At 54.1% G+C, this 57,671-nt stretch carries 47 protein-coding genes and 2 tRNA genes (1 of these 49 running past the window's edge); 31 read left to right on the forward strand and 18 right to left on the reverse strand.

Features of this window, described 5'->3' with window-relative positions:
• Positions 1 to 147 precede the first annotated feature (147 nt).
• The 7 genes from ffh (at position 148) to HNQ64_RS17135 (ending at position 9,524) form a co-directional block, all read left to right on the forward strand.
• Positions 148 to 1,560 carry a signal recognition particle protein gene (gene ffh / locus HNQ64_RS17105; RefSeq protein WP_184210870.1) on the forward strand — a complete coding sequence of 471 codons (1,413 nt, stop codon included), beginning with the start codon at positions 148 to 150 and terminating at the stop codon, positions 1,558 to 1,560.
• Between the two features lie 232 nt (positions 1,561 to 1,792).
• On the forward strand, positions 1,793 to 5,251 hold the full coding sequence (locus HNQ64_RS17110; RefSeq protein ID WP_184210872.1) for a response regulator: 3,459 nt from the start codon (positions 1,793 to 1,795) through the stop codon (positions 5,249 to 5,251).
• Complete coding sequence (locus tag HNQ64_RS17115) at positions 5,248 to 6,078, forward strand: CheR family methyltransferase (protein WP_184210874.1); 831 nt, start codon at positions 5,248 to 5,250, stop codon at positions 6,076 to 6,078. The genes HNQ64_RS17110 and HNQ64_RS17115 overlap by 4 nt, the downstream gene beginning before the upstream one ends.
• A complete protein-coding gene (locus tag HNQ64_RS17120) occupies positions 6,075 to 6,671 on the forward strand; it encodes a chemotaxis protein CheB (RefSeq protein ID WP_184210876.1) in 597 nt (198 codons plus the stop codon). Before HNQ64_RS17115 ends, HNQ64_RS17120 begins: the two co-directional genes overlap by 4 nt.
• Entirely contained in the window at positions 6,668 to 8,197 is a 1,530-nt protein-coding gene (locus tag HNQ64_RS17125; protein WP_184210878.1) for a response regulator, read from the forward strand. The genes HNQ64_RS17120 and HNQ64_RS17125 overlap by 4 nt, the downstream gene beginning before the upstream one ends.
• A gap of 222 nt (positions 8,198 to 8,419) precedes the next feature.
• Positions 8,420 to 8,494 (forward strand) — tRNA-Glu (locus HNQ64_RS17130).
• A gap of 286 nt (positions 8,495 to 8,780) precedes the next feature.
• Positions 8,781 to 9,524, forward strand: coding sequence for a tetratricopeptide repeat protein (locus tag HNQ64_RS17135; RefSeq protein ID WP_184210880.1), 744 nt, complete (start codon positions 8,781 to 8,783; stop codon positions 9,522 to 9,524).
• 444 nt (positions 9,525 to 9,968) lie between these two features.
• On the opposite strand, the gene HNQ64_RS17140 is transcribed toward HNQ64_RS17135, so the two are convergent.
• Complete coding sequence (locus tag HNQ64_RS17140; RefSeq protein WP_246431093.1) at positions 9,969 to 10,658, reverse strand: RNA polymerase sigma factor; 690 nt, start codon at positions 10,656 to 10,658, stop codon at positions 9,969 to 9,971.
• Between the two features lie 93 nt (positions 10,659 to 10,751).
• Here HNQ64_RS17140 and HNQ64_RS17145 point away from each other — a divergent pair, with 93 nt between their 5' ends.
• The 3 genes from HNQ64_RS17145 (at position 10,752) to HNQ64_RS17155 (ending at position 13,814) form a co-directional block, all read left to right on the forward strand.
• Positions 10,752 to 11,600 (forward strand): PIG-L family deacetylase, encoded by an 849-nt coding sequence (locus HNQ64_RS17145; protein WP_184210881.1) that lies wholly within the window; start codon positions 10,752 to 10,754, stop codon positions 11,598 to 11,600.
• Positions 11,601 to 11,711: 111 nt separating this feature from the next.
• Positions 11,712 to 12,725, forward strand: a complete 1,014-nt coding sequence (locus HNQ64_RS17150) for a hypothetical protein (protein ID WP_184210883.1) — start codon at positions 11,712 to 11,714, stop codon at positions 12,723 to 12,725.
• Between the two features lie 174 nt (positions 12,726 to 12,899).
• Positions 12,900 to 13,814, forward strand: a complete 915-nt coding sequence (locus HNQ64_RS17155; protein ID WP_184210885.1) for a PfkB family carbohydrate kinase — start codon at positions 12,900 to 12,902, stop codon at positions 13,812 to 13,814.
• A gap of 31 nt (positions 13,815 to 13,845) precedes the next feature.
• Here the strand turns inward: HNQ64_RS17155 and HNQ64_RS17160 are convergent, their stop codons facing one another.
• From HNQ64_RS17160 to HNQ64_RS17170, 3 genes are all read right to left on the reverse strand, one after another.
• Positions 13,846 to 14,658, reverse strand: coding sequence for a hypothetical protein (locus tag HNQ64_RS17160; protein ID WP_184210887.1), 813 nt, complete (start codon positions 14,656 to 14,658; stop codon positions 13,846 to 13,848).
• Positions 14,659 to 14,676: 18 nt separating this feature from the next.
• Positions 14,677 to 14,985, reverse strand: a complete 309-nt coding sequence (locus HNQ64_RS17165) for a hypothetical protein (RefSeq protein WP_221305483.1) — start codon at positions 14,983 to 14,985, stop codon at positions 14,677 to 14,679.
• Between the two features lie 121 nt (positions 14,986 to 15,106).
• Entirely contained in the window at positions 15,107 to 15,886 is a 780-nt protein-coding gene (locus HNQ64_RS17170; protein WP_184210891.1) for an NIPSNAP family protein, read from the reverse strand.
• 152 nt (positions 15,887 to 16,038) lie between these two features.
• On the opposite strand from HNQ64_RS17170, the gene rpsT reads away from it, so the two are divergent.
• From rpsT to HNQ64_RS17200, 6 genes are all read left to right on the forward strand, one after another.
• A complete protein-coding gene (gene rpsT, locus HNQ64_RS17175; protein ID WP_184210893.1) occupies positions 16,039 to 16,311 on the forward strand; it encodes a 30S ribosomal protein S20 in 273 nt (90 codons plus the stop codon).
• Positions 16,312 to 16,455: 144 nt separating this feature from the next.
• Entirely contained in the window at positions 16,456 to 17,370 is a 915-nt protein-coding gene (locus tag HNQ64_RS17180) for an aldo/keto reductase (RefSeq protein WP_184210895.1), read from the forward strand.
• A gap of 26 nt (positions 17,371 to 17,396) precedes the next feature.
• Positions 17,397 to 18,368, forward strand: coding sequence for an AraC family transcriptional regulator (locus HNQ64_RS17185; RefSeq protein WP_184210897.1), 972 nt, complete (start codon positions 17,397 to 17,399; stop codon positions 18,366 to 18,368).
• 145 nt (positions 18,369 to 18,513) lie between these two features.
• Positions 18,514 to 22,122 carry a hypothetical protein gene (locus HNQ64_RS17190; RefSeq protein ID WP_184210899.1) on the forward strand — a complete coding sequence of 1,203 codons (3,609 nt, stop codon included), beginning with the start codon at positions 18,514 to 18,516 and terminating at the stop codon, positions 22,120 to 22,122.
• A gap of 200 nt (positions 22,123 to 22,322) precedes the next feature.
• Complete coding sequence (locus HNQ64_RS17195) at positions 22,323 to 23,207, forward strand: alpha/beta hydrolase (RefSeq protein WP_184210901.1); 885 nt, start codon at positions 22,323 to 22,325, stop codon at positions 23,205 to 23,207.
• Positions 23,208 to 23,215: 8 nt separating this feature from the next.
• Positions 23,216 to 23,740 (forward strand): SMI1/KNR4 family protein, encoded by a 525-nt coding sequence (locus HNQ64_RS17200; RefSeq protein ID WP_184210903.1) that lies wholly within the window; start codon positions 23,216 to 23,218, stop codon positions 23,738 to 23,740.
• Here HNQ64_RS17200 and HNQ64_RS17205 read toward each other — a convergent pair.
• Complete coding sequence (locus HNQ64_RS17205) at positions 23,728 to 24,624, reverse strand: cation diffusion facilitator family transporter (protein WP_184210905.1); 897 nt, start codon at positions 24,622 to 24,624, stop codon at positions 23,728 to 23,730. The genes HNQ64_RS17200 and HNQ64_RS17205 overlap by 13 nt on opposite strands.
• A 105-nt stretch (positions 24,625 to 24,729) precedes the next feature.
• Positions 24,730 to 25,353, reverse strand: a complete 624-nt coding sequence (locus tag HNQ64_RS17210; protein WP_184210907.1) for a DUF2238 domain-containing protein — start codon at positions 25,351 to 25,353, stop codon at positions 24,730 to 24,732.
• Positions 25,354 to 25,435: 82 nt separating this feature from the next.
• Between HNQ64_RS17210 and HNQ64_RS17215 the strand changes: the two genes are divergently transcribed.
• The 4 genes from HNQ64_RS17215 (at position 25,436) to rpoN (ending at position 29,822) form a co-directional block, all read left to right on the forward strand.
• Complete coding sequence (locus HNQ64_RS17215) at positions 25,436 to 26,431, forward strand: YihY/virulence factor BrkB family protein (RefSeq protein WP_221305484.1); 996 nt, start codon at positions 25,436 to 25,438, stop codon at positions 26,429 to 26,431.
• An 87-nt stretch (positions 26,432 to 26,518) separates the two neighbouring features.
• Positions 26,519 to 26,591: transfer RNA gene (locus HNQ64_RS17220), tRNA-Ile, on the forward strand.
• A 653-nt stretch (positions 26,592 to 27,244) separates the two neighbouring features.
• Entirely contained in the window at positions 27,245 to 28,249 is a 1,005-nt protein-coding gene (locus HNQ64_RS17225) for a hypothetical protein (protein ID WP_184210909.1), read from the forward strand.
• Between the two features lie 148 nt (positions 28,250 to 28,397).
• A complete protein-coding gene (gene rpoN, locus HNQ64_RS17230) occupies positions 28,398 to 29,822 on the forward strand; it encodes an RNA polymerase factor sigma-54 (protein ID WP_184210911.1) in 1,425 nt (474 codons plus the stop codon).
• Between the two features lie 55 nt (positions 29,823 to 29,877).
• Here rpoN and HNQ64_RS17235 read toward each other — a convergent pair whose 3' ends face one another.
• Together HNQ64_RS17235 and HNQ64_RS17240 are read right to left on the reverse strand one after the other, a co-directional pair.
• The gene (locus HNQ64_RS17235) at positions 29,878 to 31,140 is read right to left on the reverse strand and encodes a Glu/Leu/Phe/Val family dehydrogenase (protein WP_246431095.1); all 1,263 of its coding nucleotides are present in this window, start codon (positions 31,138 to 31,140) and stop codon (positions 29,878 to 29,880) included.
• Positions 31,141 to 31,333: 193 nt separating this feature from the next.
• Positions 31,334 to 32,617 (reverse strand): hypothetical protein, encoded by a 1,284-nt coding sequence (locus HNQ64_RS17240; protein ID WP_184210913.1) that lies wholly within the window; start codon positions 32,615 to 32,617, stop codon positions 31,334 to 31,336.
• 1,200 nt (positions 32,618 to 33,817) lie between these two features.
• Here HNQ64_RS17240 and HNQ64_RS17245 point away from each other — a divergent pair.
• Positions 33,818 to 34,567 (forward strand): hypothetical protein, encoded by a 750-nt coding sequence (locus tag HNQ64_RS17245; RefSeq protein WP_184210915.1) that lies wholly within the window; start codon positions 33,818 to 33,820, stop codon positions 34,565 to 34,567.
• An 83-nt stretch (positions 34,568 to 34,650) separates the two neighbouring features.
• On the opposite strand, the gene HNQ64_RS17250 is transcribed toward HNQ64_RS17245, so the two are convergent.
• From HNQ64_RS17250 to HNQ64_RS17265, 4 genes are all read right to left on the reverse strand, one after another.
• Entirely contained in the window at positions 34,651 to 34,962 is a 312-nt protein-coding gene (locus HNQ64_RS17250) for a hypothetical protein (protein WP_184210917.1), read from the reverse strand.
• A gap of 79 nt (positions 34,963 to 35,041) precedes the next feature.
• Positions 35,042 to 35,419, reverse strand: coding sequence for a rhodanese-like domain-containing protein (locus HNQ64_RS17255; RefSeq protein WP_184210919.1), 378 nt, complete (start codon positions 35,417 to 35,419; stop codon positions 35,042 to 35,044).
• Positions 35,420 to 35,585: 166 nt separating this feature from the next.
• Complete coding sequence (locus HNQ64_RS17260) at positions 35,586 to 36,836, reverse strand: hypothetical protein (RefSeq protein ID WP_184210921.1); 1,251 nt, start codon at positions 36,834 to 36,836, stop codon at positions 35,586 to 35,588.
• A gap of 108 nt (positions 36,837 to 36,944) precedes the next feature.
• The gene (locus tag HNQ64_RS17265; RefSeq protein ID WP_184210923.1) at positions 36,945 to 38,144 is read right to left on the reverse strand and encodes an MFS transporter; all 1,200 of its coding nucleotides are present in this window, start codon (positions 38,142 to 38,144) and stop codon (positions 36,945 to 36,947) included.
• A gap of 129 nt (positions 38,145 to 38,273) precedes the next feature.
• On the opposite strand from HNQ64_RS17265, the gene trxB reads away from it, so the two are divergent.
• On the forward strand, positions 38,274 to 39,206 hold the full coding sequence (gene trxB, locus HNQ64_RS17270) for a thioredoxin-disulfide reductase (protein ID WP_184211328.1): 933 nt from the start codon (positions 38,274 to 38,276) through the stop codon (positions 39,204 to 39,206).
• 95 nt (positions 39,207 to 39,301) lie between these two features.
• On the opposite strand, the gene HNQ64_RS17275 is transcribed toward trxB, so the two are convergent.
• On the reverse strand, positions 39,302 to 39,877 hold the full coding sequence (locus tag HNQ64_RS17275) for a sterol desaturase family protein (protein ID WP_184210925.1): 576 nt from the start codon (positions 39,875 to 39,877) through the stop codon (positions 39,302 to 39,304).
• Between the two features lie 655 nt (positions 39,878 to 40,532).
• Between HNQ64_RS17275 and HNQ64_RS17280 the strand changes: the two genes are divergently transcribed.
• Entirely contained in the window at positions 40,533 to 41,624 is a 1,092-nt protein-coding gene (locus tag HNQ64_RS17280) for an MBOAT family O-acyltransferase (protein WP_184210927.1), read from the forward strand.
• A 46-nt stretch (positions 41,625 to 41,670) separates the two neighbouring features.
• The gene (locus HNQ64_RS17285; protein WP_184210929.1) at positions 41,671 to 42,627 is read left to right on the forward strand and encodes a hypothetical protein; all 957 of its coding nucleotides are present in this window, start codon (positions 41,671 to 41,673) and stop codon (positions 42,625 to 42,627) included.
• Between the two features lie 87 nt (positions 42,628 to 42,714).
• Here HNQ64_RS17285 and HNQ64_RS17290 read toward each other — a convergent pair whose 3' ends face one another.
• Entirely contained in the window at positions 42,715 to 43,338 is a 624-nt protein-coding gene (locus HNQ64_RS17290) for an RNA recognition motif domain-containing protein (protein WP_184210932.1), read from the reverse strand.
• Between the two features lie 462 nt (positions 43,339 to 43,800).
• On the opposite strand from HNQ64_RS17290, the gene HNQ64_RS17295 reads away from it, so the two are divergent.
• The 3 genes from HNQ64_RS17295 (at position 43,801) to aspS (ending at position 48,855) form a co-directional block, all read left to right on the forward strand.
• A complete protein-coding gene (locus HNQ64_RS17295; protein WP_184210934.1) occupies positions 43,801 to 45,090 on the forward strand; it encodes an outer membrane protein assembly factor BamB family protein in 1,290 nt (429 codons plus the stop codon).
• A gap of 201 nt (positions 45,091 to 45,291) precedes the next feature.
• The gene (locus tag HNQ64_RS17300) at positions 45,292 to 46,653 is read left to right on the forward strand and encodes a C40 family peptidase (protein ID WP_184210936.1); all 1,362 of its coding nucleotides are present in this window, start codon (positions 45,292 to 45,294) and stop codon (positions 46,651 to 46,653) included.
• 123 nt (positions 46,654 to 46,776) lie between these two features.
• Positions 46,777 to 48,855, forward strand: a complete 2,079-nt coding sequence (gene aspS / locus HNQ64_RS17305) for an aspartate--tRNA ligase (protein WP_184210938.1) — start codon at positions 46,777 to 46,779, stop codon at positions 48,853 to 48,855.
• A gap of 30 nt (positions 48,856 to 48,885) precedes the next feature.
• Here the strand turns inward: aspS and HNQ64_RS17310 are convergent, their stop codons facing one another.
• On the reverse strand, positions 48,886 to 49,545 hold the full coding sequence (locus HNQ64_RS17310) for a hypothetical protein (protein WP_184210940.1): 660 nt from the start codon (positions 49,543 to 49,545) through the stop codon (positions 48,886 to 48,888).
• Between the two features lie 138 nt (positions 49,546 to 49,683).
• Between HNQ64_RS17310 and HNQ64_RS17315 the strand changes: the two genes are divergently transcribed.
• Together HNQ64_RS17315 and HNQ64_RS17320 are read left to right on the forward strand one after the other, a co-directional pair.
• Positions 49,684 to 50,361, forward strand: a complete 678-nt coding sequence (locus HNQ64_RS17315) for an ABC transporter ATP-binding protein (protein WP_184210942.1) — start codon at positions 49,684 to 49,686, stop codon at positions 50,359 to 50,361.
• A gap of 17 nt (positions 50,362 to 50,378) precedes the next feature.
• Positions 50,379 to 54,050, forward strand: coding sequence for a lipocalin-like domain-containing protein (locus HNQ64_RS17320; RefSeq protein ID WP_184210944.1), 3,672 nt, complete (start codon positions 50,379 to 50,381; stop codon positions 54,048 to 54,050).
• A gap of 11 nt (positions 54,051 to 54,061) precedes the next feature.
• Here the strand turns inward: HNQ64_RS17320 and HNQ64_RS17325 are convergent, their stop codons facing one another.
• Both HNQ64_RS17325 and tmk read right to left on the reverse strand, forming a co-directional pair.
• Entirely contained in the window at positions 54,062 to 55,060 is a 999-nt protein-coding gene (locus tag HNQ64_RS17325) for a hypothetical protein (protein WP_184210946.1), read from the reverse strand.
• Complete coding sequence (gene tmk, locus HNQ64_RS17330; protein ID WP_184210948.1) at positions 55,050 to 55,709, reverse strand: dTMP kinase; 660 nt, start codon at positions 55,707 to 55,709, stop codon at positions 55,050 to 55,052. The genes HNQ64_RS17325 and tmk overlap by 11 nt, the downstream gene beginning before the upstream one ends.
• A gap of 90 nt (positions 55,710 to 55,799) precedes the next feature.
• On the opposite strand from tmk, the gene hisI reads away from it, so the two are divergent.
• The gene (gene hisI / locus HNQ64_RS17335; RefSeq protein WP_184210950.1) at positions 55,800 to 56,222 is read left to right on the forward strand and encodes a phosphoribosyl-AMP cyclohydrolase; all 423 of its coding nucleotides are present in this window, start codon (positions 55,800 to 55,802) and stop codon (positions 56,220 to 56,222) included.
• A gap of 128 nt (positions 56,223 to 56,350) precedes the next feature.
• Here the strand turns inward: hisI and HNQ64_RS17340 are convergent, their stop codons facing one another.
• Positions 56,351 to 56,674 carry an energy transducer TonB gene (locus HNQ64_RS17340; protein WP_184210952.1) on the reverse strand — a complete coding sequence of 108 codons (324 nt, stop codon included), beginning with the start codon at positions 56,672 to 56,674 and terminating at the stop codon, positions 56,351 to 56,353.
• Between the two features lie 468 nt (positions 56,675 to 57,142).
• Between HNQ64_RS17340 and sucD the strand changes: the two genes are divergently transcribed.
• On the forward strand, positions 57,143 to 57,671 hold the 5' portion of the coding sequence (gene sucD / locus HNQ64_RS17345) for a succinate--CoA ligase subunit alpha (protein ID WP_184211330.1). It continues 377 nt past the right edge of the window; only the first 529 of its 906 coding nucleotides appear in the window; the start codon lies at positions 57,143 to 57,145; its stop codon lies beyond the right edge, outside the window.

The following is a 57,671-nucleotide window of genomic DNA, read 5'->3' on the forward strand; positions in this document are numbered from 1 at the left end:
CCCCGCAAAAAACGCCCCTGGATGGACGCCATCTTTAGCAAAATCGAGACTCTAACCGCACCTCTGGTCTACTCTACTGCATAGTCCGGGTTCAATCCCTGCTTGCGACACAAGGGAGAAGCACCGATGTATAGAGCTTCCCTTTCCATGTTTTCTGCACTCACTGACAAACTCGAAGATGCCTTCCGTAAACTGCGCGGCCTGGGCAAGATCAGCGAATCCAACATCGCTGATGCGATGCGGGAAATTCGCCTCGCCTTGCTGGAAGCAGACGTGGATTTCAAAGTCACCAAAGACTTGATCGAGGCTGTTAAAACTCGGGCTTTGGGGGAAGAAGTCCTCAAGACAGTGACCCCAGGACAGCAAATCGTTAAAATCTTCCATGACGAATTGGAAAAGATTTTGGGGAGTGCGGCTGACTTGGATCTAGGGCCACCGCAGCGCATCTTGATGGTTGGTTTGAACGGGGCAGGGAAGACTACGACCTCCGCAAAGTTGGCCAACTGGCTGAAAAAGCAGGGCAAGCGTCCCTTACTCATCGCTCTGGATCTTTATCGGCCTGCAGCGGTGACTCAGCTCCAGGTCCTAGGCCAGCAACTCGGCGTACCCGTATGCGTGCCAGCAGCAGGTGAGACGGATGTTGTTCGTGCGACACGGGCTGCTTTGGCCTGGCTAGAGCAGCAGGGCAGTGGCGTTGCCATTTTCGATACCGCGGGTCGCCAGGAAGTGGATGAAGCCCTGCTGAGCGAACTCAAAAAAGTGCGGGATCTCGTAAAGCCTAACGAAACCCTGCTGGTAGCCGATGCGGCCACGGGGCAGCAGGCCGTCGCCGTCGCCTCGAAATTCCATGAGACGGTGACGATCACTGGACTCATCATGACTAAGCTGGATGGGGATGCCCGTGGTGGGGCCCTGCTCTCCATGCGCCAGGTGACTGGGCGTCCTGTCAAATTTATCGGTGTAGGTGAAAAGGTGGACCAGTTGGAAGTCTTCCATCCGGACCGCATGGCTCAGCGTATTCTCGGCATGGGAGACGTGGTCTCTTTAGTGGAGAAAGCCGCGCAGGAAATTGACGAAAAAGACGCCATGAAAATGATGCGTCGTCTGGAGGAAAATAAATTCGACTTCAATGACTTCCTCGGGCAGTTGCGCTTCATGAAAAAGCTGGGACCTCTCGAAGGTCTGCTCGGCATGATCCCTGGCATGAACAAGCTGAAAGGCATGCCAGGAGTGGATGATAAGCGCATGAAGCATGTGGAAGCCATCATCCTTTCCATGACGCCTAAGGAGCGTTCCAAGCCTGACATCATCAATGGCAGCCGCCGCAAGCGCATCGCCAAAGGCTGTGGGCGCCCCGTCGTTGAAATCAATCAACTGCTCAAACAATTCGAAATGATGCGTGGCCTCATGAAGAACAAAAGCGCCATGGCCCAAATGGCAGGTGGCCTTTTCGGCGGTGGCGGCTCTGGGGGCATGCCTCAGTTACCGAAAGGCATGTTGCCTGGTGGTAAGATGCCCAAAATGAGCAAATTCGGCAAAGGCTTTCGTCTGGGAGGCTAGTGGAAGCGCACGCACCTGCGAAGCTAAACAACACGGCAGCTTGGCCTTTTTTAGGGCCATGCTGAATGCCGGTGCAACTCCCGATAAGGATGGTTCGCCCCTTTCATTCATCATTGAAGGGCTCACCTGACGCGGATCTGTCTAAGGTCATTTAAATGTGAAATCGAATTGCGGCCTTGGACGGGCTTCCGACAGTGCCCAGCGTTGCTGAAAAGGTCGGTACCCCATCCCTATGCCCGAACAAGATTCCCTCACTGCGCAGATTGTTTCCTCTGGCACCAAGCGGCGTGCTGCCTCGGGCCTCCCCCTTTTTATTGGGTTAGGTTTCGTTTTGGCCTTTTTCGCAGCCAGCGCAACGATTGCGTATTTTAATATTCATACCCTGCGCGAGATGACCGGTAAGGTGAGTCATACTCATGAGGTCATTGCGACACTGGAAAATGTGTTTTCGCTGATGAAAGATGCGGAAACTGGCCAACGGGGTTTCCTACTCACCGGAGACGAAAAGTACTTGGAGCCCTATACTTCTGCTTTGGCTCATATCGAAGAACGGGTGGCCGATATTGATAGGCTGACGTCTGACAATCCGGACCAACAAGCTCGCATCCCTTTCATCAAGACTCAGATCGAACTCAAACAAAAAGAACTGGCCGAGACGATCACCATCCGGCGTGAGCAGGGATTTGAAGCAGCAAGGGCGGTGGTGTTAACAGATCGCGGTAAGTCTGCGATGGATGCGCTTCGAGATCACCTGGCCACGATGCAGCAAGAAGAGCGAAAGCTTTTAAAAGAGCGTTTTGAGGAGAAGGAGGCCGCCTTTCGCACTGCGGTTCAAAGTGGCTTGGTTTCAGGATTATTCGGGGCTTTGTTAGCCGTCGTTGTTACCATTCTCCTTCGGCGTGCAGAGCTAGCACGCTGGCAGCAGGCGTGGTTGCAGTCCGGTGAGGCCGGACTGAGTGCCAAACTGATCGGTGAACAAAGACTGTCGGGGCTAGGGGAGAATGCTTTGCAATTTCTTTGTCAGTACTTGGGCGCACAGGCTGGGGCTATTTTCATCGAAGAGGGAGGCACCTTTAAGCGTTCGGCGACTTACGCGGTGCCGTCATCGACCAGTCTTCCTGAACGCTTTGCTCCAGGGGAAGGTCTTTTGGGGCAAGCCGTCAAGGACGCCCGCCCTTTCCTGGTCAGTGAAGTTCCGCCAGGTTATCTGGCCATTGGTTCAGCCTTAGGGGCGGATCAACCACGACATCTGCTCATCGCGCCGGCGCTGGTGGATGGCGGCGTGATCGCGGTGCTCGAATTGGGATTCTTCCATCCTGTTCCTGAAGCATCTATCGAACTACTGCTGCGCACGGCCGAGTCGGTTGGGGTGGCTGTTCAATCGGCCAAGTCGCGGGCTCGCATTGAAGAATTGCTGGAAGAAACCCAACGCCAGTCTGAAGAAGTACAAGCCCAGAGTGAAGAGCTTCGCGTTTCTAATGAAGAATTGGAAGAGCAGAGTCAAGCTCTCCAAAGAACCCAGTCTCAGCTTCAAGAGCAGCAGGCCGAACTGGAGCAGACAAATCTGCAACTCGAGGCGCAGACGCGACAGTTGGAAGCTCAAAAAGACGATCTTATCCAAGCTAAACTGGGGCTGGAAAGTCAAGCGCGTGTGGTTGAACAAGCTAGCCGTTACAAGTCGGCCTTCCTGGCCAACATGTCGCATGAACTGCGCACACCGCTTAATTCATCGCTGATTCTCTCTCAACTGCTGGCTGAAAATCGTCAGGGAAACCTCACGGAAGAACAGGTAAAGTATGCGCGCACCATTCAGGGATCAGGCAATGACTTGCTCGCCTTGATCAACGATGTGCTCGATCTCTCAAAGATCGAGGCAGGGCGGATGGACCTTCAAGTGCAAAGCCTCGGCGTCGCTCAGTTGCTAGACAATCTGCGAGCGCAGTTTGAGCCGATTGCCAATAATCGGAAACTCGCGCTGCGCTTTGATGTGGCTGCTGGAACACCGCCAAGCATCCAAACCGATACCCAGCGGCTCGAACAAGTGCTGAGGAATCTTCTATCGAATGCTCTCAAGTTTACTGAAAACGGGGAGGTAGCTTTAGAAGTTGCCGCTTTCGGCCCAGGGCGTGTGGCATTCTCGGTCAAAGACACTGGCATCGGCATCGAACTGGAACAGCAGCGCATCATTTTTGAGCCTTTCTGCCAGGCTGATGGAACGACGAGCCGCAAGTATGGCGGCACGGGCTTGGGACTTTCAATCTCTCGGGAACTAGCGCGGCTGCTGGGCGGGGAAATTCGTCTCACGAGTGAAGTGGGGCGCGGCAGTGTCTTCACCGTCATTCTTCCTGAGAACTTGGAAAACAAGGCTCTTTCTGCTCCCTTGGTGACGGCGACACCCGCAATTTCGCAGCCAGAGAACCCGCCCACTCCCAAAACACCTGCTGTCTCGTATGAAAGCGTTTCTTCATCCACATTTCAGGATGACCGAGACAACTTAAGCCCCAAAAAACAGGTCATCCTCGTGATTGAAGATGACATGGTTTTTGCCGAGATTCTAGCCCAACTGGCGCGGGAGCAAAACTTCCAATGTCTAGTCACATCCAGTGCCCATGAAGCACTGGAGTTGGCACGGAAACACCTGCCAAATGCAGTGGTTTTGGATGTCGGATTGCCGGATGGCTCGGGTCTTTTTGTGCTGGACCGGCTCAAGCATGATGCGCGTACCCGGCATATCCCGGTGCACATCATTTCGGGCAGTGACTATGCTGAGAAAGCGATGGCTATGGGAGCTGTGGGTTACATGATGAAGCCCGTCCCTCGTGAAAAATTGGCAGATGCTTTTCAGGATCTCGAGCGGCGTCTGACACATCGCTTGCGAAGTGTGCTGGTGGTGGAGGATGATCCTGTGCAGTTGAGTGCTTTATGTTCACTGCTGACATCTCGTGAGGTCGAGGCAATAGGCGCTCAAAGTGCTGCGGGCTGTTTGGAACAACTCAAAAGCGGCACCTTTGACTGCATGGTTTTAGATCTGAGCTTGCCAGATGCGAGTGGCTTTACTCTTCTGGAAAAGATCAGTGCCGACGAAACTTATCCCTTCCCCCCTGTGATTATCTACACGGGGCGTGAACTGAGTGTGGATGAAGAGCAGCGTCTGCGGCGATATTCCAAATCCATCATCGTGAAGGGGGCCAAATCTCCAGAACGACTTTTAGATGAAGTGGCTCTATTCCTTCACCAAGTCGTCTCAGAACTGCCTGCGGAGCAGCAACGCATGATTGAGAAAGCCCGTAGCCGGGAAGCTGCGCTTGAAGGCCGACGCATTTTGCTGGCTGAAGATGATGTGCGCAATGTCTTCGCCTTGACCAGCCTTCTTGAACCGCTCGGACTCACGATCGAGATTGCAAGAAATGGCAAGGAAGCTTTAGCCGCTTTGGATCGTACACGCGAATCCAACTCCAAAATCGATCTCGTGCTAATGGATATCATGATGCCCGAAATGGACGGCTTGACTGCGATGCGTGCGATCCGGCAAAAGCCAGAGTGGAAAAAGCTGCCAATCATTGCGCTGACAGCTAAGGCCATGCCTTCAGATCACCAACAGTGCTTGGCTGCCGGGGCGAATGATTATTTAGCAAAGCCTTTGGATGTGGAGAAGTTGCTCTCCTTGGTGCGAGTCTGGATGCCACGATGAAAACTGACCTCGCCCAGACCGAAAGTATCGAACTGCGTCTGCTCGTGGAAGCGATCTTCCATAAATATCATTATGACTTTCGTGATTATTCGGAAGCTTCCCTCAAGCGGCGTTTGATCCAGGCGCGAGAACGCTTCAACTGCAAAAGTTTCTCAACCCTACAAGATCGTGTTTTGCATGAGCCTGAGATGCTGCCTCAATTGCTGAATTATCTCACGGTTCAGGTTAGCGAGATGTTTCGTGATCCTTCGTTCTATCAGATCCTTCGTGAACAGGTTGTGCCGCATCTGCGCACTTACCCCTCGCTTAAAGTGTGGGTGGCGGGGTGCAGTGCAGGCGAGGAATTGTATTCTTTAGCGATCTTGTTTCGTGAAGAAGGCTTGGAGGAAAAAACCATTTTTTACGCGACCGATATCAATACCGATGCCCTCAGAAAGGCTGAAGCGGGGATGTATGATCTCGACCGCATTCCTCTCTTTACGGCAAATCATCAACGTTCAGGCGGTAAGTCGTCGCTGTCCGATTATTACACGACTGCTTATGGGGCGGCTGTGTTTGATAAATCACTGCGCAAACGGACGGTCTTTTCAGATCATAGCCTCGCTTCTGATGCTGTCTTTGCCGAGGTGCATTTGGTTTGTTGCCGCAATGTGCTGATTTATTTTAACCGCGAGTTGCAGGATCGAGCCATTGGCCTGTTTAAAGATTCGCTCGTACGTAAAGGGTTCCTTGGACTGGGGGCCAAAGAAAGTCTGCACTTTTCGGCCCATGCAGAAGATTTTGTCGAGTTTTCGCGCAACGAACGTCTTTACCAAAAACGCGGATGAACGAAGCCCCGGTCCGTGCAAAAATTCAAGCTCTTGTCATTGGCGGTTCCGCAGGGGTCGTGGGTGCCCTATTACAAATCCTGCCCGGACTGCCAAAAAACTATCCTTTAGCAGTGATGATCGTGGTCCACTTACCTCCTGACTGCGACAGCACGCTTGCGTCACTGCTTAACAATCGCTGTCAGATCCCGGTGAAAGAAGCAGAGGATAAGGAGCTGATACGCCCTGGCATCGCCTATTTAGCTCCCCCTAATTATCATTTGTTGGTTGAACCTGATTTTCATTTGTCGCTATCACAGGAAGAGCCTGTTCATTTTTCACGCCCCTCCATTGATGTCCTGTTTGAATCCGCATCTGATGCTTATGGGGATTCACTTGCTGGGGTCATTCTCACAGGAGCAAGCAGCGATGGCGCGCGCGGTTTACGTGCGGTCTGCGAGTCGGGCGGTTTGGCCTTTGTGCAAACACTTGAGAGTGCGGAAGCCTCCACCATGCCTCGTGCCGCACGAGCTTCCTGCCCGGCTGCGCGGATGATGGACCTCGCTCAACTCGCCGTCACTTTGCAAACCGAATTTTCCCCCTCCTTGTCGTGACGAAGCCGACCATAAAATTTCTACTGGTGGATGATCTGGATGCGAATCTACTGGCTCTGGAGGGTCTGTTGCGACGCGATGGACTGGAACTCTTGAAAGCGAATTCAGGCCCTGAGGCTTTGGAACTCCTGTTAATTCACGATGTCGCACTCGCATTGCTTGATGTGCAAATGGCAGGCATGGATGGTTTTGAACTCGCCGAACTGATGCGAGGAACGGAGCGGACACGTCGTGTGCCGATCATTTTTCTCACTGCCGGTGCTGTGGACCAGCAGCGCCGGTTTCGTGGCTATGAAGCTGGAGCGGTGGATTTTATTTTTAAGCCTATCGAAGCGCACATCCTCCAGAACAAAGCAGGCATCTTCTTTGAGCTAGCTCAGCAGCGCGAAACGCTGCGGCAAAGCGCAGAGGAAGCCCAAGCCGCCAGTCGAGCGAAAGATGATTTTCTCGCTGCACTCAGCCATGAACTACGGACACCTCTAACACCTGTTTTGATGAGTGCCGCCTCACTGCAAGAGGATTTGCGACTTCCTCTCGAAGTACGTGAACAACTAGCCATGATGCGGCGGAACATTGAGCTTGAAGCTCGTCTGATTGATGACCTGCTTGACGTCACACGCATCCAGCGTGGTAAGCTAAGCATTGAACCAGCGCCTGCCGATATCCACGAACTGTTGCGGCATAGCGATGAAATCATTCGCAGCGATGGCCTGAGTAAACAGGTGCAGGTGATCTTCGATCTCAAAGCCGTTCGACACCATGCCCTCGCGGACACCACTCGCTTGCATCAAGTCTTTTGGAACTTGTTGAAGAATGCTCTCAAGTTTACCCCAGCAGGAGGTACCGTGACTGTGCGCACGCGTAATGATGCTGAAGACAGACTGATCCTTCAGGTGGAAGACACCGGTGTCGGCATCAGTAAAGATGCATTACCGCTCATCTTTGACGCCTTTGAGCAAGGAGATGCTGTAGGGCAGCATCGCTTCGGCGGTCTTGGGCTAGGGTTGGCGATTTCAAAGGCCATTATGGAGGCTCACGGTGGAACGATCCACGCTCACAGTCCTGGCGCAGGGCAGGGGGCTACTTTTACCATATCGTTAGCCACAGTGAACGCCCCGACCGTGCCTGTTAAAAGTCCCGTGCAAGCATCGGTGGCACCACAGGCCCTTCATCTACTGATCGTTGAAGATCACGGTGCCACGCGCACGATGCTTGCTCGTCTTCTAGCCAATGGAGGGCATCAGGTCACCCTAGCTGCCACGATGGAGGAAGGATTGACTGCATTCAGCAAGCAGCATTATGACGTCGTCATCAGCGACCTCGGCCTGCCCGATGGAAGTGGACTGGATTTAATGCGTGAACTTCGCCGTCAACGCCCCGTCCATGGTATCGCCCTGAGCGGATACGGCATGGAAGAAGATATTCGCCAGACACGGGATGCGGGCTTTTCAGCGCATCTTGTGAAGCCTGTGAGTATTGACCAACTTCGTCTTCTCCTCGCACAAGTTCCCACGGCAGAAAGCTGAGGACACAGGCGCAACTGGGGAACTTTTCTTTATCCGATTCCATTCGATGGATGTGAGCTGGGTGAGTCAAGACCTGATTGGCACATGCAGCCATGAAGGCATCAAAAAAGGACAACTTCAGAGATGAGTGAGGAGAAACGAAAAAAGATTTCAAAAAACGACAAAAACCACTTGCACGGATGATGGAGCCGCGCATTATATCGGCCCGCTCAAACTGAGCATGACCCCTTCGTCTAGCGGTTAGGACACATCCCTTTCACGGATGCGACACGAGTTCGATTCTCGTAGGGGTCGCCACTTCTCCCAGGTAACTGCGGGAGAGGTGAGGAACCCAAAGGGTTTTAATGGGATCGAAAAGAACGTTTTTTATAACTCTGCACAGTTGTCTTGCCTCAAGCGCTTCATGCTTGCAGTCTGTCTTTAAAACGGTGAGGCCATTAGGTCTGTTTGCATCTATGCGAAGGATCTTGGAATCGGCATCATGGCAATTTTAAACACTTATTGTTAGGTGTGGATGTTGGCTTCTGACACTATCAATTTAGTTTCCTTCTCTCTGGAGTTATGTTAATAGGGGAGGACTCTGATGTCGTCTTTCTCCGGTGATGGTGTCACCCCAGACATACACCCCTCTGAGCAGATCCTGCAGCACTTAGCTGGAGCTAGGCAGTGGGAGAGACTGTTGCAAGTGGCCAGATTGCGGTTGGAACAATTGCCGGATGACCACACAGCTCATCGGGCGGCTGCGTTGGCTCTGATCCGTCTTCGGCGTGCTGGAGAAGCTGAAGTTTATGTGGCCCATCTCCTGCGCGAAGATCCTGAACATGATTATCACCATGAACTTGCGGCGTTGGTGGCGATGCAGGGCGGGAACTTCCGAAAGGCTCATGACCACCTGAGGGCAGGTCTGGCTGTGGATCCTGACAAGGCGGCTCTACACCGCTTGATGGCAAGTATCCAAGGTGTGTTGGGGAACTCTGCCGAGGCTCATTGGCATGCTAGACGGGCTCACGAGTTAGGGGGAGATACGGAGTATTCGTGGCTGGCTCAGGAAGTTGTTTGGGAAGCGGATTTTAAAGATCAGGCGTCCTTGCAGGCGAGGATTCAGTCCCTCGAAAAGGCTCTGGAGCATGCACCTGAAAATGCTTTTTTACTTTGGCGGGTAGGCCGTCTTTTATTGCGCATGGAGGAGCCCGCGGCAGCCTTCATTTGGCTTGGTAGGGCCGTGGCAGCAGATCCGTTTAACAAGGCGGCCGTCGAGGACTGGCGTGAAGCCTATGAAAAAAGCATGGGATCTATCGCGCCTTGTCATTTCCTTGGCGTTCCTTGAAGGATGCTCAGGCAATCCTTCAAGCACTACGATTGCGCCCTGATATCCTGAGACACGTCATCAGTCTGGGACTGATTGGGCTGCTACATTTTCCGTGGTGGCTTGTCTCCTGGGTCTGTCTCGCTCCTCTGGGAGGTCTAATGAGATACTTCATGTTAGTGCACCCCGCTTTTGATTTGCGCTGGGCTTCGCGACGCTGGCTTTACGGACGTTCAGAGGCAATTCGGGCCACGTTCATGTTTGCTTCATCACTGCTCGTGCTAGCTGGAGTATGCTTGATTTTACCCTGGCATTATCCTGCAGGGTGGCTTGCAGTTGCCGTGCTGCAAGTGCTGATTCAGATGCAGCTACTCCAGGAGTCGATTCGCACTCGAAAAACGAAGTGGCCTAGACTGCCTTCAGCATGGTTAGATGCCGCGTAAGTGAAAAGTGTAACTCCGTGCTTTATGAGTCTTCACCCAGATAAGCGGCAAGATGCTTGCGCAACTCAGCACGGGCACGGAATAGGAGGCTCTTGACGGCAGGGAGGGACATTTTCAAAATGTCGCAGATCTGCTCGTAGGGCAGTTCTTCGTGGCGGCGAAGTACCACGGCGAGTCGCTGTTTTTCTGGAAGCGCCGCGATGGCTTTATCCAGGGCCTGTTCCAGTTCCTCTTGTTGAGTGATGAGATCCGCCGCCGGCGCTGTGTGGTCCGCATATTGCTGGGGCGTGTGATCATCATCTTCCTGCTCTAGAGGGATTTCTTTGCGGCGGGAGCGGCGACGCGTTTCGTTAAAGACGAGATTCCTTAAAATGGTGAACAGCCAAGTGGTGAATTTGGCGGAGGGTTCATATCGAGGCGCACTTTTCCACACTCGCAAAAAAACTTGTTGGGCAATGTCGTGGGCATCTTCAAGGCTACCGAGCATGCGGAAGGCAGTGCCGATGACCGTGTTTTGGTGCAGTTCGACGAGTTTTTCAAAGGCCTGGATGTCCCCATCCTTCACGCGCAGCATGAGACGTACATTTTCTTCATCATCAGAAAATGCATCTTCACCCGCCACGCTGGAGGCGGGTAGGGCAGAGGTGTCGGGCCATTCCGGTTCCGGCATGACGAGGGTGGGCAATAGGCTCGCGACGCTAAAGGCGGTCATCCACGCTATCAACCACGCGCATGGGGGTTGGTTGCAGATTTGTCATGAGGGACTGTATTTGCATCTGAGCATAGTTTGCGCTTTAAGAGTGGCGTGACCTTCCGCCACCCCAAACACGACGTCTTCATCCCTGATCAAACCGACCCCTGGACTGCGCTGCGCCGTGTGACGCACCTTGGCATCGTTTCCCACCAGGATGATTTGGAAATTGCCGCGTATCACGGCATTACGGAGTGTTTTCATAGCAAAGACAAGTGGTTCGGCGGGGTGGTCGTGACCGATGGCTCCGGAAGCCCGCGCCGTGGTCCTTATGCGGACTACACGGATGATGAAATGCAGAAAGTGCGTTTGGTGGAGCAGCGCAAAGCTGCCTTTGTGGGCGAGTACAGCTTCATGGCGCAGCTGGGCTATCCCAGCGAAGACGTGAAGGAGCAACGCCATGGCCCTGTGGTCGAGGATCTGAAATTCATCCTTGAGCACTGCCAACCCCAGATCCTGTACGTTCATAATCCCTGCGACAGGCACGATACCCACGTGGCCACTTTTCTGCGCTGCCTGGAGGCCATCCGTGCGCTGCCAGTGGAGATGCGCCCAAAAAAAGTTTATGGCTGTGAGGTCTGGCGCAAGCTGGACTGGCTGCTGAGTGACGATAAGGCCATGCTGTGGGTGGATAAATATCCGCATCTGCTGCGCCCTCTTCTCGGGGTTTTTGACAGTCAAATCAGTGGGGGAAAGCGCTATGACTTGGCTGAGGAAGGGCTTCGTCACGCCAATGCGACTTACTTTGATTCCCACACCACAGACAAGACGAGTCTGCTGACCTTTGCTATGGATCTCACGCCTTTGGTCGAGGATGACCAGATTGATGTGCAGGAATACACTTTAAATTATGTGCGTCGTCTGGAGGCGGATGTGGCTCAAAGGTTGAAGAAATTCATTTAACTTTGGTTTTAGCCATTCTTTTCCGCCCTGTCTGAAGAAATGGCATTGACGCTAAACCTGCGTCCCGGCTAAATTCATAATTCTGTAATATTTGTCGTTTCCCCCGTCACCATGAGCGAATCCGAAAACACGCCCACTCCGCCACCGCCCAGCACACCCAAGACTGCCGCTGTGCCCCTGAAAAAGGAAACCGTGCGCATCACCCTGCGCTCGCGTCCAGGTGCCGGAGCCACAATGCCACGTGAAGCCACGGCTCCCGTGTCTCCCGTCTCGATGGGCATCGCTCCCCCAGACATTACGCCGAAGCGTTCTACGGCACCCATTCAGCTACCGTCTGCACCGCTGCCCCCGCCAGCACCGAAGTCAGCCACGGCTCCCGTGAAGCTGCCACCTGCACCGATGGATGTGCGCAAAACCACCTCCGCTGTGCCGGTGGTTTCTTCTCCTGTTCCTAGCGCGCCGCCACCTTCCATGCCCGTGCCACCAGCACCGCGGCCTCTGGGTGCACCACCAGCGGCGACTGTGCCTATGGCTGCGCCTCGTCCACCTTCGGCTCCAGGGGCACCTCCTATCGCTCCTGGCGCACCTCCCATGGCAGGCGCTCCACCGCGTGCACCAGGTGCTCCTGCAGCACCCGTGGCACCAGGCGCACCTCGCATGGAAACGGGGGCTACGACAGCGCCCTTGAAGACCATGCCGACGCGTCCAGCAGTCAGCGCTCCTCGCACTCCTGGCACGGCACCTTTGGCGGCAGGACCTGGCGCAGGCGCAGGTGCTCTCCCCAAAGCTACGGTAAAACTTCAGCAGACTCAGCCCATGGCTCGTCCGAGCATCTCGGCTCCGCCTAGTGCTCCCGTAAAACGCACAGCGGCTACGGATTCCCAACAGTTCTATGAAGAAAAAGATCCTGAGGAAGGCCTGATGCCACTCTCAGTCGCGTGTTTGCTTGCTTCCGTCGTTCTTCTGGTCATCCAGATGTTCGGTAGTGACCGCATTTCAGCCAGCGCAGATTCCCCAATCATGGTGCCGCCTGCGGTTCCTGTGAAATGGGAAAGAGCTCTGCCAGACGGTTCTTGGTCCAATGAGTTCATCTCCGGCGGCCATCTTCCTGCCCTCCCTCAGTAAGATTGAGGCCGTAAGTTTTCATTACTCTTAACTTTTGTCCCTTTCTTTATGATTCTCGCTTGGGTTGTTTTTCTTCTCTCTGTTGCGGTCCTCGCTCTTAATTTCATCGCTAAGAGCGGTGGTGCAGGTCTTTGATGTTTGTTTTTTAGGGTGCGGAAACGCATCAGGCTGTTTGTGACTTTTACTGCTGCCACCACTCCTATCATTGAGGTGATAGGAATCGGTGCGGCGACTCAAGATGATCTTTGGTTAGTACCTGAGTTCAGTGATCAAGAGGGTGTCACAGAGGCTTTCCAGCATTTACAGATGGGCGGTGGTCCTGTGGCCACCGCTCTTTGCGTACTAGGTTGTCTTGGCAGATCTGCCGCGCTGTTTGACGTTGTCGGCGGCGACACTGCTGGCCAGCGGATCATGGCTGATTTACAGCGTCATAAAGTCTCGACGGAAGCCATCGAGCTCCTGCCGACAGCGATCTCGGCTCAGGCGGTGATTCTGGTACGAAAAGGAGATGGCGCGCGCCAAATCACATATTTGCCTTCCAATGCAGGAGAGCTAAAGCTTCAGGATCATCATCGCGAACGGATCTCTAAAGCTCGGCTGCTGCATATCAATGGGCGCCACGAAGCAGCCGCGAGGCAGGCTGTGAAGTTAGCCACGGAGGCGAATGTATTAATTTCCTTTGACGGTGGGGCGGGACGCTACCGAGATTCTATCCGGGACTTGGTTCTTCGAAGTCATATCCGCATTGTTTCCTGGCAATTTGCGGAAGCTTTTTGCCAAACGTCTGACGTGGAAGAAATGTTCCTAAAACTACTGAATCCACCGGCTCTAGTGGTTGTGATCACCCAAGGAACCCAGGGAAGTTGGCTGGCAATGCCCAACGGATGGCGCTTTCACCAACCGGCCTATTCGGCTTCTCCCCTGTTGGATAGCACCGGTTGTGGGGATGTGTATCACGGTGCTTTTTTGCACGGATGGTTAGCTCAGTGGACTCCGCAGGAATGTTCGGACTTTGCCAGTCTTCTCGCGGCAAAAAACGCCGAGGGATTGGGGGGAAGGCGAGTCTGTGAGCTACTCGCGTGTGTGTAACTCGCAGACTCTAAAGACCTGACTTCTAAAACTACTCGTGCTTTTTAACTTCGTTTTCGGCAAGCAGCATCTGGCCTTTGAGGTCGGCTATTTGCTTGTTGATCGAGTCCAACCGATTCTTGAAGTAGAATTTTTTTGAAGGTGAGGTGGCAGCAGCAGATTCTGTCTCTGTCTTTTTAAGTTCCTCTTCCAGGTAGGGAAGTTCCTTTTTTAGCTTTTCGAGCTGCTTCTGCGCTGCTGAGAGGAGGTCTGTTTTTGAAGCTGCCACAGGAAGTGAGGAGGCTGTGATGGTTGGCACACTTGAGGTGGCGGCCGTAAGGGTCGCCGTCTCAGTGGGCCCGCCTATGGGCATGCCAAAACGAAAGCGCTCCTTCAGTTCTAGAGGCAGCATATCTGGAGTGAACTTGGAGATCCCTTCCGAATGGCTGATCGTTGTGACATCTTTATCCACTTTCTCGACGCGAGCGTTGCGCAGACGAATCCCGTTAGGGAGGATTGGATCATTCAAGACGAGGCCTGCGGCATTGCTGCGAGAGTTTTCGATGGCCTGCTCAAAATCACGACGGGCTTGTTCTTCACCCAGACGCAAATCAACGATTTCTTTGCGAATACCTGCTGCATCTTTCTGCATGATATTTAAAGCCGTAAGCAGAGCGACAGCTTCACCGCGTACTTCGATGTAGGCCTTCTGTTTTTGAATCAGAGACTCAAGGCTACCGATCTGTTCTGTTACGGCAATCAACTCTTTATTGGCATCATCAATCTCGGTGGTGTGATAGATGCCGTAACCGACGCCCATCAGCGCGATTAATAGCAGAACATAAATAAGATGCTTTCCTTCCATGGGTCCGTAAATTTAAAGTTAGCGAAATTGAGTGAGGTAGCGGGACATTTCCTGTTTCACCGCTTCGACTCTTTTCTGAGCAGCTTCTTTGTCTGCCTTAAGTTGTATGTTTTCAGTCTTCTGTCTTTCAAGCAGGTGTTTGAGCTCGACGACGTGACTTGGTTGAGTGTTTTGATAACGGCCCAGATTTCCTGTCGCTAAAATTTCGCTTTCTAGCTTTTTTGACTGGCCTTGAAGCTCCATCATGGTCAGGCGCTTTTGCTCTGCTTCGTAGATGATCTGAGATTTTTTTCCACAACTTGTGGTGAACGCTAGAGCGAGAGTCAAACAGACTCCCTGTGTTATCTTGAATAAGAAGTCTTGATGAGACATTGGAAATTCATTAGGTTTGATACGTGTTTTGGCAAGGGATTTTCGTTGCCGCTGACGTAGGTTTTTCGTCGGATATTCAGCGAATGGGAGAAAAGTCTGTGGCGCGTAGGTAGATGCTTTTCACGCCATCTGGTTGAGGAAGGGTGAGAGATCCGTCTTTCTCGCTTTCACTTTTCGCCTGGATCCATTCTGGGTCCGCCCGGAAGGCGGTGAAAGAGGTTTTGCCGGCTTCTTGGCTGGCGTGAGATAGGATGTAGATGAGTTTGATGTTTTCATCTTTTTGCCCCTTAGCAGGCACCCAATAAGCGACATGATCCATGCCATGTTTAGTGAAAAGGGCCATGGTATGATTTTTGAAGCGAGAATGCAGGGAATCTAGCTTGCCGACGGGAGTGGTGTAAGTGCGCAGTTCAAAAACGCGATCCTTGGCAGCTTTGCCCAATTTGATCAGGGGGGAATAATCGGTGCTGCTCAAAAACACAGATTCCGGCGGTCGGGCGAGGATCTTGCCTTTTTCCTCACTGGCTTTTCGCGCCGCCTGCCATTCAGGATCTTTGCCGAAATTGGCAAAGGCATTCTTCGCGCCTTCCACGCTTTCATGTTTGAGAATGTAAATCAGGGTGTTTTCGGCCCCGTCTTCTTTAGCTAGGGGCACCCAATATCCAATATTGATGATGCCATGTTTCTCAAAAAGACGGCAGGTATGGTCACGAAAACGGGCCAGGAGGGCATCCAGTTTGCCTTCGTTGGTTGTATAGATACGCATTTCGTAAACCTCAGCGGCCGCCGACTGAGCAAGCGCGAGGGTGGCGATCACGAAGGAACTGAAAAGGGGGAGCAAGCAGCGACGGGTCATGACAGTGGAAATTCTAGGTTTCTCATGAGTCTTACCGCTTAACGAATCATTTGTGACAGCAATTATTTGGAGCGAAGCAGTTGCAGATTCCAGTTTGACAGTTTTAAAAGAGTGCTCTATACACTCCGCCCTCTCTCTCAGCAGACTTTTATATGGCTAACATTCGCTCTTCAGAAAAAGACATCCGCAAGACCGCCAAGCGCACGGCGGCCAATCAATCCGTGAAGAGCCGCATTCGCACGCTGCGTAAGAAAGTTCTCAGCGCTATCGAAAAGGGCGATTCCGCTGCTGCTAATTCCAGCCTCAGCGAATTTTCTGCGGCGACGGACAAAGCTTCCAAAACTAAAGTTCTTCACAAGAACACTTCTTCCCGTCTGAAGAGCCGCCTTGCCCTCAAGGTGGGTGCTCTGACCAAGAAGGCTTAATTCGACTTTCGCTTTCGTTTTTAAACACCCGCCTTGCTTGATCGCAGGCGGGTTTTTTGTGTTTATGGCCAAGTCTAGAGAACTTGAGTGGCAGTGCATTTTTGCGTTTTCAAATGCTCGGTTACCCTTTTCAATCGCTGCCTCATGATTCCCCGTGTTTTTTTGGCCTCAAACAGTCCTGCTTTTTCCCGTCTTGTTTATGGTACTTGGCGTTTTCTGGATGACCCAGCGACAGCCCATTCCGATGACCTTTTAAAGCGTCTTCATGCGTGTTTAGAGCTCGGGATCACCACGTTAGACACCGCCGAGATCTATGGACTCTATCGTGTCGAGGAATTCATCGGCCAGACTTTGAAAAAAGAGCCTGGTCTGCGAGAGAAATTTGAGATCGTCACCAAATCCGGCATTTACGTGCCTTGTGATTTTCACCCTGACCGGAAAGTGGCGCATTACAATGCCACGGCAGCCCGAATCGTGAAAAGCGCCGAGAAATCTCTGCGACTGCTGGGCACGGATTATCTGGATCTCTTGCTGGTGCATCGGCCGGATTGGCTCACCTCAGCCGATGAAACGGCGGAAGGGCTAAACCGTTTGCTCAAGGAAGGCAAGATTCGCAGTGCAGGCGTTTCTAACTACAATGTGCATCAGTTTGACCTGCTCAATTCAAGGATGGATCAGCCCCTGGTTACCAACCAGATTGAATTCAGTCTGTTGCATATGGACCCAATCTATGATGGCACGGCGGATCAGAGTCAGAAGCTAGGATTCAAGCCGATGGCCTGGTCACCGCTGGCTAAGGGAGCCTTGATGAGTCCAGAAAACCCTGCGGGAGCTCGATTGCAGAAAAAAGCGGCAGAGCTCTCTGCCAAGTATGGTGGAGCGACGCTGGACCAGTTGGCTTATGCGTGGATTCTTGCTCATCCTTCCCAACCTTTACCGATCATTGGCACCAATAAAATTGAGCGATTGATCGCCACCGCGCAGGCCATGGACATTCAGTTGGAACGCGAAGACTGGTATGGCCTCTGGGAGGCTGCTCAGGGGCAAAGCATCCCTTGATGCCAAGCTATCAGCGAGCCTGAAGCATGAAAACGCTGCCTGTTGCGACCGCCGACTTGCTGGCGTTTTTAGCCACGCAGAAGCCGGAGATTTTTGATCTCTCAGGCCGCATTGATTCTCGGCGTTACTTGGGACGGCGATTTCCTGAGCCGTTACCTTTGATCATGAGCCTACAGCAGTATCCAGGTTACCGCCGCATGGTGGGAGAGAACTGGATGCACTGGCATGATTATTACGAGTTCTTTGTGGCTTTGAGCGGTCGTGGAGACTTTCGCAGTGGCAATGATCGCTTCCTGTTTGATCCGGGGGATGTCGTGTTGGTGGATCCTCTAAAAATCCACGGTGTCATGCGCATGGATGCCGCGCACACAGCTCTGGTGATGCTCTTTCCATCTCACTTGGTGGCTCAGGCGGGGGCTGTGGTGGATCAGGGGTTTTTACTGCCCTGGGATCGTCGGCGCGCTGGGGTGCTACCGCTTTTGAAGGTGGATCACCCTGCCGCTCCTGCGGTGCATGAGGCCTTGCTGCGTTTAGTGAAGTGCTGGTTTCATGCGGAGGTGGGAGAGGAACGATGGGTGGCGCTGAAATTTCATTTCATGGCCGTTTTGTTCCAAATGCGGCAGGCTTTTTCAGCGGCCTCCAGCCAGGGTTTAGCGACGACGGATCGAGCCGTGAAGGAGGAGCGGCTACGTCGCTCTCTGGACTATGTTTCGCTGCATGCGCATGAGTCCCTTTCCCAACCGGAAGCGGCCAAAGCAGCGGGCATGAGCACCAGTCGTTTTAGAGCCTTTTTCAAAGAGACCACGGGCTGGGGTTTTGCCCAATATGTGAAGGAGTTGCGAGTGGAGCGAGCGGCTAAGCTGCTGCGAGAGACGGATGATTCCGTGGCTACGATTGCCCACATGACGGGCTTTGCGGATCAGAGTCATCTGCTACGTTGTTTTAAGGGTAAATATGGGGACGCTCCTCTGGCTTATCGTCAGCGCCACCGTTCTTAAGGGGTGAGCGAAATATTCTAATCTCCAAGCGATTCGTTCAAGCGATCCAGATCACGATTTCTTATTTTCATTGGCACCAACCCAATCCGTGCCAATGACTAACAACTGGATACGACCTCTCCTAATGGCAGTCTGTCTGCCCTGTGTGCCTGCCTTTAGCCAGCAAGCGATCCCGGAATCTCCTGCCATCTGGCGTGAGGTGACAGGCGTGATTAAAAACTATTCAGGTGCGACGTATCTGAACAGCAGCTTCACCCGTCCTCACATGCCAGGTCTGCGCGTGACGCAGGATGGGCGTGTGGGCGTCATTGTTGAAGGTGGCGGCACGGAAGGTGGCACGCCGCGATTTGCGCTGATGATGCCTGAAAAGATGTCTCAGCCCTTTCTGCTGAATCCCGCAGGCTCTCACACGATGAGCAGCACAAGCTTCAAGTGGATGGACGGATTTGCCAGTGCCTCAGCCAGCCGTTTTCAATATACCGATGGGGTGAAAGGTGTGTCTCATGCCTGCATGTGGGATGATGCACCGCCGACGGTGAATGCGAGTGGGCAAGATGTGTATGACATCAAGCTCTTCGTCACCAGCAACACGACGGACCCCGTGACTGCGGATAAACGCACGCAGTTCTTTGTCACTCCGATCCGTGTGATCGTGAGCAATCCCAAGACGACGAGTGCGGCTATTACCTCTATTACCAAAACGGGGACGACTTTAGCAGGACCCGTTTACGCTTTTTCAGCCCAGGCGTTTGAGCCGATGGTGGTAGGAGATGGCCGTCTGCTCGTGGTGCGAGTGGGCGCTGGCTCCATGCCATGGACAGATCCGGTGACGGGTGTGGCCAAAGCTGCCCAGGGCTGTGATATCGTGTATTCCTATTACCCCACTGGGGCGACTGCAGATCCCGCTCAGTGGACGCATTTGATCCCCATCACGCATGCCCCGTACGACACACGGATTAACAATAAGTTTGGTTTCGCTCGTGCGCCATTTCGGGATACGGAAGGCAATCTCATTCCGGATGGAGAAGACATTGGAGGATCCTATCCCTGGATGGATCGCCATGCAAAGAACCTGATCATTGAGGCAGGCTTTGACCGTCTGCATTATCTCTCTGGCGGGAGCTGGAATAACAGCCGTTATCCCCAAACCGGTGTGCCTGAAGAAACCCCGATTTATGATGCCGAAGACGGTGGTAAACATCAGTGTCTTTCCATCATCGGCCTGTGGACCCATGGCAAGTTGGTGCAGTTTGATAACCTCAACAATGACATGGACTACGCCGTGGGGGCAGGGGATACCACCATGGGACCGCAGTCCCGCCTGGTTTCATTGTTCCTGCCTAACTCTGGCCCCTTAGGCACGGAGAATGGCAAGATCCGCTTGGGCTTCGGTCGTGCGACCAAGCAAATGCCGGTGGGAGAGAATGACAATGGTAACATCATTGATTCCCTGGAAAATCTCTTCAACTACCGCACCAAATTCATGCCCATCAGTCTCCGGGATGTGGCCTGGCCCATCACCAATGGCAAGCAGACCGATGAGCTGGCCTTCGATGATTATCTAGACCCAGACGCTTTCATCATCGCGAACATGAGTGGCTTGCTCACGTTTGTGAATTCTGGAACGGGTCAGAACTATTTCACTCATCACAGCGGGTGGAATACCTCGACGAATACGTTTTCAAACCCTGTGAAACTGCAAAACGCAGCCACCTCTTTAGCCACTAACTGGGTGGTGCCCAAGCATGGTCTTGTCATCGGTAATGGCCGTCTGGAGCCTGCCGCGACTGGCGGTGTCCATGGCAAGGGGTTTTGGATGAATGGCAGCATCGGCCTGGAATTCAATGTGCTGACTCAACCTCAAAGCGTGAGCGCGAAAGATTGGTACATCGGCATGTTTGTGGACTGCCGTACAGCAGATGATGCCGTGGAGCGCCACTTGGTTACTTTTCCAGATGGCACCTCCATCCGTCTCAGTGGTCGTCGTCAGCTCTTCTATGCGAACGCCGCAGGAACGGTGATCAATAAGATCACCCTGCCGCCAGTGAGTGTCACTACACCTGCCAGTGCCATGGATGATTTACTGCCTGATACCGGATGGGCGCACCTAGCCTTTCAAGTGCGGAAAAACGGCACGGAGGTGGACTTCCATCTCAATGGCATTCTGTATCATCGCTGGCAGGATCTTTATACCTCTCTCTTCCAACCCACTGTGGGTAAGCTGACGCTGGGCAAACCCGCAGGGAGTGCGGTCACTGGTTTCACCGGTTGGATGGATGACTTTAAAATGATCGCCCATGCAGTGGATTATGAAACAGCCTGCAATCATGCCGGCGGCACCTTGATCGGTCTGCCCGCAGCCTACACGGGTGAGTTTAAAACGAAGTTTGCCGATCGCTACCCTACCTGGGCACACGATGAAATCTCAACGGTGCTGAAACATAACGGCGAAGCGACACACCCGCGCTATGCGAACTTCTACAACTACCGGGCTGATAACGGAGTGCATCGTGGCAACATCCCCAGCGGCACCGTATCCCTGCGCCAGAGCATCCACTTTCCTGAAGGGCCATTGTTTTACAATGCACCGCGCCCGCATTCCGTGCAGAACCAGTTCTGTCTCACCTGCCATCACAGTGCTGGGCAGCCTGGTCTAGATCTGGATGCTATCACCTGGGATGACACCTTCAATGCAGCGGACGACAATCGTCGCCAGCCCATGCAACCCCCCAAGCGGATCCATGGCCAGATCCCTGCGGGTCTCATTGACAGCACGAACCAGCCTGCTGTGGCCACCGCACTGGCTGCCGGAGGTAAGCTGATCGACGAATGGATGCTGGCTGCCAAAACGGCAGCGCCGATCGTCCAGACTTTTACCGTCGTGGATGCAAACACTGGCAAAGATCTGATGCAGCTCACCGCAGGGGCCACGGTGGATCCTGCTCGCCTGGGTAGCAACAATCTGACGATTCGTGCCAACTTAAACAGTGCCCAAGGTGCCGTGGTGATGCAGTATGACACCGCAGCTACCAACTCGCGTCCCGTGCCACCTTATGCAGTCTTTGGCACCGATGGGAATCCGCTCCAAGGCGCGGTCTTGACGGCTGGCAGCCATACAGTCAAAGCCACACCTGCAGGTGGCACCGTGTCTTCCATCACGTTCACTGTCGCGGGTGGAGCCACTCGTGTGGTGGCGGATTATCGCGATGATTTCAAACCTGTGGCCCCGACGCCGGGCTGGAGCTACTGCTGGAATGCAGCCTCGGCGGTCAATGACCCCTCCGGTTACATTTCCCTTAACTGGAGCCCAACGGCCAACCGCTACATGTCCAATGGATTGGCCTTCCCAGATAGCACCAGCTTCTGCTCCTATGGTTCTTTGACCTCCACAGGTGGTCATCCTGGCAAAGGGTCCACTCAAGGAGCTACGGTGGACCGTTTTGCCATTGCTGGTTATACCGTAAAGTATGCGGGCTACTATGGGATCAATAGCAGCTACGTCACCCAGAGCAGTGCCCTCGGAAATGGGGGCCAAGTGGTGGTGTATAAAGATATGGATAACGGTGCCACCTTTACCAATACCTTCAGTGGAACCTATGCTCCTGCCAGCACGCTCAACTTCAATGGCAACGTCGGCTATCTAGAGCCCGGAGACACGATCTATGTCGGTGTCGGTCCAAACACCACCGATGGTAACGACGGATTCAGTGTGGATTTCAGCATCGTTTATAAGGAAACCGGAAATCCTTTGTGATGCTAAACGGGGGAGGGAGGCGTGGTTCACGGTCCGTGCTTCTCTCCCCTCTGTCTATTTAAGAAACTCGGCCCAGGCACCGAGTCTTTTCGTGATCACGCTGGGGAAGGGTGAGTCGAGGTTTTAACTGTCCTCTCACGAAGTTAAAAGTGTGTGACCTTTGAAGAAGCAAGCGGTGAGACCACGTAGTTAGCTGCGTGATGAAACTATTTCTCCTGGCTGCTTCCCTCTTACTGACATGCCTGCCTGCTTGGGCGCAGGTCATCCCCTCACATGTGAAGACTGGGGATGTGGTCTATGGGCGCAAGTTTGGCTTTGCATTGACCTTGGATGTCTTTCAGCCTGATAAGCCGAATGGCTGTGCCATCATCTACATGGTTAGCGGTGGCTGGGTGTCTGGTTATTCACCAAATACGCCGCCCATTTACGCCTCGTTTCTCGAGCGCGGTTACACGGTCTTTTCAGTGCGGCATGCCTGCCAGCCTAAGTTCACCATTCCCGAGATCACACAAGACATTCATCGTGCCATTCGTTACATCCGATACCATGCCAAGACCTGGAATCTCAATCCTGAAAAGTTTGGTATCAGTGGTGGCAGTGCAGGTGGGCATCTATCTTTGACCTTAGGCGTTCAAGGCGGTCCAGGAAATCCTGAGTCCAAAGACCCCGTTGATCGTGAAAGCAGCGCCATTCAGGCCATCGCTTGTTTATATCCTCCGACGGATTTTCTGAATTACGGAAAAACGGGCGAAGATGCCGTAGGAGTAGGTATTTTGAAGAACTATAAAGCTGCCTTTGGTCCTGAGTCCGATACGCCAGAAGGACGGCTACGTTTGGGCAAGGAAGTTTCACCAATCTATCGAATCACGGAGAAACTCCCACCTACTTTCATCATCCATGGGGATAAAGATGAGCTGGTGCCCATGCAGCAGTCACAGCTTTTTGTCGCGCAGGCCACTGCGGCAGGGGCCATCGCTAAACTTGTGGTTAAGCCGGGTGCTGCTCACGGTTGGCCAGATCGCCAGCCAGATTATCAACAGTTTGCTGACTGGTTTGACGAGCATCTGCGTGGGCTGAAAAAGTAAGCACCGCCATGATCGAAGCCGAGATCACCAAAATCGAATCTACCCTGAGTCTGCGATTGCCACCCGATTATCGCGGCTTTCTCACGGAAGAGGCAGAGTTGGATGGGCCGATCGATGACACCACCGCGCTACGTGACGCCGATGCGATCATCGAGGCCACGAAGGCATATCGACAAGGCTTTGAAGGTCTTCCCCCATGGCCTCCGCATTGGCTATATGTGGGAGATGAGGCGGATGCCTGCCCTTACGTGCTCGATTGTCAAAACGGCAGGCTCCTGCGCCTGGATAAAGGTAACCGTGAGCGGCCACCTCTGGCGGAATATCCATCCTTTGCAGACTTCGTGACTACCTGTGAAAAGGAGGATATTGAAGTGGATTTCCCGCCCGCCACTTGGCGTGAAAAAGCCCTTGGTTGGCTGGTGATGGCTATTGCCTTTTTGCTGGTCTTTGTGGTGCTGCCAGGTGTAGCCTTTGGGACCAAGTTGCTATACCGCTGGCTTATCTATGGAGAAGTCCCACGTTATGAGCCCTGATCATGAGTATGATGGTGGCCGTAGGGCTCCACATGCACGATGACATCTAGAAAGCGGCGGTCAGAGGTCAACAAAGCGCGCTGCACATCATGGCCGATCCGGTGCCCTTCATGCACACTCAGTAGGCCATCTACCTGCACATGAATGTCCATGTGGTAACCCAGGCCGGATTTTTTCATGCGCAGTTTTTCAATCATGCACACACCGGGTATCGCGGCACCGATAGCACGGGCTTCCAGGTACAGATCTTCCTGTGCAGCACCATCCATGGTTTCATGCAGCGTGGCTTTAAAGAGCTGTCCGCCATTGATGAAGATGATAATGCAGCCGACCAGAGCGGCCACATCATCTGCCATCTCAAAACCGTCTCCACCGATGAGGGCGATGCTGATACCCACCAAGGCTGCACCTGAGGTGATGGCATCCGCTCTGTGATGCCAGGCATCGCCTTTGAGAGCCGTGCTCATCGTTTCATCACTCTTCCTCATGGCGTAGCGGGACAGGCCCTCCTTGACCACGATCACCAGCACAAGCACAGGTAGCGTAAACCAGGCTGGAGAGGAATGCCGATGCATGATGTTATGAATGCTGTGGTAGGCGATCGTGCCGCCTGCCAAGAGCAAAGAGAGCGCAGAAAAAAGCCCGGCGATTTGTTCCGCTCGACCATGCCCATAGGGGTGATTTTCATCCGGTGGTTTCTCCGCCACCTTCAGTCCCACCACCACCATGAGAGAGACAAAGATGTCATTTACGGACTCAATACCATCGGCAATGAGCGCATACGAATGGCCAATAATGCCCACTGTCACCTTCACGCAAGCTAGCACCGCATTGAGCACAATGCTCCAAACGACGGCTTTAATGGCGACCTGGTTTTGGCTCATGCGCAAGGTGGGGGGGGAGGGCTGAGGCGAGTGCGAGTATCGGAATCTCTCTTGGATAAGTCAATCAAAGAAGGCTTATCATCGCAGGCCGGGTGGGCATTGATTCTAGAGCTTTACAGGAGAGCGCAATCGGATCCAGATGGCTGCCACGGTGGCGCCGATCAAGTTGGCCACTAGATCCCACCCCGTATTTTCATAACCCCCTACGTTCGTGTTGGGGATGGTGAGAACGGCGACGAATTCAATGACCTCGTTCAAGGCGCCAAAACCCACCCCAGCGGCAGCACAGAGCGTCAGCATGCCAAAAGTCGGTGGCAACTCCACCTGCCAAGCTTTTCTGAGAGAGGTGCTCAAAGCATGCCAACATAACCACGTGGTGATGCCAAATCCATAGGCATGGACGATTTGATCGTACTTCAGTTTTTCAGGGATTAGCCATAGGCTGTACAGCACACCATGCTGTCCTTGGAAAGACCACCCCTCAGGCACCGGAACCAGTCCTCCAGCCATGTGCATCATGCCCCAAAGAGAAAGGGCCCAAAGTAAAGGCGTGCTCAGTCCTACACGGCGATGCACCAGCGCCATCACCCCAATGAGGATGCACATGATGACGATGTAAAAGATGAACTCGCGGTTCCCCTTGATCATGGAGGCCGCCACCGCAGCCGCCATGTAGCCAGCATTGAATAAGAACAAGGGAAGCAGGCGCGGAGGTGGGGTATTTCTCATAGCTGCATGACATCATGAGCGACCTCTTCTGTCTAGCTACAGTTGACTTGAGGTCACAAAGATTCCCCGCTGATATCTAAAGATGCAGAGGGCCAAAGAAGTCACCAAGACCGATACCCTGAGAATGACTTGGAAGTGGCTTACCCGAAATCGAATCTTCAATCTGCTGTATCAAACGGTGGATAATTGGATTGAAGATGGTGCTCTCATGCTCAGCGCCGCATTGGCCTATTACTCCATTTTTTCCATGGCTCCGCTGCTCATCATCGCAGTTAGCATCGCGGGATTGGTGTTTGGGGAAGAGGCTGTGCGTGGGCAGTTGGAGTCTCAACTTCAGAACTATGTGGGAGACCGCATGGCAAGTTCCGTACAGGGGTTGGTCGAAAGTGCGGCTCGACCTGGGCAAGGTTGGCTGAATGCAGGGACGGGTTTTGTCATCCTTTTGGTTGGGGCATCCAGCGTCTTTGCTCAGCTTAAAGATGCCTTAAATCTCATCTGGGGAGTGAAGGAGACGAAGTGGAAAGGCGTCATGAATTTCGTCATGACCCGGTTGCTGAGTTTTGGCATGGTTTTGGTGATCGGTTTTCTCCTCCTTATCTCGCTCGTCCTCAGCACCGCCGTGGCTGCCCTGAGCAAATATGTCAGTTATGCCTTTGGGGTGCCTTTAGAGGTGTGGAGCATCTTTGGGGTCATTATATCCTTCCTCCTTGTCACGGTGTTGTTTGCCATCATTTTCAAAATCCTCCCAGATGTCGCAGTGCTGTGGAAAGACGTCTGGGTAGCGGCCATGCTGACATCTGTGCTGTTTGAGGTGGGTAAACACGGGCTCAGTTATTATCTTGGGCGCGAGAGTGTGGCCTCCAGTTATGGGGCTGCAGGCTCTCTGGTACTCATGCTACTGTGGGTTTACTACGCTTCCTGCCTGCTACTTTTTGGCGCTGAATTCAGTCAGGTTTATTCCCGCACCTTGAGCCGCGAAGCTAGTGAGGAACCCGAAGTCACCCCACCGCCCAAGCGCCCCCGTGACCTGGATGCTGAACCCCTGAAAAAGCATGGAGATCTCCGGCCCCTTGACTAAAGCCCAGGAACCGAAGCGAAATATGCCGCACAAAACCTCCCCTGTTGCATTTGATTCTGAAACGATCTAAACACCATCTCAATTAAGGCGCTTGTAGCTCAACGGTTAGAGCAGGGGACTCATAATCCCTTGGTTCTCGGTTCGAATCCGGGCGGGCGCACTTCTTGAGGGGGAGGTTGGTCAGTGGATCAACCGAATGCTGGCAGAAAACGTAAATTGCGTCATAGTGGGTTCCACATGGTCAATGGTGTCGTCAGTCTGCGCTGCCCAGCTTGCACGCGTCCTTTCCTCTCTCTGCCTCAACAAGCAGGGGCCATGGTGACCTGTCCTCACTGTGCGCGCAGTGCGCCCCGGGAATCATACACGGTGGCATCCAGTGCGGGGACACAGCCGGTGACGAGCTTGCCCATTCAAAGGCGGGTGATCCCGGCGCGTCCGTTGCAATCCATGGCTTTTCCAGGGACTGCACCTGCCACTGTCACTCCAGCTTCTCCGGCGCAGCCGCCCGCATGGCCGCGTGCGCCTGAGCAGCCGCCCCTTTTCAGTCCCCAGCAGTCGCTGCTTTTTCCCCCCGCACCTGCGGCATCTCCAGGGTGGTCGCCACCACCTACGGCGTCGTCTTCACCGTTCGGAGTGGCTAGGTCGCCTGGAGTGGAGGCAACTGCTCAAGTGCCGACTTTCTTGATGCCGCCAGCGGATGGAGGCCCCTCCACAGCCCCCTCACCATTTCCAGGTTCTTTAGGATTGCCTACAGATGTTCCTCCTACGCCTTGGGGGCCTGATCCAGGCCCTTCAACAGTCCCATTCTCCCAGATGGTGGCACCTTCGACTCCGCCTGAATACGAGGCAGGGCCTGCCTGGCAGCCGCGCAGGGATGAGCGCAATGTGCCTCTGGGGCTTTTTTTGGTGCTGATCCTCAGTTTTGGCGGTTGGCTGCTCTGGCAAAATGCGCAGCCGCCTTTGGCGGTGGAGTTTAAAGCCCCTGAAAAGCCGAATGAGGTGGAGAAGTCAGAGAAGGCACCTGAGGCTGCTCTTAAGCCTCCCCTAGTCCCTCCGCCAGTTCCCGCACCTGAGCCGGAGATCCGCCGGGCTGAATTACCCTTGACCCCTGGTCTAGCACCGCCAGTGCGGAATGCGCCACCGCTGGATCTTGTGGCTGCGGGAAAGGCCAGTGAGCGGCTGCTGAAGCTACTCCTGGAATCGGCCACACTGGAAAAAAGGGCCTCCGCCGTTGCTCAGGGGGATGAGCATCAAGTGGATCTCCAAGAGTTTTTTGGCAGGGATTCACCGAAGTTGAAGGCGCTGAAGCCTTTTGAAGTCATGCCCCGGACACTGCCTGGGCAGGAGGAAGTACCTTTGTTTCAGGTGATGACGGATAAGAATCCCAAAGCGGGCGCTTTAATGCGGTTGGTTCCGCAGGAGGATGGAGGATTTTTGTTGGACTGGCCACTGTTTGCAGAGTCTCACGAGCACCGTTTAGCCCAGTTTTTGGAGAAGAAATCAGATCAACCGGGTTGGTATCATGTGGTGCTGCGGCGAAGTCATGCGCTGGAGCTATCTGAAGACGTGCGGTCCGGGCATCTGGTGCTCAACTTGCAAGGCAGTGCGGATGGTTCAGTACAGTGTTTGAGTTTGGTTCCTAGCGAGACGCCTTTGGCGCGATTCCTGGAAAGAGAAACCGAGTGGGGGAGCCTCTACGTGGCAAGGCTACTTCTTCAGCATCGTTCCTTACCCTCGGGTGAAGCGGCGGTGGTGATCCTGGATTGCGAGGGGGCTGTCACGGGAGCTGTTTTTCCCAGTGGTGCAGTAAAGCGATAAGTCGGAAAGGAGCCGAGGCTGAAAGGAGGCCGATGGTTTTATCGTGCCACTTTTACTTTTTCTCACGAAATGCCAAGAAAAGTTTCTTTTGGCCCGATCTCTGCTTGATAGTGATGTGCGCCAGTGAAAGGGGTGCCGCCAACCAACCATGGCAGATCAAGGACTTTACCAAACTCAGACCCAAAAGCTCGCCATCGGACCCCAGATGCAGCAGAGCCTGCAGATTCTGCAGGCCCCGACTCTGGAGCTGAGGCAGATCATCCAGCAGGAGATTGAGATCAATCCTGTCTTGGAGCTAGAGGCCCCTGAAGTCTCTCTCGATGATGCTGTGCCAGATGATCCTGATGATCGTGATGGGGGCGATCGAGATGAACTCGATGTCATGTCTCAGATGGATGAAGAGTGGCGTGAATACTGGGCGCAAAGCCGGATGCAGACGACAAATAGGTCTGCAGAGGATCAAGAGCGCTGGCAATTCCTCATGGACTCCATCGTGGCACCCACCACGCTTCAAGAGCATTTGGTAACGCAATTGCGCACTGCTGAAATTGCCAATGCCACTTTGGTCACCAATGTCGAATTTCTCATCGGCAGTTTGGATGATCGTGGTTTTTTAAATTCCTCCGTCGAAGACATGAGTTTGCTGCAAGGCATTCCGATTGATGATCTTCATGCTGCGAAAGCAGTGCTGATGTCTTTTGATCCTGTTGGGGTTGGCTCGGACGACCTTCGGGAATGTTTGATCGTGCAGCTTGAACGCTTGGGTAAAAAACACAGCCTCGCTCATCGCCTGGTGGAGCAGCACCTGGAAGACTTGGCGAACAAACGCTACCCGATTCTGGCCCGTAAACTGGGTGTGCCTTTGGAACAGGTTTCTCGTGCTGCGGATTTCATCAGCACCCTGGATCCACGTCCTGCTTCCCGATTCAATCCCAGCAGCAATAACTATGTCAGCCCTGACATCATCGTCGAAAGGCAAGGGGGGGACTGGGTGCCTGTGATGAACAATGACGACCTGCCTAGCCTGCGTCTCAGCAATGCTTATAAGGATCTGCTGGGGCAAGCCAGCAGCAGTGGTGAGGTGCGCAACTACATCCGCGACAAAATTCGCAGTGGCAAGTTTCTCATCCGCTCCATCCACCAACGTCAGCAGACGATCCACAAAATCGCCACGCAGATCTTGGCTCATCAGCGGGAGTTTTTGGAGAAGGGCACCAGTTTTTTACGCCCGCTGAATATGGCCCAGGTGGCGGATGAAGTAGGCGTGCATGAAACGACGGTTAGCCGTGCAATTTCAGGCAAATACATGGCCACACCCTATGGGGTGTTTGAGCTGAAGTTTTTTTTCAGCCATGGCGTCAAGACTGATTCTGGCGAAGACCTTAGCAACACAAGTGTGAAGAACGCCATCGCCGATCTCATCAAGACCGAGGCCAAAGCCAAGCCTTTGAGCGATGATAAGTTGGCCAAATTGCTCGATAAACAAGGCATCAAAGTCGCCCGCCGTACCGTCGCCAAATATCGCGAGGCACTGGGCATCTTGCCTAGCCACCTGCGAAAATCGTTTTCCTGAGAAAGAAGAACAGACCGAAGAAAATCTCAGTCTGTTCCAACTCGAAAGCTCCGTTTTAAGGATAAAGGCCTCGGGTCTGTTTAGCTTCCCAAACACGCTTGATTCCTAGACTCAGCGCAGCGAATCGCATGGAGACTGCGCGTTTGCGATGCAATTGCAGTGTTTGATTGAAAGCCTGCTCAAGGATTCGGTAGAGCTTGTCCATGACTTCGCCCTCGCCCCAAAAGAAACTTTGCAGATCCTGCACCCACTCAAAGTAAGAAACAATGACGCCTCCACTGTTGCAGAGGATATCTGGGATCAGGAAAATTTCTGGGCGTTGTTCAAGAATCAAATCTGCCTCTGGTGTTGTGGGTCCATTGGCACCCTCAGCCAGGATGCGGCATTGAATTTTGCTGGCGTTTTCTCCGGTGATTTGGCGTTCCAGCGCGGCTGGGATGAGAACGTCGCAGGGAATCAATAAGAGCTCGGCATTGCTTACAGGTTCAGCGCCGGGAAATCCCACCACGCTTTTCGTCTGGGCCACATACGTATTGAGTGCCTGTAAATCCAGTCCGGCTGCATTGTGGATGCCACCGTAGGCATCACTCACAGCCAGGATTTTGACGCCTTGCTTAGCCAAGGAAGAGGCAGCCACAGAGCCGACGTTTCCGTATCCTTGCACCACGGCTGTGGCACCTTCCGCGCGGATGCCAAGGGTATCCATGGCCCGGGAAATGAGGTAGGCGACCCCCCTCCCTGTGGATTCACGTCGGCCTAGAGAACCGCCCAAGCCGACGGGTTTACCTGTGACCACACCGGGCACGCAGTGGCCGATCTGGAGGGAATACGTATCCATGATCCAGGCCATGACCTGCTCATTTGTCCCCATATCTGGGGCGGGTACATCGAGTTGTGGGCCAATGAACGGAATCAGTTCCTGCGTGTAGCGCCGTGTGAGACGCTCAAGTTCACCGATGGAAAGCTGACTCGGGTCACAGCAGACGCCTCCTTTGGCTCCACCATACGGCAGCCCCGTCAGAGCACACTTCCAACTCATCCACATGGCTAATGCGGCAACTTCGCCCATGGTGACATCTGGATGGAAGCGAATGCCCCCTTTGGTAGGGCCGAGGGTCAAATGATGCTGGACACGATATCCAGTAAAGACGGTGGTGGTGCCGTCATCACGCCGAACGGGGATGGAAACCGTCAGTGCACGGCGTGGCATTTTGAGGCGATCGCGAAGGCTCTCTGGAATTTCGAGAAAGTCGGCTACCAGATCAAATTGATGGCAGGCCATGTGAAACACAGGTGAGTCGTAAACGGAGGTACTCATAGCAATGGTTATTAAAGAACGTCTGTGGCGGTTGCCAAGATCATTGATGCATCGTCTTTCCACAGATCTGCATTGGTCCAGCCTTTCGAAAATCAAGGCCTTTGAGCGGCCTCTTTGACCTCATTCAGACACAAAAAATGCGGAGTCTTGACGACTCCGCATTTTTAAAATTTGAGACTTTCAGGGGGAGAAATCAGTTTCCCCCACTCGCATTATTGGAGTTTTGCGGTCCAGATAAACCCGCCCCGTTCGCACTCGGCGCACCTATGGTCACACCATTGATGGTGGCCGCCTCACCAGTCTCTGCGGTATCACTCTCACCATTGACGTCCACAGAAGGACCGTTAGCGCCAGGGCCCGCATCACTGCCGGTCACGGTCACATTCCCGTTGGCATCCACAGTGATGGTCAGATTGATCTGGCCATTTGCTTCCACCGTGGTCACCACGTTACCTTTAGAATCCGTGGTGGTTTTGACCGTAACACCCGTGCCGCTGAAGACCACATTGGCCGCACCCGTGATAGAAACAGAGTAAGAGGTAAAAGCAGGTGGGTTGAAGTCCGGCTCCCAGCGCAGGGCGATGTAGCGGGATTTGATAGCTTTGCCGGGCTTAGCTTTCACAAAACCAGAACCAGAAACGTCTTCAGCCTTGGCCACAGGCTCGGCAGCGTCGAAAACTGTGGGGTCAAAAGCCAAGCGACCACGCCAGTCTTCTTTCTCAGGAAGGGTATCAAAGGCGTACACAGAGAAACGCACTGGGCGCGGGGAGTGGACAGAGCCAAACTCATTCAGGGTGCGGACCTGGCCGAGGTCATACACAGCCGTGCGGTATTTCTCATCAGATTCTGGAAACTCCAACACGTTGCTTTTGACGGCATCGTTGCGGGAACCAAAAAGCTCTGGGCTGATGTAAAGAAGGCGACCACCGCCGATGCCTGCGGCAAAGTTAACGGGTGCTCCAGTGCCGTCGGCATTCTGCGTTACCGTGTAGTTGGCATCCGTGCTTGTGCCGATAGCCTGAAAGCTGCGGATTACACCACCACGGACGAGGTCAAACTGCATTCTCAAAAAGCGACCTTGAGCTGCCCCGCCATCTAGTTTGATGACGCGATCTGAAGGAGAGAATACTTCGTTGTCCACGGGGCTCCAGGCATTGCCATCCGTGCTGGTGGAGAGGGCCACTTTCCCCTCGATGCCATCATTGACAAAAGAAACGCTTTTAACCACAGACTGCTTGGCGAACTTGAGTACTGCTTCGCTCTTACCTGCCGCGAGGTTCACAGGTTTCACAGGATCTCCCATGAGCAAGGCATTGGCTGGGTTCAGCCCTTTGGAGTCATACACCGTCGTGCCAGCAAGGATGCCAGCGATACTCACTGGTTTTTCATCCACAGACGGCAGTCGGCTCCATTTAGCCTGGGATTGCAAAGTTAGGGAAGCAAGAGCTACCAGGGTGAATAAATGGTGTTTTCTCATGATGGGCAATGCTGGGGGGAATCGGTCAAAGCGGCTCAGCGCATTAAACGGACCATGTCTAAAGGGATTTGAATCACAGCGTGGATAGAGTGTAAACACTTTTTTCGTGAACAATCTAACTCTAAAGAGAATTATATTGCTCCGATTGATTTTTAGATTTTATTAAAAGTATGAATTGTCCGCATTGCTCTGCCCCTCTTGCAGTTGATGCAAAAGAGTGTGGGCAATGCCGATTTAGCACCCTGGCCATCCGTTCCATTTTGGGAGCTGAGTGGGTGCGGTTAGAGCGATTGACCGACCATTTGAGTGTCCTCAGTCTGAAAGAACAGCGGCATGTAGAGATCATTCTCGACGAATTTGAGCGCCGTTTCCCCCAGTGTTTTTTTGCCGTGTATCTGGGGGCGATGCCTCAAATGATCACGTCGAGAGACTTGGGTTTTTGGTTGATCAACCATGGGGCATTTCACACCCAGCAAATGGCTAAGCGAAATGACTTTGGTTGTGCATTAGTGATTGATACTCAACGTTCCGTGGCCTCCTTGACTTTAGGGTATGCTTTGGAGGCTCACGTGACAGAAGGGGAGCTCAACCAGTTGCTTATCCGTGCCCAGGGACCTCTCAGTCGCCACCGTTATGGACTTGGAATCGAACGGATTGTGAATGATTTTGGAAAAAAGCTGAAGTCCGTCGCAACACGCTCGCTGCCAGGGAATTCTCTGACACCGAACCCGCATGGCCTGGACGGACTCGGATTGCAAACATTAAGAGCGGCGCACCGCCCCGCAAGGCCGAGCCATAAATCTTAGTCGGATGAACTCCTTATTCAAAGTTTTAAATGGCTGGCTGTCAGCAGCCATGGGGGTGGTTTATCTTTTCAATACGAGTCTTCAGGCCAACCAGGAACCTCCCTTGCCAACATGGGAAAGAGAGGCGGTTGCGCCCCCTCAGGCGACGCCGGGAAGCCAGTTTTCAAACCTACTTCCCGGAAACACAGGGGGGGACGTCAACGATGGCTTTTTTCTCCAAGATCCAGGCATTCTTAAATCGCCTCCGCTGCTATTGAATGAGGCGGATTTGAATTCGCATGATTTATCCCTTTTCTTAAAAGGTGGGCTTCTAAATGTACCGAAAGAGGTCACTGCCGCGCATCCCACGCCAAGTCTGGCCCTCCGGGATGTTCCGACTTTTGTTCTGGATTCATTGAAAAACTCTCCCGTGAATGAGTATTTGATCAATCCTCAGTCACTTGTCACGGAGATGCCTTTGTTAGATTTAGAACGCTTGATGCAGTTCCATGCCAGTGAATGTCGCATCCGGCTTTACATTTTGGTGCTGGACCGGGATCAAAAACTTGCATCCATGGCCTCTCTTAATCCGCTCATTGCGCGGTTGGGGACGGATCGTGAGATCTGTCTCGCTATTTATCCCCTTGGGGAACCCTGGCGTGCGCGATTTATGGTGAGCCCTTTGGTTTCCAAGACGAGTTCACTGGCCAGTCTGGCGGAGATGGCGCAAGACTGCATTGATGATGCACAGGAGGTTACTGATGCCGAACAGCAGCTACAACGCTTTGCCGTTAGGCTTTCAACGCGTCTTTTTTGGTTGGAGAAGTCACTCCCAGCCATGGGGTCTGAAGCACTCACAAGCAGGGCTGCTGCACAATTGACCGAGGTCGCTACCTCGGTCGGCGATGACCCTTCCAGTTCTCTTTTTGCGCTGCCATTTGGTGAAGGACTGGCCGCAGTTGTTGTGACCAGCCTGCTCAGTCTGGCCGCTGTGGTCGGTCTATTTTTGGCACTACGATTTTGGGTGAGATTTAAGGCGGCACGCAAAATACATCCTATCTGGGTTTTACCTGAAGGGGAGATTCAGCCCCGACTTGGAGGTGCCTTTTCCGGCGGGGCAGGTGCGGTCATTCAATACCGTCCTCAAACTCCACCTGTGACTTAACGCACTGAGCTGTCTCAAGAGCTAAAAACGAAAAAGAGCCGCTGAAAAGCGGCCCTTTTTAAATTGAGAAGATCAGCACTTTCTTACTTTTTAGCCAGACTGAGGATTTGATAGTTCTTCGAATAAGTGCCCAGGGCTTCGGTGGCACTTTCTTTGGTGATGCTCTCATTGTGAGCTACCACGATGAGTTTCTGCGTGTCGGGCGTCTCGCCAGCTTTTACGTCCACACTGACTACATCAGTCAGTTTCTGGCTCAGAGCGGCCGTGATATGGGCTTTGCAAGAAGCGCAGACGACGCCAGTGATCTGGCCTTCATAGGTGACGGCTTTGGGGGCATCTGCGGCGTTGATGGCCGCAGTCATGAGAAGAGAGAGTGCCAAAAAGATTTTTTTCATGAGGGGCAAGAATAAGTAGGATATAAAAACGCCGGGATACTGGTTTGTCCAGCACCCCGGCGTGAATCAGGTCAAAGAATTACTTCTCCAGGGTTTCGCCAGCCTTTTTCCAGCCAGAGATGCCGGCGGAAAGATGCTTGACGTTGGTGTAACCCAGGGCGGTGGCCTTCTTTGCAGCAGCTTTGTAGGCGTTGCAGCTAGGTCCGCCGCAATAAGCAACAACAAGGGCGTTTTTGTCAGAAGGAAGGACTTTTTCGAGTTCACCACCTTTGGCTTCGAAGTCCACTGCCGTAGGCACGCGGCCAGCGACGTAGGAGTCAGTGCCATTGACATCAATGACGGTAACTTTCTTCTCCGCGATGGCGGTCTTCAGGTCGGAGATGCTGATGTCTGGATACTCAGCGGCCATGGCGGAGGCGGCGATGAGGGAGAGTGCAAGAGCGAGCAGTTTCTTCATAGGATGTTCGTTGGTTAGGTTTATCGGTTTGGTCATTGCACGGTTTCCTTCACAGAAGGGCTGCCGTGCACAGCATTCAGACGCAAGATCGGGAGATTTATTCCCAATCAGGGTGATTTGTTTTCATTACGAAGCGAAACGTTGAATCGTGCACGGAATCGTCAGCTTACCGCCACCAGGAGGGCAGCCCAGGGAGGGTTTCCTTCAGAATGAGGCGGATGGCGCGTTTTTCTTCCGGCGGAAGGTGCGCGTATGCGGGATTAGGATTTTGATCCCGCAAACCCTCGGCCATTTTGAAATAGACTCGCTCTCGTAGAATGGAGGGCAGTTTTTGCCAAGAGTCGGTATAGAGCATGTAACTGCAGCGGTATTTAAAAATGCGGTTCTTCAGATCTAAATCCTTGAGAGATGGACCTGCGCTGACGGGCTTTTTGTTACGCTGAAATTCACGGATAAAGTCTGCATCCCCTTCGATGCCTTGTTGGGGCAGTTTGGCTTCATCCACAAAGAGAATATAACGGGCAAGTTCCTCCGCTAGCTCTTCCATCTCGGGTTTGGCTTTCATGGGGAGGCTACCGCGTCCATCGGCCAAGAGTTGGCGCATGACGTAGGCCGCATGGAAGATGCGGTTTTCAAAGCCCAGTTGGTGTTCATGCACGAGGTGAGGGAGGATATCGCTGGTGGACAGAAGGTGGAGACTGAGGTCAGACATCTGCCCTGGTTCAATGCGGGTTTTTTCAAAACCACGAGAGGCACTCGTTCGACCCATCATGTTGGCCAGGCTGTCTTTGAGATGATGCTGGCCCGTCAGGTGCCAGCCCCCAAAGCGCTTTTCCAAAGGGATCTGGTGCCCCTGCTCGTCGCGGCGGTAAGTCTCTAAACTAGCGCCACTGAGCATGGGAAGGAGAGATTCGGCGATCAGCCCTGGAACACGCCGAGTCGCGTTGCCGGCATGGCAGTTGAAACATTTGTCCGACCGCATCATGGGCGGTGGGCTGCCGCCCGGCCTGAGTTTCTCAAAGATGTAAAACATGGCCCCCATCTCTGGATCCATGGCGATGATTTCCACCTTCCCCCCGGGGACGAATCCCACGTAAGTATCTTCATTGAAATACAGCGCACGGGGGTTTCTTGGATTGATGATTTCACTTTGCAGAGAACTGGCGGAAAAGACTAGAAGCTGAGATGAAATGGGGATGTCTAGCGCTTTTAGGATGCTAGTCAGGAAGGTCTTGTCATCCGTTGTATCCAGCTTCACCTCCCCTTTTTCGATCTGTTTTTGCAACCGAGAGAAGCGGTCATCTGGCTGATGTTCCAGATATTTATGAGGGGCCTCACGAAACGCCACCTGTGTCTCCAATGCTAGCACGCTAGCGGCGACACAAAATAAAGAAAAGGTGACCAAGCGAACCATCATGCAGCACATACGAAGGTTAAACGATGGAAATCGCTCTTTTTTGGTTTTGTTATTTCCGGGCTCGCAAAGAATCGTTTTTAGGGCGCGATCATAAATTTGGCGGTGGCTTTAAACCTTCGGCTTCGCCGTCTTGATGCCTCGATAAGCGAAGGCAAAGAAGAGGCAGACGGCGGCAGTGAGGGCTGTTTCGCCTAACCAGAAGCGGGGCCAGTCTGTGATGCCACTGTAGGTACAGGTAGCATACCACCAGCCACCGCCGAGGTAGCCGATGAGGTTCCCCACACCGCTCATGAGGAGATATAGCAAGGCCTGCGCCCGAACACGCCATTTGCGGTCAATACGCTCTTCTAAATAAATTTGGGTGGTGATGAAGTAGAGGGTGTAGGCAAGCCCGTGCAGGGTGGTGCCCACCATGATCCAATTTTGAGTGTCGAGCGCGTTGAGGGCATAGCGGAAGACGCAGATGCCGATGCCACTGAGAAATACCCATTTGAGGCGAAACCGAGCGAGAACTCCCGCCAGCATGAGCATGGTGATGACCTCCGTCGTCTGGGCTAGCGAGATGACTGCGGAGATGTTTTGAATGCCGAGATCCTTCAGATGCCGCGCAGTATAGGGGTAAAAGGCAGCGAGCGGGATGCTGTAAAGGGCGGCGGTGATGAAGACGACGCGGTGATCGCGGTGCCGGAGGAGATCGAGTGCATCCAGGCCTAAGATCTGCCTAAAGCTGCGTTTTTCCTGAATGTCTGCTGGGTGAATGAGGGGGAGCATCCAGGAGAGGCCCATGACCACGAGCCAGAGCGCTGCTGCTGTGTATCCAGCGACGAGGGATTCATCGGCATGGAGCACCAGTGAGACCATCCAGCAGCCTGCCATCCAGCCAAAAGTGGCGCAGGCACGCAGGGGGCCGAACTGAACTTTGGGATTGTGAAGCTGGGATAAGACGATGCTGCCGGCGATGCTCCAGACGGGGGTGGCGACGAGCGCCTGGACCTGGGCGCAAAGGAGCACAAGAGAATCACTCCAGCCAAGTGAGAGAGAGGTGCAGGTCAGTGCTAGCGCCGCCCCCGTGGCCAGCGCCAGCCAGCGGAGCAGCAGGGTGGGAGACAGTTTCTGATCTGCCAGGGCCCCGACAAAAAGGGGAGAGATAAAGGCCGCGAGGGCCGTGGTGGCCAAGACCCAAGGAACAAGGTGACCGCGGCCATAAGCGGTATAAATATTCGCCAAGGGCACATTCCACATACCCATGGGCATGGCAGTGCAAAAGAAAAGGAGGGCGAGCTTGCTGCGGCTGGTGGAGGCGTCCACGGAAAGATGGGGAAGGAATATGGGAATAGCGCAGGACTTCTTTCCCTCCAACTGGCAACCTCGGAAAAAGCACACCTTGCACCCATCTCTGGCCTCCCCATCATTCGTTACCTCTTTAATACCTCAATCATGGAAAACGTCATCATCATCGGCACGGGCTGCGCAGGATTTACCGCAGCCATTTACACAGGACGCGCGAATCTGAACCCGCTGATCCTCTCAGGAAATCAGCCAGGTGGCCAGCTCACCACGACCACAGAGGTGGAAAACTTCCCAGGTTTCCCCAATGGGATCATGGGGCCTGAATTGATGATGAACATGCAGTCGCAGGCAGAAAAATTCGGCGCGCGCATTGAGTACACTTTTGTCAACAGCGTCAAAAAAACTGAAGCTGGGCATTTCGAGGTTTTGAGTGATGATGGCACTGTTCGTGAGTCGCATACGGTGATCATTGCCACGGGGGCGTCTCCGAAACATCTTGGGCTGCCCAATGAGAAGGGCCTCATCGGCCATGGCCTGACAAGCTGCGCCACCTGTGACGGGGCCTTTTACCGGAACGTGCCTGTGTGTGTGATCGGTGGTGGTGATAGTGCCTGTGAAGAAGCGGGCTTTTTGACTAAATTCGCCAGCAAGGTGTATCTGATCCATCGTCGTGATAGCCTACGCGCTTCAAAAATTATGGCAGATCGTGCCCTGGCAAACCCAAAGATCGAACCCGTGTGGAACAGCACGGTGTGTGAATACTTAACGGACGAAAAAGGCGAGATGCGGGCGGTGATGCTGGAAAACCTGGTGACGGGTGAGAAAAGTGAGTTGGAGCTCAAGTGTGTCTTTGTAGCGATCGGTCATGTGCCAAATGCAGGTTTTCTGGGAGATTTGGTGGATACCGACGAAGGGGGCTACATTCTGCAAACGCAGGGCACCCGTACGAAGACGGAAGGTCTTTTTGCGGCGGGAGACGTGGCGGACCACGTTTATCGCCAGGCTATCACCGCCGCAGGGCAGGGGTGTGCGGCTGCGCTGGAGGCTGAGCGTTACCTCGCAGACCACGGCGTGCACTGAAGCTTCTGTGAGCTTTTAACCATCAATAAAAAAGCCCCGCTGTCACCAGCGGGGCTTTCTTCTATTTCTTCTAAATGGGAAGAATTACAGACCCGTTACGCTTTGGGCTGCACATCTGGAACCGATGGTCCCATGGCCTGGGCGAAGCGAGTTTTGGCGCGTAGCATGAGAGTTCCCAGGCAAAGGTCAGCCAAAGGGAGCACCACATTGAAGTTCTTGTGCATGTAGCGATGATGGAGCAAGTGGTGGCCATTCAGACGGCGAAAGAGCCAAGACTGTTCCAGGCGGCGTGACTTCGGCAAATGCATGCACCAGTGAATGCGCTCGTAGAGGACATAATAACTGGTCATGCCGATGGCGGAGCCCGTCACCAGCCCCCATTGGCCTAGCATCCATGAGACCGCTGCAAATGGGATGGAACTGAGCAGGATTAAAACTGGGCCGTTCCACCATGCCATGGGAATGGTTTCCTTATCATGATCATGAATCAGGTGATAAGTGTGGTCAGCTTTGAAAACTTGATGGTGCACCACCGCATGGGCACGAAAGGCATATTGAAAACCACCCAGCGGGCGGTGCATGAGAAACTTATGAACAGACCATTCGAAGAATGAACCGTAAACGACGGCGAGAGCGAAGCCAATGAGGGACCAGATCCAGAAGAAATCCATACAAGGTTGTGAAAGCGCGGGTTTTCGTGGAGAAAGTGTTGATAGTCAAACAGGAATTACAGGAGTCGGGCTGTCAGTCGTGCCAAACTTGGCACGGAACGCACAAGACATCCTGACTCTAGGCATGAGTAAGTCCGCTTGTGAGCCCTTTTGTTGAGTTAAAGATGGGATTCTCTGAGCTTCGAATGTTGTTTTCTGGATTGCATTCTGCCTGGAATTGGTATTGACACCTGGGCGGACTGTGAAATAAGCCTTCGCGACTTCCCGCCTCCGCCATCCAGAATTTCATTCAGACTCAAGAGTTTGCTGCGAGTTCATCCACGTCATGCTATTTAACTCGCTTACCTTTGCCGTCTTTTTTATTCTGGTTCTAGGGTTTTTGCCTCGACAGAATACAGCGAGGGCAAATGCTTTTTTGCTGATAGCGAGCACGATTTTTTATGCGGCTTGGGATTGGCGTTTTCTGCCGCTACTCCTTTTTTCTGCGGTCTTTAACTATGAATGCGGTCGCCGCATTGAGGCGGCTGAAGGGACTGCACGCAAATCGTGGATGGCTTTTAACGTCACCTGCAATTTGTTGATCCTATTTTTCTTCAAATATTACCTCTTTTTCACGACCTCACTTCAACACGTACTGGGGCATTGGGGGATAAATTTGACCCTCCCGGCTTTGACTCTGGTCTTGCCCCTGGCTATTTCATTTTACACTTTTCATTGTCTTTCCTACACGCTGGATATCTATCGGCGAGAGTTGAAATCGGCCCGCAGTTTGAGTGATTTCAGTCTCTATTTGCTGCTTTTTCCCCACCAGATTGCAGGGCCTATCGTTCGGGCTTCCAAGCTCATCCCTCAGATCACAGAGCCGCGTAAAGTCACTGCGGAGGACTGGCAAAGCGGGCTGTTTTTGATCTTTTGGGGGCTGTTTAAGAAGATGGTGGTGGCAGATAACTTGGCTCCCAAGGCCGATCGTGTCTTTGCCCTTGCGGAGGCGTCGGCTGGCGAGGTGATGGTAGCCGTGGTGGCATTCTGTTTTCAGATCTATGCGGATTTTTCTGGCTACACAGACATCGCGCGTGGCACGGCGCGTTTGTTAGGCTTTCACTTTGACCTAAATTTTAAATTTCCTTATTGGGCGACTGACCCGCAGGACTTTTGGCGACGGTGGCATATCTCGCTTTCACAGTGGTTGCGGGATTATCTATACGTTTCTCTGGGTGGAAATCGCGGTGGCCGCTGGGCTACATATCGGAATTTGATGCTGACGATGATCATCGGCGGCTTGTGGCATGGAGCGGCGTGGAATTTCGTTTTGTGGGGCGCGTACCACGGGCTGCTTTTATGCTTGCATCGCTTTTACCAAAAACACATTCAGTCTGCATACCCGGTTTTGGAGAACTGGCATCGATCCCTGCTCGGGCATGGTGTGGCGATGGCTATCATGTTTGTTTTCACACTTTACGGCTGGTTGTTATTCCGCGCCACTTCGCTGGATCAGGTGGTGGCTTTCACTTCCAGCTTTCTGGGGATAGATGGCTGGGCTGCCATGCCGATCTTTAGAGGCTTGGCGTCTCAGTCTATTTATATTTTGCCGATGCTGGGCATGGAGTTTTGGATGCTGCGCCGTCAGCAGTCAGAACTGGTCTTTCAGTCTTCCTGGGCCAATGGCCTGCTTTATTTCTTACTCGTGGCAGCCACAACGATCCTTGGTGCCTATGGCTCAGATCAATTCATCTACTTCAATTTTTAAGTCTGCCTGGAGGCGTGTGTGGGGCAGCCTGAGTGTGCTGACCTGTATGCTTCTTTTGGTTGAGGGCGGGCTGCGTCTGCTGCCGGAACCCTTTCCTTCACGAACCATTCAGGAATTGATTCCCGAAATGATGACGCTTCCGACACCTGTCGTCCAGGTGTATGGAGAGTCTGTGACTTATGGGGCCATCAATGACTGGGTGGTGGCTGAGGCTGTAGGAATGAGCCTGACGGAACTGCGCAATGATGCCGTCCCATCGACGTGTGCTTTTTTTGCTTATCCTCTTCTGAAGCGCCAGATCCAGAAAGGCATCATCCCGAAGGTGATTGTTTTGGGCTATGTCTCGCGGTCTTACTGCGTGTCTATGGTGCCAAAGTTCGTTTCGCATGTGGCGACTCTGGGAGATATGGCCGAAACAGCCTTCATTTTGCGGCCTCCCTTAGATCCCTTTTTACAGGGTGCTTTGGGACGAGTGTCGTTTGCGTACCGTTACCGTGCTGAGTATAACGATCTTTTGCGCGAACGTTTCTCTGGGGAGGGGTTAACGACTTTTACCCAGCCTACCACGAGTCTTTTGGAGCGGCAGCGTAGCTTACCCAGAGCATTGTCGGAAGCCGGGGCTGATCAACATTCGAGTCAGGCGGAGGCCATGGTTCGCTTTTTTGATATTGCCTTTGCTCCTCCCGCTGAATTGGAGAGATCGTTGGATCTTTTTCTGGCGCTAGCCCGTGAGCACGGCATCCGCGTGCTGCTCGTTTCAATGCCGAAGCCTGCGAGTATGAAAGCCTCTCACGAAGTGAGCGGTTTTGATCACGCTTATGACAGATTTATGGACCGCATGACCCAGCATGATCATGTCTCTTGGCTCGTCCGCGAGCAGGCGTCCTTACCCGCTTCTGATTTTATGGATGGCGTGCATCTGACACGGGCAGCAGGCTTTCGTTTTAGCCTGGATTTGGGGCAAAAGCTGAAAACATATCTGGAGATGCATCCTCTGGAGTGAGTTATCTGACACTGCCTTCGCCAAACACAAAAAACCCGTCAGGAAAGATTCCTGACGGGTTCGAAAAAGGTTTAAAGCCAAATTTTACTATCCTTCATCATGATCACGGCCTTCGCCTGATCCGATGGGCTTGGCACCGCTAAGCTGGAGGGCACGATTCATGAAATCTTTGCCTCCGAGTTCCTGCACGGCACGGCGGGCTTCATCCACGCTGCCCATGGTCACAAAGGCAAAGCCTTTGGAACGCTGAGTGCGGTTGTTCACCACGACTTCGCAGTTACGAACGCTGCCCAGGCCGCTGAAGAGCTCGAACAGGTCGCTCTCGGTCGCATCATAAGACAGGTTGCCGACGTAAAGACGCTCGGTGTTGATATCGGCCGGACTGACGGAGGCAGGCTCACGGCGAGGTTTCGGCTCGCGTGGTGGGCGGCTGTCGCGGTCGCGGTTTTCGCGGTGGCCGGAAGATTCTGAGCGCGGGCTGTTATTGCTGCTGCTCCGTGGCTGCGGGGTGGCGGCACGGGGAAGAGACTTGGTTTTACCGAGCAGGCCAAAGGAGATGGCGCTGAGGAATTTCTGGAGGCCGGTGGGTTCCTGGTGGCCAGCACGCGGGGTGCTGCCTGGGCGTGGGCCCTGGCTGCTAGAGCCTGGGCGATTGCGGCCGCCCCGGTTGCGGCGGCGGCGGTTGTTTCCTTGAGTAGTCGTGTCTGACATGGGTCGTTCGTTCTGGGGTGGGTTGGGTTCTGGGCACCGCGCCATGAGGCGTGCTGGGGGTCGGCAGTGGGGATGGACTCCTGGTCACATCCACGAGGCCGGGCCGGGTGACGGACCGCCGATGCGGGTCGTCGCAGCCCCATTGGGTGCCACAGTTGACTGAGCCGGACCACACGGGGTCCCGGTGCGTGTGACCACAAGTCACGATGAAGCCGCCCCGCGATGCTATCGCTGGTCCATTCATAGCTTTAGGCACGATCAGAGGTCTGGCGTGGCACATTCCGCAAGTTTAGGTGGGGGTAGTCGGCCTCAGAGCACCGATGCTCTGATTAACTGCAAATTCAGCCTAACTGTCTGGATGAGAGTGGTCAACTGCCGATTCAGAGGCGGGCGGGAAAGTCTTTACCGAAAGAAATTCGGCCTCGCCAACGATACAAGCGTCCATCATTCTGCCTGTCATCCATGAAAGTCTCTTTTGCCCTCGCTCTCTTGTTTGCCACATTTGCTTCAGCCAAGACGGACTGGAGTCGCTTTCGCGGGCCTAACGGCACAGGGGTGGCTGAAACCAGCGGCTTGCCATCCGCGGTAACTGCTGAATCTACCCTATGGAAAGTGGATCTGGACAAGGGCTGGTCTTCCCCCGTTCTATGGGAAGATAAGATCTTTGTCACCGCTGAAACCGGTCCTGGAAAGCACGCGGTGATCGCCCTGAGTGCCAAGGATGGTCACGAGCTTTGGAGGCACGAAGAAAATTTCTCCGAGCATAAAAAGCACAACTTCAACAGCTTCGCCAGCAGCTCGGTCTTCGTGGATGCTGAGCGAGTTTATGTGAATTGGAGCACTGGGACCACCATTCAGGCCTTGGCCTTGGATCACAGCGGCAAACAGGTGTGGAAAAACGAACATGTGGCTGATTACATTCATGAGCATGGCACGGGGGTGTCACCCATTGTGGTGGATGGTATCATGATTGTGCGCAGTGAGTTTGACTGGCAGCGTGATGGTAAAGTGTACACGGAAGACCCTGAGCAGCAGAAATGGAAAAGCTGCATCGTTGGCCTGGACGCTAAGACGGGCAAACAAGCTTGGCGGTTGGAGATTCCCAACTGTCTGAACACCTACTCCACCCCAGTCCTTAACGTGCGCGCCGATGGCAAAAAGGAGATCATCTGCACCAACAATGCGAGCGGCGTCATGGGCATTGACCCGGCCACGGGCAAGATCAACTGGCAGCATAATGAAGGCTACAAGCAACGTAGTCTGGGTTCCGGCGTGCTGCATGATGGCGTGTACTTTTGCACCTTCGGCACGGGGGGCGGTGTGAAGGAATTTGCTGCGATTGATGTGACCGATGCCAAACCGAAGCCCGTGAGCTTCACCTTTAGTAAGGGGCTGCCATATGTGCCCTCGCCTCTGGTGATGGGGGAGAACATGTATCTGCTGGGGGATGGCGGCATCTTGAAGACCGTCAAATTCAAAACCGGAGAGCTCATCTATGAAGAGCGTGTGAATGGCAGCGGCGGAAGCAGTAAGTTCTTCAGCAGCCCGGTCGCGGGCGATGGCAAGATCTACTGTGGTAGCCAGCAGGGAGATCTTATCGTTTTGAAAGCGGGAGACAAGTTTGAGCAGCTTTCGGCAAACAAACTCGACAGCACCATCAATGCGACGCCAGCGATCGGCGATGGACGCATCTACGTGCGGACGGAGAAGATGTTATGGTGCATTGGATCTAAAGCGGCGCCTTTGCCCTAAAGTTTCAATTCACCGTTCATCAATCAGGCATATTGCCTGATTGAAGAGACTTGAAGCATGCATAAGGCTTGGAAAGTTTCTTGTGATCGGGGAAACGTGGAAAAAAGGATTTCCACTTCTTTGCCTTTATTCACGGGCTTTTGAGTCATGAAATGGGGCCGAGGTGAACAAAAGGCCTCCAGCTTGCTTCAAAGTTAGGGTATGAAACGACTTTTAACTTTCGCCCTTGTGGCTGTCGCGGCCCTCTCACAGGCGCAGACAGCACCAAAAAAGGGCAGCAAGTCTGGCTCTACTTCGAAATCCTCCTCAGAAAAAACGAGTGCTGCCAAACCGAAGACGGAGACAGCTAAGGAGCCGTCCAAGGAAGACGACTCTGTTCAAGAGGGGCCGTCCACGGACGGTCCAGCCGTGGCGGCTGTCAGCAGCATCGAAGTGGAAGACATTCAGAATTTTGAGCACTATGCACCCCAGATCCAGCAGCTCATTCGCAAGTCTCTGGCTTTGACCAAGCTCAATCTGACTTACACCTTTGGTTCGGCAGATCCCAAAAAAGGCGGCATGGACTGCTCTGGCACCATTTATTACGTGTTGCATGACTTCGGCTTCAAAGGCGTGCCACGGCAATCAAATGAGATGGCTGGATGGGTGAAGGACAAAACGCTTCTCCATCGTGTGCAGAAAGCCGACACACTTTCTCACCCTGAATTTTCTGCTCTCCAGCCGGGCGACTTGCTCTTTTGGTCCGGCACGTATGAAGCTGGACCTCGTGAGATTCCAGTGACTCACGTCATGCTAAACTTGGGTAAATTGAAGAAAAGTGGCAAGCATGTGGTCTTTGGTGCGAGTGATGGCCGTGCTTACCAAGGGAAGCGCCGCACAGGTGTGAGTGTCTTTGATTTCTCTCTGCCAAAGTCCACTAGTTCGGCCAGTTTCTATGGCTTCGGGATGATTCCAGGTGTGGGCAAGATCGAAGTCAAACCTGAGCCTGAGAAGCCGGTTGTGGTTGCAGCGAGCGGCCAGGAAATCTCGCCTATTGAGAAATCGGAAAAAACCAAAGGGCCTGCTGGAGCTCCGAAAGCACAGCCCGAAAGGCCAACTGTTTCAACAGTAGCTTCCAAGTCCGACTCGTCGCCGATTCAAAAGACGGAGGGCGATGCTGAAAAAACTACCTCCGAGAAACCGGAAGTCGTCGAGGCAAAAAGCGAAATGGCACAAGCTACTGCGACTGTTGCCTCTGAAGAGATCCGTCCCGCCATCCGTATTAAGCCTGAGACCGGGGCCTCCTCTACCTTGAAGGAATCTGCCCCCGAGCAAACGGCCATAACTCCGGAGCCCAAGACGCCGAAAGAATCGGTAGTAAAGACGACTCAAGTAGCGAGTGCGCCGAAATCAGCCACGGCCAAGCCTAAGAGCACTGCTCAAAACCGCTCCACTCCGACCAAGCCTAAATCAGTCGTTAAGAAGAAAGCGGCACCGCCACCACCTACGCCTTTGGCCAAGGCAAAACGGGCCGCTGGCGACTTTTTTGAAGAGGTGAAAAGGTCTCTCCCCTCAGGTCGCTAGTAGGCTGGGGGCGCACTTGAAGACGTCCGTGGAGCGGAGCATTTTGGCTTCTAGGTAGGGCAGGGCACCAAGTAGCTCTTGCACTCTGGCGTTTTCCCCCGAATTTCCGCGCCCCTTTCAGCCATGATTCCGAACGCCTACCGCTCCCTTCACTGCAACGCCGTCCGCCCAGAGCACATCGGCCAGACCGTCACACTTTGTGGCTGGGTGAATTCGGCCCGCGACCATGGCGGCGTGATCTTCATCGACCTGCGTGACCGCGAAGGTCTCACCCAGGTAGTTTTCCGCCCGGAAGAGAATGCCGAAGTGGCCGCCCAGAGCCATGTCCTGCGTGACGAAGACGTGGTGCAGATCATCGGCAAAGTTTCCGCCCGCCTCACCGGTACGGAAAACGCCAAACTGCCGACAGGCACTGTAGAAGTGGTGGCCCTGGAACTCAAGGTGCTGAACAAGTCCGACGTGCTGCCCTTCCATCTGGATCGTGAGCTGTCCAATGAGGACATGCGCATGAAGTACCGTTACCTGGACCTGCGCCGTGCGCGGATGAACTACAACATCCGTGCGCGTCACAAGATGACCACTGCCGCCCGCAACTATCTAGACTCAAAAGACTTTATTGAGGTAGAAACACCGATTCTTTCCAACCCGACCCCTGAAGGTGCCCGAGACTTCCTGGTACCGGCTCGTCTCAGCCCGAGCAAGTTTTTTGCCCTGCCCCAGGCCCCGCAGCAGTACAAGCAGCTCCTCATGGTCGCGGGCCTGGAGGGGTATTTCCAGATTGCCCGTTGTTTCCGTGATGAAGATTTGCGCGCCGACCGCCAGCCTGAGTTCACTCAGATTGACATTGAGGCCAGTTTCATTGAGCAAAACGACATCATTGGCCTCGTTGAAGGATTGATTTTCGAAATGTTTTCAGCGGGATATAAGACTAAACTGGGACCGTCGAATACAAAAAGAGGTGATCTTCCTGGTCTTAATGAAGCCATTAATGAATTTATTAAAACCGATGATAAATTAGAGTTCGAACGATACATGCGGGGACTTATCCCTCAGACATTCCCACGCATCACCTATCAAGAGGCCATGGACCGTTATGGCTCCGACAAGCCGGACACCCGTTATGGCCTTGAGATCACCGACATGGCCGATGTGTTCGCGGAGAGCGGCTTCAAAATTTTCCGCAGCACGCTGGAAAACGGGGGGGTCGTGCGGGCGATCAATGCCAAAGGTTTCGCGGATATTACTACAGGACAGATGATCCGCCTCAACGAGCTGGCCATCCAAGCTGGCATGAAAGTAAAGCAGCTTGCCTTCATTAAGGTCGAGAGTTCTCCTGCTGGTGTACTGGAATACAAGAGTCCGTTGTGGAAGTTCTTCGGCGAAGAAGAACAAAAGGCTCTAATCGCTAAATTGAACGTTGAGGAAAACGACATTGTCTTCTTCTATGCCGGATCTTGGGAAGATGCCTGTAACATCCTTGGGCGCACTCGTTTGGAGATTATTTCCATGATGAAAGCCGATTGGCAGTTGTTACTGGATGGCAAAACTACACCGGGCGGCTTGCTTCCTTCCGACTCGCTGACCGACCTGCTCGATCATCCTCAGACTTCAAGTCGTTACACCACACGATATGAAGTATTCAAGGCTACTGATAAACTGAACTTCCTCTGGGTCGTGGACTTCCCGCTTCTGGCCTACAGCCCTGAAGACCAGAGCTGGGTGGCGGTGCACCATCCCTTCACCCGCCCAAAGGCGGAAGACGTGCCGCTGCTGGAAGCTGGCGAATATGGCAAGGTGCGTGCGGAAGCCTACGACGTGGTCCTCAACGGCTACGAACTTGGCGGCGGCTCCATCCGAATCCACGAAAGCGACCTTCAGGCGAAGATGTTCAGCGTTCTCGGCGTCACGCCTGAGGAGCAGCAGCTCAAGTTCAGCCACATCCTCGAAGCCTTCAAATTTGGCGCTCCTCCGCACGGTGGTCTCGCCCTTGGTTTGGACCGCATCGCGATGCTGGTTTGTGGTGAGGAAAGCATTCGCGAAGTGATTGCCTTCCCGAAAAACAACAAGGCCTGCGATCTCATGACCGACAGTCCTACAAATGTGGACTTCAAAGCCCTCCGCGAGCTCTACATCCAGAGCACCTGGAAGGAAAAGAAAGCCGAAGCTGCTTCGGGGACAGTGCCAGTGGCACCGACTATCTAAGAACCGTTTATTTGATTTGGGCCGCTGGAGTCATTCTCCAGCGGCCCTTTTTTTGCCCGCGAGAAGCGTCACGATGAGAACGAAGAAACACATCACCACAGAGAAGAGTGGGAACTGTAGGGGTGCTGGGAGGCTGTAGATCAGAGCTAGGGCAGGGATCCAGACGAGCCAGTTTGTCACCATCACGGCTGGGCAGGTACGCATCCAGAAATCGCGGTCCAAGGAGGCTCGAGTGAGCTTCCAACTGGCTCCAAGGTCAATCCAGCGAAGGGCAATGAGGTAGGTGGGCACAAACCAGACCGGGCTGAAAACGAATTGGTCGAGAGTCACCTTTTTCAGCAGGGTGAAGATATCATTGCCATCTCCAAAGACGAAACCCTGAAAGCGGTAAAACAGGTCAATTTCCATGCCGCGATAGCCCCAGAACAGCATGCTTAGGATGAGGCGTTTCCACCGTGCGCCCTCTGGCAATGTGCCGATCAGCGCCTGAACACAAAAGGGAAGCACGGCGGCGGCAAAGATCGTTGAGGTGAGTGAGAAGGCGAAGGACCAGCGCAGTTTAAAATTGCCAATGGCCTCCCAGACTCCCGCCACGGCGGGGACTTGGTAGTAAGAGGTCACCAAGGTGATCACCAGCACATTCAGCAGCAGACAGGCGGTCCGGTTCTGCCGGAAGGCGGCTCCAATCATGCTGAAAATTCCGGACGACTGGTGACGGGGAGATTGCATGAATCGCAGGCTGGGAGATTTAAAGATGCCAGAATGCCATTGCTATGAGTCAGACTGCTGCGCAACTGGAGGTTCACTACGCACGTTAATCTACTACCCATGCCTGACGCCATTCTTGCCGCCGCTGACCTACATCGCAGTTATGCCTTCGCGGAGTCGGCCGTGCCTGCGCTACGAGGGGTTTCATTGAGCCTGGAGGCAGGGGCGTTTGTTGCGGTGATGGGGCCTTCTGGTTGTGGGAAATCCACTCTACTCCAGCTCTGTGGGGCGATGGACAAGGCCGACTCGGGCTCGCTGAAACTCGACGGTCGCGAGGTGACCACGATGAATGATACTGACCTTACCCGGCTGCGGCGGGAGAGGATCGGCTTTGTGTTTCAGTTCTTCAATCTGCTGCCAACTCTGAGCGTGCTGGAAAACATTGCCATGCCACTTTTACTGGCTCGGGTGAGTGAGAAAGTCGCCTTTGAAAAAGCGCGTGCTTTGGCCCAGCGAGTCGGCATTGACCATCGGCTGGATCATTACCCTAACCAAGTGTCTGGCGGGGAGGCTCAGCGTGCTGCGCTAGCTCGTGCGGTGATCCATGAACCTGCGCTGCTGATTGCCGATGAACCCACCGGCAGTCTGGATAGCCACAATGGCCAGCGGGTGCTGGAGCTTTTCCAAGAGCTGAATCGGGATCTCGGCATCTCCATTCTCATGGCCACTCACGATGCTCAAGTGGCGGCTATGGCCAAACAGACATTGCGTATGAAGGATGGCCGAGTGGTGTCATGAAAAACGCGATTTAGCCCATGATCCGTTTTTCTTTATTTCGACGTTTTATCCTGCGCCCCATGCTGGCTGAGCCTGTGCGCACGGCATTGACAGCGCTCGGCGTGATGCTGGGGGTGGCGGTCATGCTCGCCATCCAGTTGGCCAACAGTGGCTCGCTACGCGGCTTCTCTGCGGCTCTGGATGCGGTTTCTGGCAAGGCGGCACTGGAGATCACCTCAGCCCCCTTGGGGGTGGATGAAAGCTTGCTGCCGGGCTTGTCTTGGTTGCGTGAGTTTGGCATTGCGACGCCCGTCATCGAGTCCGATGTCATGGCCGTCACGGGAGAAGGTCGAGAGATGCTGCGTGTCATCGGTGTGGATGCCATGCGCGATCCTGCGCTGCGTGACTATGCCGTCTCTGAAGGAAGTGCGGGCACAGTCTCTGGCATGGAACTCATGGCGTTGCTGGGGAAGCCAGACTCACTTCTACTTACTCGCACTTTTGCTCAACGTCATCACTTGAAAAAGGGAGATGCACTCCAGCTTCTGGTGGGAGACCGGAAGAGGCAGTGCACCATTTCGGCGATTTTGGGGGCAGGGGAGGCTGATGTGAAAAAGGGGCCTCAGTCTGCCCTGGCTGCGCAGTCCCTAGCCATCATGGACATCGCGAATGCGCAGGTAATCCTGGACAAACCTGGGCGCATTGATCGCATCGAACTGCGCCTCCATGAGGGGGTCCAGGTGGAACAGGCCGAACAAGAAGTGAAACAACGACTGGGGGTAGGCCTCTCTGTTTCGCGCCCTCAACGGCGCAGTGCTGCCGTGGAGAAAATGCTGGCCGCCTTTCATTTTAATCTCACCATGCTCTCTGGCATCGCCCTCGTGGTGGGACTGTTTCTGATCTACAACACCGTTTCCGTGGCGGTGATGACCCGACGGCGAGAGATCGGTATGCTGCGCACATTGGGGGTGACTCGAGGGCAAGTGCTACGATTATTTCTTGGCGAGGCGACTCTTCTGGGGCTGATGGGCGCTTTGCTGGGCGTGCCTTTGGCCAAGGTGATGGCCGAGGCGGCTATCGCGCTCACTTCCACGACGGTGGACACCCTCTATGTCGCGACGGCGGCTCAGGTGCCCGCTTTGACATGGGGGCACTGGGCCATGGCCTTTGGGGTGGCCCTGCCACTGTCTTTGTTAGCGGCAGCGCTGCCAGCACGTGAGGCAGCCCAAGTCACTCCTCTGGAAGCCATGCGGGAGACTCACGCTGCACTCCAGCAACACCCTGCCAGAGCTAAAAGGAAGTGGGTGCTAGGGTCACCGGGTATTCTTTTTCTCATCGTCGGTTATGTCGCCGCCAGGCAGCCTGCCGTTATGGGCTTGCCTTTGTGGGGTTACTTCGCTTGCCTGTGCGCCATCGCAGGTATGTCGTTGATGGTGCCGATGGTGTTGAGGGGAACGGCTCACATGTTGCGTGGGATTTTGGGGCGAATTTTTGGTATTGAAGGGCGGCTGGCGGCTTCGCAAATCCGAGCCTCGACCCATCGGCTTTCGGTTTCTGTTGCGGCTCTCGCCGTGAGCTTGGCCCTGACGGTGGCCATTGCTGTCATGGTGGGCAGCTTCCGGCAAACGGTATTGTATTGGGTGGATCAAACCCTGGGAGCGGATCTCTACGTACGGCCCGGGACTCCACCCCGTAGCCAAAGTCCGCCGACCTTTTCTGAAGCCACGCTCAAGACGCTGCGGAAGCACCCTGCCGTCGCGGCTTTTGATGGGTATCGCTCCATGGACTTGCCTTATAGAGACCGCATCATCAAGCTAGGCACGGGTGATTTTGAGGTGCAGATGCAGCATGGGCGGATCGCCCTGAAGACGCGAGGCGATGCCAAGGCTATGCTGCGTCAGGCCAAGGACAAAGGGGAGGTCTTCGTCTCGGAGAGTTTTGCTCTGCGTTTTGGCGTGAAGGAAGGAGATCTGGTGACTCTGCCCACGCCCAGGGGAGATCACGCCTTTCGCATTGCCGCGCAATTTTACGATTACTCCAATGACAGCGGCACTTTGACCATGGATAAAACCTTGTTTCAACATTGGTTCGGCGAAAGTTTGCCCACCCATGTGGCCATGTATCTAAAGCCTGGGGCTAATGCGGAGACGGTGAAGACGGAGTTGGTGCAGCAGCTCGATGGTCGCGGGTTTGTCGCTATCTTTACCAATGCGGGACTGCGGCAGGAAGTGCTGCGTATCTTTGATAGTACCTTTGCCATTACCTGGGCGCTGGAGATCATCGCCATCCTCGTCGCCATGGCTGGAGTCGCGGCGACGATGATGACGCTGGTTCTCGAACGGAAAGAGGAGATTCGTTTGTTGCGCATTGCCGGGGCAGAAGCTGGTCAGGTGCGGCGCACGATTGTGATTGAGTCGGGATTGTTGGGTGCGGTCAGTCAGGGGCTCGGGCTGGTGGCGGGGATGCTGCTTTCGCTCGTACTCATCCGTGTCATTAATCCGCAGAGTTTTGGCTGGAGCATACAGTTTTATACCCCTTGGCTCTTTCTCCTGGGCTCGACTTTATTGACGGTGATCGGCACCATGATCGCAGGCGTGTGGCCTGCACGGCGCAGTGTCTCCCGCACATTTGTGGCCAGTGTGCTACTAGCGCTATTTTGCCCTTGGGGGGCTCAGGCGCAGGAGTGGAAACCTTCTATGCCTGGTTATATCTATGCCTTCCCACGTGACCATGGGCAGCATCCTCAGCACAAGATCGAGTGGTGGTATTTCACCGGGAATGTTAGGTCTAAAGAAGGGCAGCGTTTCGGTTATCAGCTCACTTTTTTCCGGATCGGAGCAGTGGCCGAAGCCCTGGTGAAATCTCCCTGGGCACTGCGCGATGTGTGGATGGCGCACTTAGCTCTGACCGATGTGGCCGGGAAGAAGTATTATCACGCGGATCGTCTGAATCGTGCGGGGCCTGACCTTGCCGGGGCGACAGAGCAGCGTGTCTGGAATGAGGATTGGCAATGTCTGACTCTGCCTAACAGGAGATTTATTTTAAAAGCGGGAGATCGAGATTTTACGATTGAACTAGAACTAGAGTCCGGGAAGCCGGCGGTGATCCATGGGGCGAACGGCATCAGCGAAAAAGGGGTAACACCTGGCAATGCTAGTCACTATTACTCCCTCACGCGCATGCCCACGCGCGGCAACATACGGGTGGGAGACCGCGCCTTTGAGATCACGGGCGAGACCTGGATGGATCATGAGTTTGGCACCAGCTTTCTGGAAAAGGGCACCGTCGGCTGGGACTGGTTCAGCGCGCAGCTCAGTGATGGCAGCGAGCTGATGCTTTTCCAACTGCGAGGCGATGGCAAGAGTGATTCCAGTGCGGGAACCCTGATTCGTGCCGATGGCAGCGTGGTGAGCCTAACTTCCAAGGACTTCAAGCTGTCTCCAGGCCAGGTCTGGAAGTCGCCCGGAGGGGCTGCCTATCCTATCCAGTGGCAGATCGAGATTCCTGGACACGGCATTACTTTAAAAAGCAATGCGGTTTTGCCTAACCAGGAGTTTAGGGCAGAGTCCACTCCGGGGCTCGGTTATTGGGAAGGGGCCGTGGATTACACCGGGCAATCTGGGGGGCGTGAGATCACCGGTCAGGGCTACCTAGAGATGACGGGCTACTCAGGCAAGGCCATGAGCGTGTGGTTCGGCCAGGCCCCCTGAGGTGCTGCGGGCTATTTGCCAAAGGCCTGAATGAAACCGACTTCTAGGGCCAGGCCTTCGTTAACGTTTGTGTGCAGGTGCGATTCTAACTGGCGCAGCGTGCGCAGCCGTTTGGTGGTTTCACCGGGATCCCAGCGCTGAGCTAGGGCGGCTGTGGCTGCCGCGTATTCGGGAAGATCGAGATGCTCTGCCCCCACCTGCTGGCGGGCGATGTCTCCCATCCAGGCTAACAAGAGATCCATCAAAGCATCGCGCTGTTGTAGGTAGGTGGCTTCGATTTGCGCCGTCACTTGCTCCTCACGTTGTTTCAGCCATGTGCCATCTGTCGTCTGCTTGTAGTGATCTTGTTCCTTTTCGAATTCGTCTTCCTGCTCTTCCTTGATGTCGCCATGAAGGTCTTCGAGGATGGCCTGGAAATCGGCTTTAAGACCTAGTGCAGCGGAGATGCTGCCACCGGCTTGGTTGCGCGTCAGTTTTTCTAGAACGGCCAACAGCTTTTGCTCGTGCTCCGTGAATTTGCGTGCACCACCAGGAGGCAGAAGGGGAATCTCGATGACACGAGAGCGGATGGTGGGCAGGAGCTGGCCGGGCTGAGTGGTCAGCAGTAGCAGCAGGGTGCGTGGCGGTGGCTCTTCGAGAGTTTTGAGGAAAGCATTCTGCGCCTGATCATTCATGCGCTCTGCATCCACGATGACTCCCAGTTTGTAGCCTCCGGGGCCAGTGGTGCGGTGGATCATACGCTCCAGGTAACGGATGGTTCCCACGTCATCGGCATCGTCTCCCACCTTGATGCGGCGCGATTTACTCTGGGGCCGCAGAATGATGGCCCCTTCCTGGGACCAAGCGTCCAGATCTGGGTGGCGGGCTGCGGTGACCAAGCTCATGACTTGAGCCGCAAAGCCTTCACGGTCGGCCTCGCGCGGTCCCGTGATGAGGTAAGCGTGCGCCAGTCGGCCCAACTTTTGGGCGCGAGTGATGAGGTTAAGGGCGTGGTCGGGCTTAAAGGGCATGGCGGCGTGTTTGCAGGAGTGACCAGATATCGCCGTGAAGGGCTTCCGGAGGCTGGTCGGCGTTCAGCATCGTGATGCGTTGAGGCTGCGCTTGAGCGAGCTGGCGATAACCTTCGCGCACTTTTTCAAAGAAGGCGAGAGGCTGGCTTTCCATTCGGTCCAGCTCCCTGCCTGAGTCATCAATCCGGCGGCGGGCAGTGACCGCATCCATATCCAAGACCAACGTTAGATGAGGTAAAGTGCCCCCTGTGGCAAAGGCATTGATCGCCTGCACACTCTCCAGTTGTAGCCCGCGCGCCATGCCCTGATAGACTGTGGTGGAATCGAGAAAACGATCCAAAATAACCAGGGTGCCCGCTGCAAGGAGAGGCCGGATTTTCTCCCGCACGATCTGGGCGCGGCTGGCGGCAAACAGCAGCAGTTCAGCTTCTGGGCTCATGCCTTCGCCCGCTTTGCCATGCTGCAACAGGTGGCGGATTTCTTCCCCCACGGCTGTGCCGCCTGGCTCACGCAGAACTACCACGGGCTGGCCCTCGGCTTCGAGACGATCCTTTAACAGGCGGATCTGGGTTGACTTGCCACAGCCCTCAGACCCCTCAAAGGAGAGGAAAAAACCGGGGGCTGTAGAGGAGGTGTCGTCCAGGGTCATGGCAGTGCCCTCCTTTCCTAGCGTGAGCCAGCCAGAAGTCGAACAAAAGCATTTTGGTTTTGGCAAACTGGCGTATCTTCCCGGCCCCCAATGACAACCACCCCCCCGTACCAATTTGGTCCCCGAGAAAGCAAGAAGGTCATCGAAGAAGACCTCGTTTTTGCACCCAAGTTCGATGAGCATGGCCTCATCGCAGCCATGGCCGTGGATGCTCATACCGACGAGGCGCTGATGCTGGCCTACATGAACGAGGAATCTCTGCGCATGACCCTTGAGAAAGGCCAGGCTGTTTACTGGAGCCGCAGCCGTAACCAGCTTTGGCACAAGGGGGAAACGAGCGGTGAATTTCAGGAAATTGTCGAAATCCGAACGGATTGCGACCAGGATGCACTCATCCTGCGGGTGATCCAGCACGGCGGTGGCTGCTGCCACACCAAGCGCAACAACTGCTTTTACCGTAAAGTCGTGGCCCCAAAACAAGGCGGGCTGGTGAAGCTGGCGATGGTGGAGTAGGCTCCCCCTCGTTTAAATTTCAGACCGCCGTTCCTTCCATGGAGCGGCGGTTTTTGTTTTAAAGGCGATTATGCAAGCGACTTCGAACATGGGGCTTGGCCTTTCACAAAAAACTCAATCAGTCGTCATTATTCAAAGCGCAGGGGGATGATGGAGGGAAAAGGGTGGGGTTTACCATCCACAGTGCCCGGCTTGAACTGCCAGTCCTTGCGTGCGGCTTCGATGCCTGGGAGGAAAATTTCGGCCTTCTCCCCAGTGACCAGGATCTGGTCTACATCCCCCTTTTCATTGATAATCACATGAGCTTTCGCAGTACCTCTCTGAAATCCTTGGGGCAGATAAGGCAACCTCAAAGAAATGAGGCGTGGTCGAACAATATTGCGACCCTGTTTTTCGTAGTTGGCTAATTGACCCGATAGTTTCTCGTGCTCAGCTAGGGAGAGGGGCTTCATGGGTCTGGTAGGTCTGCTTGGGCGTGGTGGTTGAGCGCGTAGAATAACGATTTCCGATTTACCTGCCCTATTTGGCGGGGCTCGGAAGTTTTTCATTAGGTTGCTTCGCAGGCGCTCTTGATCCTTTGTGGGCACCGAGCCGAGAAAATTGACGTCCTTCACTCTGCCGTCTGGGTTGAGTGTGAGTTCAATGCTGGTGAGGCCCGACTCCGACGGCGAAGTGGGAGACGGTTCTGGCTCGTGGGTGGTGCAACTGGTCAAGCCACTGAGGATGACGAGCGCGGTAAAAAGCTGGGCTGCTGGGGTGAGCTTGATCATTACGAAAGGTGCTGTGTGCCTAGTCCTGAGCATGTGGCCTTGTCAAAGGGGGGCTGATTTTATTCAGGACCGCTCCTTGACGCTGCGTGTCGAGTTTCTATGATGGAGTGCCCACGCCTGGGCAGCCCAGTTTTCCGCCCCCACACCATCATGGCCATCCTCGTTGACACAAACACCCGCATTCTCGTCCAAGGCATCACGGGGGACTTCGGTTCCCGCCACGCTAAGGCATCGCTTGATTATGGCACGCAGCTCGTGGCCGGTGTGACCCCTGGCAAAGGTGGCCTGACCTTCGATCACGGCAGCCACAAGGTGCCTGTGTATGACACCGTGGCCGAGGCCGCCAAGCAGAGCGGTGCCACCGTCAGTGTAATCTTTGTGCCACCGCCCTTCGCGGCTGATGCCATCCTGGAAGGTGTGGATGCCGGTCTGGACCTCGTCGTTGCGATCACCGAAGGTATCCCGGTCAATGACATGATCCGCGTGAAAGCCGCCATGAAAGGCAGCAAGACCCGCCTCATCGGCCCGAACTGCCCGGGTCTAGTCACCCCAGGTCTGGGTGAAAAATCCCACGGTGGCTGCCGTATCGGCATCGCCCCCGGCTACATTCACAAGCGTGGCAATGTGGGCGTCGTCAGCCGCTCCGGCACTCTCACCTATGAGGCCGTCTGGCAGCTCA

This window comes from Prosthecobacter dejongeii (assembly GCF_014203045.1).
GTDB classification, from domain to species: domain Bacteria; phylum Verrucomicrobiota; class Verrucomicrobiia; order Verrucomicrobiales; family Verrucomicrobiaceae; genus Prosthecobacter; species Prosthecobacter dejongeii.

Excerpts from the sequence above, each read along its gene's own strand:
- ffh (WP_184210870.1), top strand. The coding sequence starts at position 148 with ATGTTTTCTGCACTCACTGACAAACTCGAAGATGCCTTCCGTAAACTG.
- HNQ64_RS17110 (WP_184210872.1), top strand. The coding sequence starts at position 1,793 with ATGCCCGAACAAGATTCCCTCACTGCGCAGATTGTTTCCTCTGGCACC.
- HNQ64_RS17115 (WP_184210874.1), top strand. The coding sequence starts at position 5,248 with ATGAAAACTGACCTCGCCCAGACCGAAAGTATCGAACTGCGTCTGCTC.
- HNQ64_RS17120 (WP_184210876.1), top strand. The coding sequence starts at position 6,075 with ATGAACGAAGCCCCGGTCCGTGCAAAAATTCAAGCTCTTGTCATTGGC.
- HNQ64_RS17135 (WP_184210880.1), top strand. The coding sequence starts at position 8,781 with ATGTCGTCTTTCTCCGGTGATGGTGTCACCCCAGACATACACCCCTCT.
- HNQ64_RS17140 (WP_246431093.1), bottom strand. The coding sequence starts at position 10,658 with ATGACCGCCTTTAGCGTCGCGAGCCTATTGCCCACCCTCGTCATGCCG.
- HNQ64_RS17150 (WP_184210883.1), top strand. The coding sequence starts at position 11,712 with ATGAGCGAATCCGAAAACACGCCCACTCCGCCACCGCCCAGCACACCC.
- HNQ64_RS17160 (WP_184210887.1), bottom strand. The coding sequence starts at position 14,658 with ATGGAAGGAAAGCATCTTATTTATGTTCTGCTATTAATCGCGCTGATG.
- HNQ64_RS17170 (WP_184210891.1), bottom strand. The coding sequence starts at position 15,886 with ATGACCCGTCGCTGCTTGCTCCCCCTTTTCAGTTCCTTCGTGATCGCC.
- rpsT (WP_184210893.1), top strand. The coding sequence starts at position 16,039 with ATGGCTAACATTCGCTCTTCAGAAAAAGACATCCGCAAGACCGCCAAG.
- HNQ64_RS17180 (WP_184210895.1), top strand. The coding sequence starts at position 16,456 with ATGATTCCCCGTGTTTTTTTGGCCTCAAACAGTCCTGCTTTTTCCCGT.
- HNQ64_RS17185 (WP_184210897.1), top strand. The coding sequence starts at position 17,397 with ATGAAAACGCTGCCTGTTGCGACCGCCGACTTGCTGGCGTTTTTAGCC.
- HNQ64_RS17195 (WP_184210901.1), top strand. The coding sequence starts at position 22,323 with ATGAAACTATTTCTCCTGGCTGCTTCCCTCTTACTGACATGCCTGCCT.
- HNQ64_RS17200 (WP_184210903.1), top strand. The coding sequence starts at position 23,216 with ATGATCGAAGCCGAGATCACCAAAATCGAATCTACCCTGAGTCTGCGA.
- HNQ64_RS17205 (WP_184210905.1), bottom strand. The coding sequence starts at position 24,624 with ATGAGCCAAAACCAGGTCGCCATTAAAGCCGTCGTTTGGAGCATTGTG.
- HNQ64_RS17210 (WP_184210907.1), bottom strand. The coding sequence starts at position 25,353 with ATGAGAAATACCCCACCTCCGCGCCTGCTTCCCTTGTTCTTATTCAAT.
- HNQ64_RS17215 (WP_221305484.1), top strand. The coding sequence starts at position 25,436 with ATGCAGAGGGCCAAAGAAGTCACCAAGACCGATACCCTGAGAATGACT.
- HNQ64_RS17225 (WP_184210909.1), top strand. The coding sequence starts at position 27,245 with ATGGTGGCACCTTCGACTCCGCCTGAATACGAGGCAGGGCCTGCCTGG.
- rpoN (WP_184210911.1), top strand. The coding sequence starts at position 28,398 with ATGGCAGATCAAGGACTTTACCAAACTCAGACCCAAAAGCTCGCCATC.
- HNQ64_RS17235 (WP_246431095.1), bottom strand. The coding sequence starts at position 31,140 with ATGAGTACCTCCGTTTACGACTCACCTGTGTTTCACATGGCCTGCCAT.
- HNQ64_RS17240 (WP_184210913.1), bottom strand. The coding sequence starts at position 32,617 with ATGAGAAAACACCATTTATTCACCCTGGTAGCTCTTGCTTCCCTAACT.
- HNQ64_RS17250 (WP_184210917.1), bottom strand. The coding sequence starts at position 34,962 with ATGAAAAAAATCTTTTTGGCACTCTCTCTTCTCATGACTGCGGCCATC.
- HNQ64_RS17255 (WP_184210919.1), bottom strand. The coding sequence starts at position 35,419 with ATGAAGAAACTGCTCGCTCTTGCACTCTCCCTCATCGCCGCCTCCGCC.
- HNQ64_RS17260 (WP_184210921.1), bottom strand. The coding sequence starts at position 36,836 with ATGATGGTTCGCTTGGTCACCTTTTCTTTATTTTGTGTCGCCGCTAGC.
- trxB (WP_184211328.1), top strand. The coding sequence starts at position 38,274 with ATGGAAAACGTCATCATCATCGGCACGGGCTGCGCAGGATTTACCGCA.
- HNQ64_RS17275 (WP_184210925.1), bottom strand. The coding sequence starts at position 39,877 with ATGGATTTCTTCTGGATCTGGTCCCTCATTGGCTTCGCTCTCGCCGTC.
- HNQ64_RS17285 (WP_184210929.1), top strand. The coding sequence starts at position 41,671 with ATGCTTCTTTTGGTTGAGGGCGGGCTGCGTCTGCTGCCGGAACCCTTT.
- HNQ64_RS17290 (WP_184210932.1), bottom strand. The coding sequence starts at position 43,338 with ATGTCAGACACGACTACTCAAGGAAACAACCGCCGCCGCCGCAACCGG.
- HNQ64_RS17295 (WP_184210934.1), top strand. The coding sequence starts at position 43,801 with ATGAAAGTCTCTTTTGCCCTCGCTCTCTTGTTTGCCACATTTGCTTCA.
- HNQ64_RS17300 (WP_184210936.1), top strand. The coding sequence starts at position 45,292 with ATGAAACGACTTTTAACTTTCGCCCTTGTGGCTGTCGCGGCCCTCTCA.
- aspS (WP_184210938.1), top strand. The coding sequence starts at position 46,777 with ATGATTCCGAACGCCTACCGCTCCCTTCACTGCAACGCCGTCCGCCCA.
- HNQ64_RS17310 (WP_184210940.1), bottom strand. The coding sequence starts at position 49,545 with ATGATTGGAGCCGCCTTCCGGCAGAACCGGACCGCCTGTCTGCTGCTG.
- HNQ64_RS17315 (WP_184210942.1), top strand. The coding sequence starts at position 49,684 with ATGCCTGACGCCATTCTTGCCGCCGCTGACCTACATCGCAGTTATGCC.
- HNQ64_RS17320 (WP_184210944.1), top strand. The coding sequence starts at position 50,379 with ATGATCCGTTTTTCTTTATTTCGACGTTTTATCCTGCGCCCCATGCTG.
- HNQ64_RS17325 (WP_184210946.1), bottom strand. The coding sequence starts at position 55,060 with ATGCCCTTTAAGCCCGACCACGCCCTTAACCTCATCACTCGCGCCCAA.
- tmk (WP_184210948.1), bottom strand. The coding sequence starts at position 55,709 with ATGACCCTGGACGACACCTCCTCTACAGCCCCCGGTTTTTTCCTCTCC.
- hisI (WP_184210950.1), top strand. The coding sequence starts at position 55,800 with ATGACAACCACCCCCCCGTACCAATTTGGTCCCCGAGAAAGCAAGAAG.
- HNQ64_RS17340 (WP_184210952.1), bottom strand. The coding sequence starts at position 56,674 with ATGAAGCCCCTCTCCCTAGCTGAGCACGAGAAACTATCGGGTCAATTA.